This window comes from Bradyrhizobium sp. UFLA05-89 (assembly GCF_059803475.1).
Genome location: NZ_JBANBA010000049.1, coordinates 1 through 57,671, shown reverse-complemented (window position 1 = coordinate 57,671; position 57,671 = coordinate 1). Strand labels below are relative to the sequence as shown.

Genomic DNA, 57,671 nt, shown 5'->3' with positions numbered 1-57,671 from the left:
GCGAGCGCTGAGGCTCACGGTTCCCGGTCCTCGCATAGCAAGATTTGCGCATGGGTCCGCAGTATTCGGTAATGCGCCGGCCCATCAGCGGTAGTATTATGTGGGCTGTTGCTTAGCACCGCAGCGGCGCGGGCTCGTACCTACTTCACTCGCGACCGAACCGATGTGAACCGGCACTAACATGGATGCAGTTCGCTTCGCCGGAATCGCAGATAGCAGCTTCCAGGTTGCCTGGAAGGATGACGAGCGTGTCTTCTGCCGAGGATCGCATAGGCGCTCCGATGGCAGCGCCGTCGCCGTACTGGCAGTGCGGCCTTCCTCGGAGCGTCCACATCCTGCCGTCATCGATCGCCTTGCTCGCGAACACGGATGGAAGGACGAACTCGATCGCGCGTGGGCTGTATGTCCGTTAGACCTTCTTCATGAGGGCGGTCGCACCGTACTGCTTCTCGAGGACCCAGGGGGGGAGCCGCTCGAAAGCCTGATTGACGCACCAATGGAGGTTGCAAGCTTTCTGCGTCTCGCCATAGATATCGCTGCGGCTGTCGGCAACGTCCACCGGCGCGGCCTCATCCACAAGGATCTCAAGCCGACCAACATCCTTGTGAATCGTGCGACCGGAGAGGTCAAGATCACCGGGTTCGGCATGGCCTCACGCCTGCCGCGCGAACACCAAAGTCCTGCTCCGCCCGAAGTGATTGCCGGCACGCTGCCTTACATGTCGCCGGAACAAACCGGACGGATGAATCGATCCATCGATACTCGCAGCGATCTATACTCTCTCGGTGTCACCTTCTACCAGATGTTGACGGGATCGCTTCCATTCTCTGCCGTCGACCCGATGGAATGGATTCATTGTCACATCGCCCGGCATCCCGTGCCGCCCAATGAGCGTGTCAACGGGATTTCACTCTCTGTCGCCGCAATCGTTTTGAAGCTCCTCGCCAAGAATGCGGAAAGCCGGTACCAGACGGCAGCGGGCGTCGAGGCCGACCTGCAGCGATGTCTCTCCGAATGGGTCACCCATGGCCGGATCGAATGGTTTCCGCTCGGTCTTCATGATGCGTCCGATCGGCTGCTGATTCCGGAAAAACTCTATGGTCGCGAAAAGGAGGTCGATAGTCTGTTTGCGGCCTTCGATCGTGTCATTGCCAACGGGATGACGGAAATCGTGTTCATTTCCGGCCAAGCCGGTATCGGCAAATCGTCGATCGTAAACGAACTGCACAAAGCTCTGGTGCCGCCGCGAGGTTTGTTCGCCGGTGGGAAGTTCGATCAGTACAAGCGCGACATCCCGTATGCAACCCTGGCTCAAGCTTTTCAATCGCTTGTGCGACAGCTTCTCAGCAAAAGCGATGAGGAGATATCGCTTTGGCGATCGCTCCTGCTCGATGCGTTGGGCTTCAATGGCCAGCTCATGATAAACCTGATCCCGGAGCTCGCACTGGTCATAGGAGAGCAGCCAGCCGTTCCTGAACTCCCTCCCCAGGAGGATTACAATCGGTTTCAGCGGGTATTCCGCCGCTTCGTCGGTGTGTTTGCTCGAGCAGAGCATCCCCTCGCGCTGTTCCTAGACGATTTGCAATGGCTCGATACGGCAACACTGGAGATGCTGAAACATCTCGCCACGCACCCCGAGATTCGTCATTTGTTGCTAGTGGGTGCTTATCGTCATAACGAAGTCGGCTCGTCCCATCCGCTCAGACGAATCCAGGAAGCGATCCGTTCCGGTGGCGGGAGGGTGCAGGAGACGTTGCTCGCGCCGCTCAAGCAGGAAGCCATCGAGCAAATGATCGAGGAGACGCTGCATTGCGGCGACGTTGGCGCGCAGCCGCTTGCGAGGCTGATCCACCAAAAGACGGAAGGCAATCCATTCTTTGCAATCCAATTTCTCACGGAGCTCGGAGAGGAAGGGCTACTTCAATTCGATCACACGACAGCGAAGTGGGTTTGGGACGTCTCACGCATCCATGCAAAGCGCTTCTCGGACAACGTGCTCGATCTCATGTCGGTCAAGCTCCGTCGCTTGTCGGGTACGACACGAAACGCCTTGGGGCAACTTGCTTGCCTTGGCAGCGTCGCTGAGATCGCGACCATGATGGTCGTTCACGGAGAGTCCGAAGAGAAGATTCACGCGACGCTCCGGGAGGCGGTACTGGCGGGCCTCATCTTCAAGGTGGACGGTGCCTATAAATTCCTCCACGACCGCGTGCACGAAGCAGCCTATGGGCTCATCCCCGAGTCCGATCTCGCCGCGGCCCATCTTCGGATCGGCCGCGTGCTCGCAGCCGGGACCGCAGCCGACGAGCTTGAAGACAAAATTTTCGACATAGTGAACCATCTCAATCGCGGCGTGGCCCTCATCGAGGCCCATGACGAGCGCGAGCAGGTTGCCGGGTTGAACGTGTTGGCAGGAAAGCGCGCAAAAAGCTCGACTGCGTACGCGTCGGCTCGCAATTACCTCGTGCAAGCATCTAAGCTTTCACCTCTTGATGCGTGGACTAGCCGCTACGAGACGACATTCGAGCTCTACCTGCTACTCTCGGAATGCGAATATTTAGCCGGCAACTTCGAAGCGGCCGACGCGCTCTTCGACATCATCCTGGATAGAGCATCATCAAACTTGGATCGAGCCAAGGTTCACAGCTTGCGCATCAAGCTGTACCAGGTAGCAGGCAAATACGACCAAGGACTCGCTGTCGCGTTAAATGCGCTGAGCTCGTTTGGAGTCACTTTTCCTGACAACGATCAGGACATCAAGGCAGCCGTTGAAGCGCAATTCCGCAATCTTCCCGTCAATCTGGCCGGGCGCCCGGTCGGCGCGCTTCTCGATGCGGAGGTTGCGGTTGATCCCATCAGCCGGGCAATCATTGAGCTCCTCGTTGACGCAACACCCTGCGCCTATATCGCGCGGCCGCCGCTGTTTCCGCTGGTCGCTCTCGAGGGGGTCAATCGTTCCATAACAGACGGGAATACGGAGCAGTCGAGCTATGTTTACGGTGTCTTCGCGCTCTGGCTTGTCTCCCTGAAGGGCGACATCGACTCGGCGTATCAGTTTTCCGAGATGTCGCTACGGCTGAACGAGCGATTCAAGAACTTGCGTTTGCGAGGCACGCTGCTTCACCTGCATGGCGATCATGTCAATTTGTGGCGAAGGCACTTCGCCACAGGACTACCGATTCTGGAGCAGGCGTTTGAGGCCTGTCTCGAGGTCGGGGACCTCGTCTATGCGGGGTTCCTCGCGTTCGAAACCGTGTGGCAGCTCATCGAAAAGGGAGAAACCCTTGAGGATGTGCTGACATCAGCAAGTAGGTACGCAGCGTTTGCAAAGCAGAGCCACAACGAGGCAGTTTTCGAGACGATCCGGCTGCAGCAGCAGTTTATCGGAAGCCTCCGGGGGAGGACGAAATCCCCCTTGAGCTTCGAGGACGGCACATTCGATGAAGCAACTTGCGTTGCCACGATCGTCAAGGCAGCCTTTGGCTGCGGCATCGTCTTCTATCATATCATGAAGCAAATCCTCGCTGTCCTCTATGGTCAGTACGAGGACGCACTACAGGCCGCCGCGGACGCAGAGCCAGTGCTCGGCGCCGCGATGGCGATGCCCATTGAGGCAACCTATCATTTCTGCCACGCGCTTACGCTAATCGGGTTGTATCCTACAGCCTCGGCGCCACAGCAAGCGCAATATCGCAAATTGATTGACGAGAAACTGAAGAAGCTGAAGCTGTGGGCCGACAATTGCCCTGAGAATTATCACAATCGATACGCGCTGGTCTCAGCAGAGATCGCGCGCCTCGAGGGCCGCCAGATGGACGCGATGCGCCAGTACGAAGCGGCGATCCGCTCGGCGCACGAGAACGGCTTGATCCAAAACGAAGCCATGGCCAGCGAACTCGCCGGCCAGTTTTATCTTGCTGTGGAGCTTGAAACGAACGGCTACGCGCATCTGCGCAACGCTCGTGCGTGTTACGCGCTGTGGGGGGCAGACGGTAAGGTGCTGCAACTGGAATCTCGATACCCCAACCTTGCTACTGGCGAGAGCTATCGGCAAATCGAGACGGCAGCGGCAGCCATCCAGAAGCTGGACGTCAACACACTCTTGAAGGCCTCTCAAGCCGTGTCCAGTGAGATTGAATTGCCGAAGCTGATTGGGCGATTGATGAACGTCTCGCTCGAAAACGCGGGAGCCGATCGAGGGTTGTTGGTCTTGCCCCAGAACAATGACTTTCGAGTCGAAGCGATGGCGGAGGTAGCCGGCGGCGAGATTGTTTTGTGCCGAATGTCCCTCTCCGGCAACGATGTCCCCGACTCCCTGATTCGGTATGTAATTCGGACACGCGAAACGGTCATTCTCGATGATGCCAGGCGACCCAACCCCTTCTCGGGCGACGAGTACCTCCGGCGTCGACAACCTCGTTCGGTCTTTTGCCTTCCCCTCGTGCGACAAACGGCGCTGGCCGGAGTACTCTATCTCGAGAACACGTTGACCACGGGCGCGTTCACGCCAGATCGAACTGCAATGCTTGGGTTGCTGGCATCGCAACTTGCGATCTCGCTGGAGAATACGCATCTCTATAGCGACCTTCAGCAGCGTGAAGCGAGAATCCGTCGCTTGGTCGAAGCCAACATCATCGGGATCGTTATCTTCGATCACCAAAGTCGAATCACTGAGGCCAATGATGCATTCCTCCGCATCGTTGGATACGACCGCGCAGCTCTCGCATCGGGACTTCTCAACGGGGCCGAACTCACGGCGCCGGAATGGCGCGACCGCAACACACAGATGCTCGAAGAAGTTAGGAGTACGGGTATCGCCCAGCCATACGAGAAAGAGTATGTCCGGAAGGACGGTAGCCGTGTGCCTGTACTGGTCGGCGCGGCGAGCTTCGAAGAAGGCGGGAACCAGGGTGTCGCTTTTGTCCTCGACCTGACGGAGCGCAAGCGGATGGAATCCGAAGTGCAGGAGCAGGAGGCGAAGATTCGGAGCCTGTTCGACGCCAACCTCATCGGGATCGTCTTCTGGGACTTCGAAGGTCGCATCATCGAGGCCAACGATACGTTTCTCCACATGATGGGATTCGACCGGGACGATTTCGTTTCTAGTCGGGTACGCTGGACAGATTTGATTCCGCCGGAGGAGAGCGACCGAATTGCGAGGGCCCTGGAGGAGATAAAGGTCACAGGAACGATACGGCCGTTTGAGAGGGATTATTTTCGGAAGGATGGTAGCCGCGTGCCCGTGCTGATGGGAGCGGCTCTCCTTGAGCAAAATAGAAATCAGGGCGTCTCTTTTGTCCTTGACCTGACTGAACGCCGGCGAGCGGAATCTGAAGCACGTGAAAGCGAGCGGCGCTATCGCGAGACTCAGATGGAGCTGGCACACGCGAATCGTGTAGCAACCATGGGCCAGCTTACGGCCTCGATCGCCCATGAGGTCAACCAGCCGATCACGGCAACGATCGGAAACGCCGAGGCGGCGCTGCGCTGGCTCGCCCGCCAGCCACCGGAGTTGGAGGAGGTTCGCCAACTACTTGAGAGGATCACCAAGGATGGCCGTCGAGTTGGCGTCGTCGTCGATCGAACTCGTGAGCTTGTCAAAAAGGCGCCACTGCGGAAGGAGCGCATGGAGATCAACGAAGCGATCGGCGAGGTGATCGAGCTCACGCGCGGTGAGGTAACGAAGAGCCACATCGCGGTGCAGACACAGCTTGCGGAGGGCTTACCTCTTGTTGAAGCCGATCGCACCCAAGTACAGCAAGTTATGTTGAATTTGATCATCAACGCAGTACATGCCCTGGATGAGGTTAGCCAAGCGCGGCGCGAACTGCTGATCAGCTCTTCGATGAACCGCTCAAACGGCGTACTGGTATCTGTGCGAGATTCGGGGAGGGGTATAGGCCCGGAGCAACTGGATCGACTTTTCGATCCATTTTACACGACCAAGGCAAGCGGCATGGGAATGGGGCTATCGATCTGCCGTTCGATCATAGAAAGCCACGGAGGAACGATTTGGGCCGAGGCAAACGTTCCGCAGGGAGCCGCATTTCATTTCACTATCCCGCATCTCAGCAGCAATGGCCTGGAAACTTGAGTTCGAAGAGCGGTTTTCGGCTACGGCCTCAATCGCCCAATGCCCTCTCGATGCAGCCAACCAGCTTTTCGACATCCAGAGGTTTGCGGAGGAAGCCTATCGCCCCACTGGAAATAGCCTTCCTTTCGAGATCTGGTTCCGTGCGGGCCGTTATCATGATGACCGGAAATGATTGGTTGCGCTGATGAAGTTGCTTCTGAAGCTCGAAGCCGTTCATTCCCGGCATATGAATATCTGTAATCGCGCAGGCGAATCGTCCAAAGTCAGCGGATGCAAGAAACTCCTCCGCGGACGCGAATCCGAGGGCGTCGTATCCAAGTGATCTTGTTAGCGAGACCAGCATTTCCCGCACAGCGACGTCATCATCGACAATGGAAATCATTTCTGTCGCCGCCTACGTGGTTAGAGCATTGAACGTCTTCTCAGCGCGCTCTGTTCTTGAGTGCATCTGCCATGCGAACCAGATCTGCAATGGAATGAGCTTCCATTTTGCGCATCGCGGCACCGCGATGCATCTTGACTGTTATCTCGCTTAGGCCGAGTTCTCCTGCCACTTGCTTGTTCAGTTTGCCGGAGGTTACCAACATCATCACTTCGCGCTCGCGCGAGGAAAGCGTGGCGAACCGATCGGCCGTCGCGACAGCCCAGTCATCGTTGGCGCGACGCGCCCGATCCCGATCGAGTGCTGTCGTGACCGCATCGATCATGTCTTGATCTCGAAATGGCTTGGGAAGGAAGTCGACTGCGCCGGCTTTCATACCTCGCACACTCATCGGAATGTCCCCATGTCCAGTCATCAGCACCACGGGTAATCTCACCCCAATTTCCTGGAGCTGTTCCTGAAAGTCCAGTCCGTTGATTCCCGGAAGGCGAATGTCGAGAACAATGCAACCGGGGCCGTCCAGGCGGCTCGCCTTCAGAAACTCCTGCGTAGTGCTGTAGCTGCGGACGTTAAGCCTGACCGACCGCAGCAGGCTATCGAGCATTAAGCGCACAGAATCGTCGTCATCAATGACGTGCACGGTAGGTGTGCCATCCGTCGCTTGGGCCATGCGCGCGCTACCCAGAAGAAGCTTGAAATCAATACCATAAGTAGCGCCTAACCCTACTAAACGAAGGTGCGGCCGTCACCAACAAAAGAACACACCAAAGTATGGGTCGTAGAGACCCTTGCTAGATTGGCCTGCGACAAAATGGGCATCATAGTAGAAGCGCGTTGGCCTTACTGTGCGACATACGGCGCTTAACATTGCGCGAGGTAGTCGGTGACCCTGCTAAGCGAACGGCCAGTCAAAAGCGGGCTCTTGGATGAGGGCTCTTGTTCAACACCGCAGCGGAACAGTCCCGTTACCGCCTCACCAGGGGCAGAGCCGACATCCGAGGAGTGCTACGAGTTCGCAGGCCTGCGATTGTTTCCAAAGCGGCGGATGCTGGTGCACGGCGCCGAGCGCGTCGCGATTGGCGGGCGGGCGCTCGACCTATTGCTCTTGCTGGTGTCGCGGGCTGGAAGCATTGTGAGCTTCAACGATCTAATGCGTCTGGTTTGGCCAAACGTTACGGTCGAAGAAGCGAATGTTCGCGTGCAGATGGCCGTCCTTAGAAAGGTACTGTCGCAATGCGACGAGACGAGCCGCGCAATCGATACGGTGCCGAATCGCGGATATTGTTTCGTTCTACCCGTACGCTATCATCCGCACGGGATCGAGCCGAACGGCTCAAGGCCCTGGAGGCCTGCCGCACTGCCAATCCTGCCTAATCCGACAGTCGGTCGAGATGAAGCAATTCAAATTGTTGAAGGTGCGCTGGACCGACATCGCCTCGTAACCATCACCGGGCCGGGCGGTATCGGCAAGACAACCGTTGCGATCGCAACCGCGAAGCGTTACGCGGAGCACTTTCAGGGCGTGATCGGATTCGTTGATCTGTCGCATGTCGTTGACGGTGCTGGAGCAGCTCAAGTCATCTCGGAGGCCCTGCATCTGGCACCAGGTCATGACCCGCTCGAATTATTGTGCGATCACCTTAGGCTTCATGAAGCGGTTTTGATACTCGACACATGCGAGCACATCGTTGAACCCATCGCGACACTTGCAGAGGTGATGTTAAGTCGGTGCTGTAATTTGAAGTTGCTGGTGACCAGCCGGGAAGCGCTACGAGCGACCGGGGAATGGACCCATCTGCTGCCGTCGCTCACGTTTCCCGCAGAAGGAGAGGAGATTGAGCAGAGGGACATAGCGAAATTCTCGGCAATCACCCTGTTCGTTGATCGTGTCCAATCTTCGATGCGATTTGAACCACGCCGGCGAGATATTCCGACAATTGCTGAAATCTGTCGGAGGCTTGACGGAATACCGCTCGCGCTCGAGCTGGCCGCCGCTCGGGTTGCGGAGCTTGGGCTTCGTGATATTGCTGCCCGTCTCGACGATTGTTTCGCAATTCTCACACGAGGTCGCCGGACAGCGTTGCCCAGGCACCGCACCTTGGCAGCGGCTTTCGATTGGAGCTACGGCCTTCTCTCTGAGGAAGAGCAGCGCATGCTGGTTCATCTGGCTACTCTCCGTGGCTCGTTCACTGCCGAGCGCGCTATCGCGGGCTGTTTGGATAGCGTGTGCACGCGGCCATCAGAATCGTTCTACCGTCTTTTCGACAAATCATTTCTCGCGGTCGAGATGGCGAGTGAAGCGCCGATGTTTCGGCTGCTCGAGACGACAAGAGCTTATGTGGCGGGCATAGTATGTGCGTCGCATCCACCGGATCGTGCGCTCGCAAGAGTTGCCCTCGCACGAGGCCGATCGTCGGGCTGACACGAGCATTCCAGGGTGCGCCGGACGAGAAGTGGCCGCAGCGAGAGCCGCGGAATGCCGGAGAATTCGTGATCGACCGGCGGCTTTACACCGATCACACGAATCTCGGTATTGGACCGAGCTGCTGTGTGGGATGATCAAGCTCGATGAACGTCTCGTCGACATAGCACCAGCCCCAACCCTCTGGCGGATCGTAACCCTCAATGATGGGATGTCCACTCGTCTGAAAGTGCTTTGTGGCGTGCTTTCCGGGCGATTGGTCGCAACAACCGACGTGGCCACACGAACGACAGATGCGCAGGTGGACCCACCAGCTCCGAGTCTTCAAGCATTCCTCGCAGCCTCGCGCGCTCGGCGTAACGGTCCTGATAAGGCCTCTATGAGAACAGGAGCTCGGCACTAGGCACCTCCGTGCCGCGAATTTGCGGCCAGTGGTTAGATCGGCGACAATGCGCGCGGCGTCCTAACTGGCACCCCCGAATTTGCCAGCTATGATGCAAGAACTCGTAGATTGCGGTCAACAAGGGAAGACTGCTCGGACCTCTTGGGGCTACTCCCTGTCAACAAATCCTTGAAGCGTCGAGGCTGCGACCGAAGGTACTGATTTGGTGCCTGGACCTGCGCGCCTAATTCGGCCGCAGCATGCCAGGGCCACCGAGGATCATAAAGGATAGTCCGTGCCAGTGCGACCATATCAGCTTCCCGGGTACCGACAATCGCTTCGGCCTGGTCGAAGCCGGTGATCTGTCCGACGGCGACGACAGGTATCTCGACGGCTGTCTTGACGGCCCGAGCCAGGGGCACCTGATAGCTTGGCCCCACGGGAATCCGCTGAGCTGGATGAAGACCCCCGCTGGAAATATGGACCGCGTCGCAGCCGGCAGCTTCGAGCGTCGTTGCGAAGGCGCAGGTTTGTTCGATGTCCCAGCCTCCGTCGACCCAGTCGGTGCCAGATATTCGAACGGTGACGGGCCTGTCAGGTATCGACTCGCGCACCGCCTCGAATACCGCAAGTGGAAATCGCATGCGATTTTCCAAGGATCCACCAAACTTGTCGTCACGCTGGTTGGAGAGCGGTGACAGGAATTGATGCAAAAGGTAGCCGTGTGCGCAGTGAAGCTGTATCAGATCGACGCCGATATAACGGGCGCGTTTTGCCGATGATACGAATGCATCTCGTATCTCGCGAAGTCGTTCGAGGTCTAGCATCTGCGGCGACATCTCGCCTTCGGCATAGGGGATCGACGAAGGTGCTTCCGTCTGCCAGCCATTTGGCGCGCTCGGCGCGATCTGGGCCCCTCCTACCCAAGGCACGTCCGTCGACGCTTTGCGGCCTGCGTGGTTCAATTGGATGCCGATAGGAATGCCCGACCAGCGTCGAATTCGATCGAGCGTGGAGCCCATCGCCATTTCCGTCGCATTGTCGTACAGGCCAACATCCGCCCATGTGATGCGGCCATCCGGCAGCACTGCTGTGGCCTCGATCGTGAGCAGGGCCGCCCCGGAAAGCGAAAGGTGACCCAAATGGATCAAGTGCCAGTCGGTCATGCAGCCATTGTCTGCCGAATATTGGCACATCGGCGCGATAACGATCCGGTTCGACAATTCGAGCGAGCCGACCCGAATGGGTTCAAACAGGGCTGGCCGATGCGTCATTGCAATCTTTCTCCGCGATGCCATCGTTTCGAGCAGGAGCTGTCGGGCTCGGTCGGCGGACGGACCCGCCGTCATCTTTGCTCGTTCATGAAGCGCCGACCTTTCCCCGAAACGTCCAGTAGCTGAAACCAACGTAGGCCAGGATGATCGGGACGATTGCAGCGATTGCGAAGAACGAGATCACTTGGGTTCGCTGTTCGGACGCCGCATCCCAAATGTTCATAACCCCCGGAATGGCGTAGGGCCAGACACTCGCGCCGAGCCCACCCAGCGAGGCGAGGAACAGCAGAATCGCGCAGAGAAATGGCACCCAGTCACGCGGTCCGGACAATGACCGCAAGGCGCCGACCCAGGCGGCTGCGGCGAGGAGGGGAAGCGGCGAGAGCGACAACAAATGGGGGAGCGTGAACCAACGATCGGCGATCGCAGGGACGCTCAATGGAGTCCACAGGCTGATCAACGCGATTGCGGCTCCCGTGAGAAGAAGCGTTACGAGCGCGAGCCTGCGGCCGGAAGCTTGCGTCGATCCCTCGGTTTTCCATATCAACCAGCATGCGCCGAGCAGGCCATAACCGGCTGCTAGCCCGAGGCCGGTTGCGACTGAAAACGGCGTGATCCAGTCGAGCGGACCGCCGGCAAAGTGGCCGTCGGCGACTCGAATTGTCCCGCCGATGAATGATCCCAGGATGGCGCCCTGGCAAAAGGCTGCGATCGCAGAGCCGCCAGTGAAGGCCGCCGTCCAGATGACTCTCAAGGGACCGCCCTGGGATCGGAAGCCGAACGAAACGCCGCGCAAAACGAGCCCAAACAGCATCAAGGCGAGGGGCACGTAGTACGCCGGGATGAGAATTGCGAAGGCTCCGGGAAAGGCGGTCCATAACACCATCGCGCCGAGTACGAGCCAAGTCTCGTTGCCGTCCCAGGTGGGCGCCAATGTTCGGATCATGATATCGCGGTCCGCCGGACACGATGCGAATGGCAAGAGGATCCCGACTCCGAGGTCGAAACCATCCAGGATGACATAGAGCGCTATGACGAAGGCCGCAGACACGGCGAACACCACCGGCAGATCGAGATTGCCAAAAATGCTCATTTGATCGCTTCCGTTGCTGCGATTGCTACGTGGATGGCGCCGAGCGGCCGGCCAACGGGAGTTGTTGGTGTCTCGGTCTCGAACCCACGCCACACCAATCGGCCGCCATAGTAGAAGAAGCCGAGTAGCAGGAGGTTGTAGAGCACCAGCGCGACGGCGAGCGATCCGAAGACAGCCCCGCCTGCAATCGGGGAGACGGCATCAGCGGTTCGCAACTGTCCGTAGACGACATACGGTTGCCGTCCCACCTCCGTCACTGTCCAGCCCGCGAGCGTCGCGATAAAGCCAAGCGGTGTGCCGACCAGACACGCGTAGAGATACCAATCCGTGTCGAACAGCTTCTGGCGCCAGCGAAGATAGAGAGACAGTAACGCAAGGCCGAGCAGCGCCATTCCGCAGCCAACCATGATCCGGAAAGCGAAGAATACGGGAATGACGGGCGGACGCTCGCTCGCGGGAACTTCTTTCAGGCCCTTGACTTCGCCGTTAAACGAATGCGTGAGAATGATGCTCCCTAGCCAGGGGATTTCGACGGCGTAGTCGTTGCGCTCAGCCTTCTCGTCGGGCCAGGCAATGGCGGTTAGTGGCACCGCTTTCGCCGTCTCCCATCGCGCTTCGATCGCTGCGAGCTTCATCGGCTGGAATTTACGGGTGTTGAGCCCGTGTTGATCGCCGACGAAGATTTGCAGTGGTACCAAAATCGTTGCCATCCAGAGGCAGAGCGAGAAGGCCGCGCGGGCAGGCGCCTGCTCCTTCTCCCGGCCGCGCAGCAGCCAGAACGCGGACACGCCGACAACGACGAAAATTCCGGTGATGAAGCTGGCCAGCAGCATATGTGCGAGCCGATATGGCATCGAAGGATTGAAAACCACGCCCCAGAAATCCGTGGTGACGAACCGGCCGTCGCCGGTCATGGTGAAATCCACCGGCGTCTGCATCCAGGAGTTGGCCGCGATGATCCAGAATGCCGAGATGACCGTGCCCGTCGCCACGATCACAGATGCCGCGAAATGCAGCCATTTCCCGACGCGCTTCTCACCGAACAGCATGATCCCGATAAAGCCGGCTTCCAGGAAAAAGGCCGTCAGGACTTCGAGTGTCAGGAGCGGGCTGATGACGTCAGCCGTGACTCGCGCATACCGGGACCAGTTAAGTCCGATTTCATATGAGATGACGACACCGGTCACGACGCCCATCCCGAACGCGAGGGCAAAGACCTTCGTCCAGAAGGTCGCGAGCTGATGGTATGCCGGCTTTCCGGTCCGCAGCCACAAGGCGTTCAAGGTGACGATGAACCATGCGATCCCGATCGAAAATGCCGGCCAAAGGATGTGGTAGCCAATCGTGAACGCGAATTGTAGGCGCGAGAGTATCACGGGATCCATCGGCACACTCCATCCGCGGACACGTGACAGCTCCCAGGAGCTGGAAGGATTGTCCGCACATCCTTCAGTGTGCCGTTTCGCCTCGAACAAATATTGTGAAAGCGTGCCCCTATTTGTCTGTGTCGAGCCGCGCGTTGCGCTGATGCCGGCGAATGAGTTCGTTCACTCTCAAGCGTGCGTCGCCAGAGTTACACCGCACCGACGCAGTAGCGCTTTGACAAAGCCAAACGGAGCGGGCGTAAACGGCCCTGGTGGCGCCCGTGTGATCCAACACAGGCAGAATAGGCCGGCGATCGCCAGCCAAAAGCACAGTGAGAAGCCGTCGATGAATGCCAGGACACTGGCTTCGCGCGCAACGGTTCCCGAAAAAACATGGATCGCTCGTGCCGATGCTGCATCAGCACCACGATCCGAGAGTTGATCGGCGAGTGCGGCCAATCGGTGTCCGACCTCGGAATTGCCGTCTGCAACGTGAAGCCCGAGATAATTCGAATGAATCTGCTCGCGGACCCGCAGCCATGTGGTCATTAACGCCACGCCAACCTCCGCGCCGACCACGCGGATGACCTGGATATACGCCGAGAATGCCGTTGCACGAGACGAATCCGAGTTTGCGACCAGGGTAAGAATGGTTGGCGTCAAGGTGAAAACCTGGCCGACCGACAACAGGAGGACGATCACACGAAAGTCCGCTGCCGCCCAATCGTTGGTCAATTGCATGCCAAGAAAGCCTACTGCGGCGAAGGTCGATAGTCCGAAGGCGGCAACCCAACGGGCATCGAAGTGTCGAAGGATAACGATCGAAAGTGGTGTCAGCATCAATATCGGCAGGGCGCCATAGGCCAGCATCAGCGATCCATACTGCTCGGGACGCAGCAACGTGACGGTCCCGAGAAAGCCGGGCACGAGGACGGAATTGGAGAGGCTCGTCAGGGTGTAGAACAGGGCGGTCGCGAGGCCGAATCCGATGTTGCGCTTGAACAGCACGTTGATGTTGGCCCAGGGATCGCTCGCGTAGATTTCGTTGACCAGGAAGGCAATGAAGAGGGCGCCGCCACCGGCAATCAGGCCAACCACGATGCCGGAGCCGAGCCAATCGAGCCGGTTACCCTGATCGAGCCCAGCGTAGAACATCGACAATGAAGCGCCGAACAACAACATGCCGGCCCAATCGGCCTTACGCAAAAGGTCATGGTTGATCTGGCATGGAGGTGTGCCCAGATAGACCAGCAATGCCATCAGCGGCGCAATCACGACGCCTTGCCAGTAGAACCATTGCCATCCGAGGTCGGCGGCAAACAGCCCGGCGGCGGCGAGGCCCACATCCTGCGTCAGCCCAACGCGCACTGCGTAAAGGGCGATCGCCCAAAGCCACCACTTCATCGGCAAGTCCCGGAATATGATCATGAACGTCGCCGGCACAAAGGTACCCAGCAACATCCCATAAATGATGCTCAACACCATCAGCGCTTCGTAATTCCTGGCGAACGGGATGGCATAGGAGACGACGGCAAACAGCAAACTGGGGACCGCCAGGATACGTCGCAATCCGAAGGTCGTGACGAGCCAGACCACCGCCGGAGCGACGAATATTTGCGATCCGACGGAGGCCGTGTAGAGCCAGGCTCCCTCGTCGAAGCTGAGCGAGAACGCTCCGCGCAGATCGGGGAGCCCGTAGCCGATCAATCGCGTGTCGTAATTGGTGAAAATGGAGCCAAGAACGACGGCGGCAACCGCGAACAGCGGTTGCGGAGTGATACCCCCGAATGAAACGGGCCCGCGCCGATCATCGTCGCTACTGATCATCCGCCGCCACCGACATGAATGTGGGTGACGACGGACATGCCCGGCAACAGCTGAGCGAGCAGCGGCTGATGCTTGTCGAAGGCGATCCGCACGGGGATTCGCTGGACGACCTTGGTGAAATTGCCGGTCGCATTGTCCGGTGGGAGCAGCGCGAACTGAGAGCCAGACGCCGGCGAGATCCGCTCGACATGTCCGCGCAGCGGCCGGTCCGGAAAACTGTCAACTGCGATATCGACGGCCTGACCAGGGCGGATGCGCGTGAGCTGCGTTTCCTTGTAGTTCGCTATCACGTAGACGTTCGGGAGCGGCACGATATTGATGAAGTTTCGCCCGACAGTGACATAATCGCCGAGCTGAACTTGACGTTCGCTGACCACGCCATCGAACGGCGCAAGGATGCTGGTATAACCCAATCGGAGACTCGCGGCAGCCAAAGTCGCTTTGGCGCCGTCAACATCCGCGGCACGCTGCTTCTTCGTCCCCTGGAGCACCTCGAGCTGGTGATGTTGTTCGGCGACAGCCGCACGACTGGCGCGCGTATCGGCCTGGGCCTTGCCGTAGGCGGCAGTCGCCTGCTCGAGCCGCTGTCGCGTGCCTGCATCAGTCTGCGACAGAGCTTGCTGCCGATCCTGCTCCTCGCGCGCCTCGGTCTCGATGGCCTCTGTCGATCGAAGCGTCGCTTCAGCCTGCGCGATGACAGCATATTGGCGCTCAATCTGGTCGCCCAGGATTTCGATAGCAGCCCGCGATGCCGCCAGGGTGGCGTTCGCCAGATCCACCTGAGCTTGGTAGTCGGAGGGATCGATCTGAATCAGCAAGTCGCCTGCCTTGACCGACTGGAAATCGTCGACGGCGACGGATGATACCTGACCGGAAATGCGGGTGCTGAGCCGGGTGACGTCCGCACTCACATAGGCGTCGTCGGTCGATTGTATGGCCGCCTGGCCCGTCCAGGCGTTCCAGCGGTTCGCCGCGACGGCGATAAGCGCAACAACGGCCAACAGAACGAGGGTGGGCAGCAGGAACCGTAGGTAGGACCGTAGCGCCGAAATCGCGCGATGATCGCGAAGCGGCTCGGGTGTGGCCTCGCGCATCAACATGTCTTTTGAGTCGACTGGCATTGACCCTCACCGGTCAGTCGTTCGACGCGCGCGAGATCCTCGCGGACTTGCTATGCTATGGCCAGGAGTGGAGCAGGGGCGATTGGAGAACGCCGCCAGACGTGGCTCCCTTGAACGCCCGCCGCCATGCGTGTGGATTGTGCCCCACCGTGCGCCGAAACAGGCGGCACAGAGCGGACTGGTCGACCAGGCCGCAGGCGACCGCAATTTGACTCAACGGCTCGTTGGTCGTGAGCATCAGCTTCTGGGCGCGTATGGTTCGCCTCATTGTCAGGTAGGAGTGAGGCGGCTGGCCAAAGCTCTTCTTGAATGCCCGCGAAAAGTAGCTGGGGCTGAGATTGACCACGCCTGCTAGTTCGGCTGTCGTCAGCGAGACGCTCAGATTGGCTTCGATATGCGCTTTCAGACGGCGCTCTTGCCAGGGAGCCAGCCGACCTGCGCTCGCGGATGGAGCATGCGCATTTTCGTCCAACGTTGCGCGCAAAATGTCCATCACGCAATCGATGAGCTGCCGGGCACGCGCTTGATCCGAGACGACGGCGTCGTCCGCGCTCCGAAGCAGTTCCATCATCGTATGCGCAGAAGCGAGCGAAGACGGTTCGGTCGGCGTATCGCCGCTCATTTTGCTGACAACATGCGCCGGCGTCGCCCCTGCGCCGTGGGACAGAGTGGTAGAGCCATCCATGATTCACCCAGTAGGAAATTGGCGTTGGAACCATGGGCGGCGGCTGCGCCAAGTGAAAGTTAAAGGTTGTAAAAAGAGGAAGGAGGCTCTCGCCGGATTTGTCCTCGATTTTACAGCACGAACGGGAAAGTCTCGGCGGTGCTGATCAAGGCAGGCGGCGCCGAATGGCTAGGATCCATCACGCAGGGAACGGTTGGCGGATGGAGTCGTGAGAGCCAGGAGCGCGCAACATGAGAGATATGTTCGAGTTTGCGGAGCTTAGCAAGGACACGTCGGTCGCGGATGTCGAAGACCACGTCCTGCTGAAGGAGATGTCCCATCGGATCAAGAACGAATATGCAGGCATCATCAATGCAATCTCGCTGCGCGCCCACAAGTCGCAGAGCACGGCAGTCAGGGCCGCCTTGACCGACGTGGCGACGCTCCTGATGCAGTTGTCGGATGTCCATCGGGCGCTGACGTTTCCCCCTGGTCGGCAGCCGGTCGAGGTCTGTGCGTATCTGCAGCGGCTGTGCGGCGCGGTGAGTGCTGTGCGGCTAAGGGATCGCAACATAAGGCTGCTGCTCGTCGAGTCCGAACCGCAATTTCTTGCGGCCGAAAGCTGCTGGAAGCTTGGGCTTGCCGTCTCCGAGCTCATTACCAATTCGTGCCGGCACGCATTTGGCCCGGTCGACGGCGTTATCCGGATCGAGTTGTCGAAGGCCGGGCCAATGGTGACATGCTGCATCTGCGACAATGGTTGTAACCGAGGTCAACGGCCGGCGGGACGGGGTCTGAAGCTCGTGAAATCCCTGGTGCAAAGCGTTGGAGGCACGTTCGATTGTGGCTTTGGAGACCGGGGCGCCATCACGCTGATCTCGATGCCCAGCAGCGGAACTCTTGGCGGCCTTCACTGAGGATTGCGGCGCGAGGTGACACTTTTACCTCTCTTTACTTGCTCGCCGATGCGGCGCAGGCAACGTTGGCAGGTCGAGAAAGCCCACCCAGGAGCAGGAGCGCGAGAGATGGCGGAAGCAAGAGCATTTGCAGCGGCCACACCCAATCTCTTTCAGACGATCAATCCAGCGACGGGTGAGAAGGGAGCAGCCTACCCCGGGCATAGCATCGACCACGCGTTGTCGATTGCCGCCAACGTTCATCGCGCGCAGACCACGTGGCGTCGGGTCGGCTTCAAGGATCGCGCTCCTTTGATGAAGAATGCCGCCAAAGTCATTCGCGACAATAGTTCGCGGTATGCCAAGCTCATGACGGAGGAGATGGGCAAGCCAGTGACCGATGGCCTTGCCGAGCTCGACAAATGTGCCTCCTGTTGTGACTATTTTGCCGAGGCCTCGGAAGGCTTTCTCAAGCCGAAACCTCTCGATATGAGCGTCGGCTATTCCGGCCCCGGCGCGCCACCCAAGGCGTTTGCGACCTTCAATCCCCTCGGCGTCATCCTTGCCGTCATGCCGTGGAATTTTCCGTTCTGGCAGGTCATCCGGTTCGCTGCGCCGCATCTGATGGCCGGCAACGGCGGCGTCTTGAAGCATGCGTCCAACGTGCCGGGATGCGCGTTAGCCCTGGAGGAGATTTTCAGGCTGGCGGGATTCCCCGTCGACCTGTTTCGAGCGGTGCTGCTGCCGTCGAAGGATTTGCGGCCACTGATCGAAGACCCGCACATCGCCGCGGTCACGCTGACCGGCAGCGTTGCCGCCGGGAAGTCGGTCGCCGCGATCGCCGGCGCAGTCATGAAGAAGGGCGTCTACGAGCTCGGCGGCTCCGACGGCTATATTGTGCTCGAGGATGCGGATCCGGTCGCCGCCGCCAGGATATGCGCGCGCGGGCGCATGGTGAACGGTGGCCAGAGCTGCATCGCTGCGAAGCGCTTTGTTGTGGTCGAGAGCGTCGGGCCGGCTTTCGAGAGCGCGCTCGTCGAGGAGATGAAGCGTTTCGAAATGGGAGACCCCAACGATGCGAAGACGCTTCTCGGGCCGATGGAAAGCGTGCATTCGCGGGATCAGATCGCAAGTCAGGTCAGTCAGAGCATCAAAAATGGTGCTCGGCTTCTGCTGGGTGGCGAGGCTCCGAAACGCGCCGGCGCCTGGTTTCCGGCAACGATCCTGTCGAACGTTCTGCCGGGCCAGGCGGCGCATGACGAGGAACTGTTCGGGCCCATTGCTGCGGTCATATCCGCCAAGGACGAGCGGGACGCGATTCGTATCGTGAATGCGAGCGAGTTCGGCCTGGGATCAGCGGTGATAACCGCTGACACCGCACGCGGCGAGCGCATCGCGGCGGAGGAGCTCGACGCCGGCGCGGCGTTCGTCAACCAGAACGTTAGGTCCGATCCGCGGCTGCCGTTCGGCGGGATCAAGAACAGCGGTTACGGCAGGGAAGTGTCGGAGTTCGGCATCCGGGAGTTTTGCAACATCAAGACGGTTTTCGTCGAGAAGCTGTAGGAGTGTCGGGCCCCTGGCTGAAGGGCCGAGTATGAGGCGCACTGCCCTGGCGAGGAAAAAATGAAGATCTTCATCGTCGGCATTTCCGGAGAGACCGGGTTCAGGCTTGCGGCCCTGCTCAAAAGCCGCGGCGATGAGGTCGATGGTTTATATCGGCGGGCTCAGCAAGGCGAAAAACTGCGGTCGATTGGCGTTGCCGGCACTCTCGGCGATCTCGTTCGGATCGATGAGACGAAACTGGTGGCCCACTTCTCAGGAAGCGATGTCATAGTCTTCGCAGCTGGCGCCGGCGAGGCCGACAGCGATGCCATGATCGACACCGTTGATGGTGACGGCGTAACCAAATCGATCGTTGCTGCCCGAGGCGCTGGCGTCAAGCGCTTCATCCTTGTCTCGGTATTTCCCGAAGCCGGGCGCCAGAAAGGATGGGGTGAAAGCTTCGAGCATTACATGGCAGTGAAAAAGCGTACCGATGTGGAGTTAGCTCGGACTGACCTGGACTGGATTATCTTGCGTCCTTCCTCTCTCAACAATGAAAGAGGTGTTGGCACAGTTAGCCTGGGGCCAGCGGAGTTCCACACGAGCATTCGTCGTGATGACGTTGCGGCGACAATCGTGGAATTGGTTCACACGCCAGCTCTACGACGTAGAATCCTGGAATTGACGGAAGGTACGATGCCCATAGAGCGCGCCGTCAGAATGCAGATCGACGGCTGAAAGAGACGCTGTCGGCTCATCGCACTCATCGCTTGGCGGAAGTGGCCATGAGAGATCGATTATCATGAAGAAACTCACAGCCTGGGAATTAATCTACGCGTTCGCGATGGCGATCGCTTGCGCGGTCTCTTACCTCCTGACAACCGAATTGCTCGGCGGCTTCATCGATCGCGGCGATACTCTCCTCGGAGGTATGTGGGCTGCTGTCGCGACTCTGTTCGTGTTCCGCGAGACCCGAGAAGGGAGCGTTTCGGCGGGGATATCGCGGCTGACCGCGACCTTTGTGAGCTTCGTCCTGAGTTTCATCTACATCGCTTTTCTTCCTGTCAATGCGGCCGGTATCGGTCTCGTTATTGGCGTGGGGACCATCGTGATGCTGTTCCTGGGACGGCGCGAGGACATTGTGACCACCGGGATCACGACAACTGTTGTGCTGGTGGTCGCTGCCATCGACCCGAAGCATGCGCTGGCGCAACCGTCGCTCCGTCTGCTCGACACGGTCGTTGGGATTGGTGTCGGCATGCTGGCGAAATGGGCCGGGTCTTATGCCGTGGCCCGCGCCGGGATTATCCCAGTTTCCGACAACGCGTCGCATTCGACGGCGAGGCAGGCCGAGGCATGACCAGCTCCGGCCAGTTTGGGCTGACTTGCCTGAGAAAATGCCATGCCAATCGCCGAAGTCTCCGAGCACGTCCACGCCGAGCGCTTTACATCTTTAAACTGGTTTTATTCCGACCAGACGCTTCTACTAGCTGCGCAAAGCACCGGCCTGAGAGGAAGATCACGACGATCGCTTCCGTCGCAGCCAACCTTTCAAAGCAAGGCGATGATCAGGCCGCTCCCTGCAACATTCGATCGTCTCGTGTCGACTGTGAATACGGCAAAATCAATCCTCCCATCAAATGAAGGAACGTAGCTATGAAATCGTACAAGAGCGCTATGGGCTTGAGCCTCCTGACCGCGATGGTTGCGATCGCCCAGCCAGTTTGGGCTACCGAGCCGAAAGCCAAGACCGCCGTCCTTGTCCATGGCGCATTCGCGGATGGTTCGAGCTGGGAGAAGGTCATTCCGTATCTCGAGAAGGCCGGGCTCAAGGTCGTTGCCGTCCAGAACCCACTCGACTCGCTGGACAACGACGTCGCGGCGACCAAACGGGCAATCCGGAACGCGGAAGGTCCCGTCGTCCTCGTCGGCCATTCATGGGCCGGTGCCGTCATCACCGAGGCGGGTAACGACGACAAGGTCAAATCGCTCGTCTATGTGGCGGCCTACGCACCCGACAAAGGCGAGTCCGTAAAGAGCGCGACTTCGAAATATCCAGATCCGGAGAGCTTGAAAACGTTCGTCAAGGACCCCGACGGTTATCTCACGATCAGCGAGGAAGGTATCAAGAAATATTTCGCGGCCGACCTTCCGCCCAAGGAGCAGGCGGTCGTAGCTGCGACGCAGGGACCTTTCCACATCAGGACGCTCGGCGCTACGATCAGCCAGGCCGCGTGGCGGGAGAAGCCGACCTTCATGGTCGTTGCGACCAAGGATGCGATCATTCCGCCACAAATGGAGAAGGACCAGGTGAAGGCGGCCAAGGCGACGGCGATCGAGGTGCCGTCGAGTCACGTCGCGATGCTCGCGTTCCCGAAGGAAGTCTCCGAACTGATCATCAAGGCGGCGGAGTAACGCAACGCCGTTCCCAACTGGACAAATCCCTGGGCCGCGCTCGTCTGGCGCGGCTCCTGGGTCAGTGGCACGGGTTGAGGGCTCACGCCGCCTCTTCGGGCCGCAGATCTCAAGCTTTTGGGATTGTTTGGCTTCGACCGCGTCGACGCGCACAAGTCGGCCAGGTTCAGAATCGCTAAGGCGTCGTCGCGGCGGGACCGATCGCCATTCGCTTTCGGCTATCTCTCAGAGTGCGAACGCCGCCGACGGCGTCGTCCACACTCGTTCCAGGGACGGGATCTTTCCGTGTACGATCATTGCGGCGGGGAATCAGGCAGGCGGGGAATCAGGCAGATCGTGTGGCTTCGAAGAGGAACCAGGCCCGCCGCTCTGCCTGGTCGGTCCAGCCGTCGAGCAGTCCCGAAGTGCCGTTGTCCCTGGCTTCATCAACGAGCACTTTCGCTTCGCGGAGCGCACGAACCAGCGCGAAATTGTCCTCGCGGAGTTCGGCGAGCATGTCGTCCGCCGGCACGAATTCGGCATCATTATCCTTGATTGTCTGCCGGCGAGCGATGTCTCCGATGGATCGCAGGGTTGTATTGCCAGTCTTGCGAACTCGCTCGGCGATGTCGTCGACGACCGAGAAGATTTCCGTCGCCTGGTCGTCCAGCAACAAATGGTAGTCGCGAAAATGTGGCCCGGCCATGTGCCAATGAAAATTCTTGGTCTTGAAATAGAGGGCGAGCATATCCGCCAGGATCGTGTTGAGTGCGTTGGTCGCAGTGGTGGTGTTCCGCAGCGCCAAGGCTGATGTGGAATCAGGTGTTGGTATGCGAGCTGGAATCATTATCATCTCCTGACGTTCATGCGGCGAGCCGCGATGGAATGCGATGAAAAAGGACGATCGGGGCGCCCCGGGGGAGGGACTCGGGCGGATTGCGCCCCGACCTACGCATGGCACGCTGCCATCCGTATGGCACTTGGCATTGGAGAGACGTGCGCTGATGGGCCAGACTTTCCGAAAGCCAAAGTCGTCAGACGTTTCTAAACCTGTCGCAAGAGTAGAACCACACGATACCCGGCTCAATTAAATCGGCGTAACGGCCCGTAAAATCTTGCACGGTACAGAATTTATCTGGCGTGGGACGCTAGTGAATTGACGCCTTATCTATCGATCGGCAGAGGCGCCTCTGCCGCCACAAGCCCTTTCTTTCGCAAGGCTAGCCAAAACTCAGCGGGAATTTTGGTCTTGAGCGCTGCGTGATCTTCGCGGATGCGTCCGGGTTTGCTGGCCCCGGGAATGACTGCGGCCGACGCCGGGTGCGCCAGAGAGAAGTGCAGTGCCGCTGCCTTGATGGGTATGTTGTATTCCGCACACAGGACCGAGATCTTCTCGACCTTGGCGGCAATCGCCGGCGGCACCGCCCCGTATTCGAAGTGACGCCCGCCTGCAAGCACTCCGGAGCTATACGGGCCGCCGATCACGATATCGACTTTCTTGCGCTGTGCGGCGGGCATCAGCCTCTGCAGCGCCACCTCATGATCGAGGAGAGTATACCGGCCGGCGAGCAAGGTCGCATCCGGGTCCGCCTCGGTGAGCCCGAGCAGAAGCTCCACGGGTTCGACCCTGTTCACGCCGAGGCCCCATCCCTTGATCACGCCCTCGTTGCGTAGTTTCGACAGAGCTCGGAAGGCCCCCGTGCGAGCGGTTTCAAACATTGCAAGCCAGCGATCGCCGTAAAAATCCTGGGCGATATCGTGAACCCACACGAAGTCGATATGGTCGACCTTCATGCGCTTGAGGCTGTCCTCGATCGATTTCATGGTGCCATCGGCCGAGTAATCGGGGACGATCTTGTTGGGGCGGCCGTGTTTGAAGATGTCGCCCTTCTCGCCGTGGTCCCGGGCGCTCGGATCTTCGACTTCGTCGAGGATCAGCCGGCCGACCTTTGAACTAAGAACGTATTCGCTGCGAGTTCGCCTTGAGAGCGCTTTGCCGAGGCGAATCTCTGCGAGCCCGGCTCCGTAGAATGGAGCGGTATCGAAAAATCGCGTGCCCGCGTCCCAGGCCGCATCGACCGTCGCAAGTGCCTCATTCTCGGGGATATCCCGATACATGTTGCCGAGCGGTGCTGTGCCGAACCCGAGCGGCGCGGCCAACAGTGCTTCCCTGATTCTCATTTGAACCTCCGGTGACGATGAAGTTGGCGTTGCCGATGTCGCGCGGAGTTGATTGCGTCCATCTCCAGTCGGCAAGAGCGCCACTTCCGCGAGTCTATGTTGCGGATTTGCAGCTGACGAATAGCGATTTGTAAATTGAGGAAAATCGCTCGCCGCGAGACCAATGCGAGACCTTGGAGCTCAGAGCCTAAGGGACTCTCCCGCTGTTCGACGTTTTACATCTCTTTACGGGCGTCCGTGCCCGCTTCCGATTATCTGTGACGGCGACAATGGTGCCCGCGTGCTGATCTCGCAACAGGGCATTGGCTGCCGGCAGATCCAGTACGTCGACGTGGAGCTGCTGCGACCCATTCAGAAACGAACGGAAGGCTGACACCATGAGCAAGGCAAAGGTGCTTGTCGTTGGATCCAATGCCACCCAGATCGAAGTGCAGGGTGGCAAATGGGGGCCAACCGGAAATTATCTCAACGAGACCGTCGTTCCGATCATGGCGCTGATCGGAGCCGCCTACGACGTTCAGCTCGCCACGCCGGACGGCACCAAGCCTCACATGGACAAGGCCTCGGACTCGGCTGCGCACTTTGGCGGTGACACCGCCGCCTATGCCCGCGCCAGGGCGTTCTGGAGCGATGATCCCGCGATGAACCAGATTCAGTCCCTCGGTGCGGTGATCGAAAGGGGATTGGACGGCTACGCCGGGGTGTTCGTGCCGGGCGGCCAGGCGCCGGTCGTCGATCTGATGCAGGACCGGCAGATGGGCGAAGTGCTTCGCCACTTCCATGACCATGCAAAGCCGACGGCGCTGCTCTGCCATGGTCCGATTGCGCTTGTCTCGGCGATGTCGCCTGCGCGTGAATTCCGCGCGGCCTTGATGGCCGGCGATGAGTCGAAGGCGAAGCAGTTAGCCAAGGGGTGGCCGTATGCCGGTTATCGGATGACGATCTTTTCCGCCTCGGAAGAGAAGTGGGTCGAAAAGGAGATCCTGCATGGGAAGATGTACTTCACCATGCCGCAGGCGCTCAGCGCAGCGGGAGGCGACGTGGCGACGACGCAGGTCGATTTCGAGCCCCACGTGATCGTTGATCGTGAGCTCATCACTGGCCAGAACCCGCGCTCGGATCATTCGGTCGGTGAGGCGCTGGTCAAGGCGCTCGATAAGGCAGTCACTCAACGTCAGCCTGGTGCAGCCGTTTCCGCCTGACCGGCGGAACGGCCGGTGGAGCTCGCGCGACGATGAGCCGACCACAAGGAGAGATCAGTGGCAACTCACATGAAAACGACGGCGCTGCTCAAGGCCCAGCCCGGAAAGGCGGGCGAATTGATCGCTCTGTTGCGTGGTTTGGCAGGCCATAGCCGCTCCGAGCCGGGCAACCTTCGCTGGGACCTTTGGCAAGATCAGAACGACGAGACAAATTTCATCGTCGACGAGCTCTACAAGGATATCGAATCGGTACAAGCCCATCGGGCAACACCGCACTTCCAGAACTACGCATCCAGGATCAACGACCTCGCGACCAGGACAGCTGTGACTTCGCATCCTTTGGACGTGGTCTCATAAGGCTGTCGGACAGCCGTGCGCCGCATCTATATCGCGCTGAGCCGAGCCGAGCAGATAGCAGGAGTCCATATGGCAACGACGCTGAATATCAACGGTCAGGAAAGATCGTTCGAAGCGCCTTCCGAAATGCCTTTGCTATGGGTGCTGCGCGATATTCTTGGATTCACCGGTACGAAGTTCGGCTGTGGCATGGCGCAGTGCGGTGCCTGCACGGTGCATGTCGATGGCAAGCCGGTCCGCTCGTGCGTGCTCCCCGTCGGCAATCTTCAAAGCCGCACGATAACCACCATCGAAGGCATCGCCGCGACCCCGGTGGGGGCCCGGGTGCAGAAGGCCTGGCTTGACCTCGAGGTCGTGCAGTGCGGCTATTGCCAGTCCGGTCAGATCATGTCGGCGGCGGCGCTATTGGCATCGACGCCGGATCCCGACGATTCCGATATCGACGCAGCCATGGCGGGCAACATCTGCCGCTGCGGCACTTATGTACGTATCCGGGCCGCCATCAAACGGGCGGCCGCCGCTCAGAAGGCGTAGGTGACGTCATGTCCAAATCGCCGAATGTCTCGCGTCGTCGGGTTCTCGGCGGCGCATTGGCAACTGGTTTTGTGTTCGCCTTCCATCTCCCGGTCGATGCCGCCGGGCCCGTGAAGGATTCAGCCGGAGGGACGTTTGCGCCAAACGCGTATATCCGGATCGACGGAGCCGGTCTCGTCACGCTGGTGATGCCGCAGGTGGAAATGGGGCAAGGCATCTACACGGGCGTTGCCACGATCCTCGCCGAAGAACTCGATGCAGACCTGACCCAGGTCGCGCTCGAGCATGCGCCACCGGACGAGAAGCTCTATGCCAACTCATTGCTGGGCGTTCAGGCCACCGGCGGATCGACCTCGGTTCGTGCATTCTGGACTCCGTTGCGGAAAGCGGGCGCCACCACCCGGGCCATCCTCGTCAAGGCCGCCGCGGAGCGGTGGCAAGTCACGCCGGAGAGTTGCAGCACGATCCAGGGCACGGTGGTTCACAATGAAAGCGGCCGCAAGCTTCGCTATGGCGAGCTCGTGGAGGCCGCCGGCAAGTTATCACCGCCGGGCGACGTTGCGCTGAAGGATCCCAAGGATTTCGTCCTGATCGGAAAGCCGCTGAAGAGGCTCGATACGCCGGACAAGGTCAACGGCAAGGTGATCTACGGCATCGACACCATGATGGCCGGCCTGAAATTTGCGACGCTGGCGCAATGCCCGGTTTTTGGCGGCAAGGTTACGAAGATCGACGACGAGGCTGCAAGGAAAATCTCGGGTGTGCGGCAGATCATAGCGTTGGACGACCTGGTCGCCGTCGTCGGGGATCATATGTGGGCCGCCAAGTGCGGGCTCGAAGCACTCGACATCACCTGGGACGAAGGCAAGAACGCCAACCTCAGTTCCAAGGACATCTGGGAGCATCTTCGCACGGCGAGCGAGGGTGCGGGCGTCGTCGCAAAATCCGTCGGGGATGTCGCCAAGGTGCTCAATTTTGGCGAGTCGTATGATGCGTCCTACGAAATGCCATTTCTTGCGCACGCGACGATGGAGCCCCTGAACTGTACCGTCCATGTTACGCCGAATTCGTGTGATGTCTGGGTGGGAACGCAGATCATTGCGCGCGCGCAGTCGGTCGCCGCAAAAGCCGCCGGTCTTTCTGAAGACAAGGTGGCGATCCACCAGCATCTTCTGGGCGGAGGGTTCGGACGCAGGCTCGAGGTCGACATGATCGCCGCCGCCGTGCGGATCGGCAGCAAGGTTGATGGGCCTGTCAAGATCATCTGGACGCGCGAAGAGGACATCCAGCATGACCTCTACCGTCCGATCTATCATGACAGCATTTCGGCGAGGCTGACCGGCGACAAGGTGATCGCCTTCAAGTACCGCGTCGCCGGCTCATCCGTGATCGCGCGTTGGTTGCCGCCCGCCTTCAAGGAGGGCATCGATATCGACGCTGTCGATAGCGCCGTCGACATGCCCTACGACATTCCGAATTTCCAGGTGGATTATGTCCGCGTCGAACCGCCCGCCGTTCCGACCGGCTTTTGGCGCGGCGTCGGTCCAAACAACAATGTGTTCGCGATCGAATGCTTCATGGACGAACTGGCGCGCAAGGTGAACAAGGATCCGGTTGCATTTCGACGTGACATGCTCGGGAAGACGCCACGGATCCGTCACGTGCTGGATCTGGCGGCGGAAAAGTCGAACTGGGGCCAGCCGTTGCCGCCGCGTGTGGGCCGCGGCGTCAGCGTGCAGCCGACCTTCAATAGTTCGATCGCTACCGTCGTCGAGGCGGAAGTTGACACCGGCGGCGACGTCTACATTCGGAGGGTGACGCTCGCCGTGGATTGCGGCCTCACCGTCAATCCGGACACCGTCGTCGCGCAGGTCCAGGGTGGTATGATCTTCGGTCTGACCGCTGCATTGTATGGTGAAATCACGTTGGAGAAGGGCCGCGTCCAGCAGTCAAATTTCCATGACTATCGCATGCTGCGTATCGACCAGGTCCCGAAGATTGATGTCCACCTCGTGAAAAGCGGGGAGGCGCCGGGCGGGATCGGTGAGGCGAGCGTGGTCGGAGGTCCTCCTGCGTTGCGTAACGCCATCTATGCGGCGACGGGCATTGCATTGCGCCGGCTTCCGATCGACCGGCAATTGATCGCGGAGAAGAAGCCGTGGTTATGAGAGCCATTGTTGTGAAGTCCGTGATCGGGGCCGCTGTTCTCGGCGCGGTCGTTGCGCTGGGCGCAGTTTGGTACGTTCGAGGGCCGGGTCCGTTGGCGTTCACCGGCGGCAAGAATGTTGCCGTGGCGGACTACAAGGACGGGGATCCCACGGGTGTGCCTGCCGAGATGAGACAGGACAGCCTTCTCGAGCGCGGCAAATATCTTACGGAGGCGGCGGACTGCGTGGTCTGCCATACGGCGCCGGGCGGCAAGAAATATGCGGGTGGCTTTGCGTTCAAGCTTCCGTTCGGGACCATGTACTCGACCAACATCACGCCGGATCCGGAGACGGGCATCGGCAAGTACACCGACCAGGAATTCCTGGATGCGATGCATCGGGGCGTCCGCCGCGATGGCGCGCGGCTCTATCCGGCAATGCCCTACACGTCCTACACGTTTGTCACTGATGCCGATGCTCTCGCGATCAAGGCCTACCTTTTCAGTCTGGCGCCGGTACGCGCCGTGCCGCCGGCAAACACGCTGTTGTTTCCTTTCAATCAGCGCTGGGCCATGACGTTCTGGTCGTTGGTGTTCAATCCCGATACGCGCTTTCGGCCTGATGCGTCGCAGAGCCTGAAGTGGAATCGCGGTGCCTACCTGGCCGAAGCGCTGGCACATTGCGGCGAATGCCATACGCCACGCAACATCGGCTTTGCGCTCGACAACCGGAAGAAATTTGCCGGGGCGCCGGTGGCAGGGTGGCATGCCACCGACATCTCTTCCGACAAGACTACCGGCCTCGGCGGCTGGACCGACGATGACATCGCCTCTTATCTTTCGACCGGACATGTGTCAGGCCGCGGCACTGCATCGGGACCGATGGGCGAAGCCGTCGATCACTCCTTCAGCAGGATGACGAAGGCCGATATCGAGGCGATGGTTACGTTCCTGCGAAGCGTTCCGCCCACGATGTCATCCGATGTTGCGTCAAAGTCAGCGCCAGCGCCGGTGTCCCACAAGGACGGCGTGACCGCCAGCCTGCTCGGCAAGAAGGTCTTCGAGGGTGCTTGCGTGAGCTGTCACGGCTGGAGCGGCGAGAGCGCGGTCTCGAAGTTTGCGACTCTGACAGGGAGCGCCGCCGTCAACGATCCGAGCGCGATGAATGTCGCGCAGATCGTGATCAGCGGCACGAGACGCCTGACCCCGGATAGCGCGCTGTCGATGCCTTCTTTCGGTCAGGCGTTCTCCGACGATGAGATTGCCGCGGTTGTCAACTACGTCACCGCGCGCTTTGGAGCCAAGGGCTCGGCGCTCACGGCACGCGATATTGCCGACCTGCGAGCGCAGAACTAGGCTCCAGCGTAAACGAGGCGGGCCATCGCAACGGTGCCGAAGATGGCGCCTGCTCAAGACATGGGATCCGTCATGCCGTGCTCATACAACTGCCCGACTCTTGGGGGCGCCTTGGCTTGCTCCTGCGACACCACGCGCTTGCGGCAGAGTGAGCGCGCTGCCCGTGTCTTCGCGGAAGAGAAGGAGGAAACTCATGACGATCGACATTTCTCGTTGGCCCCTGCTCGGCCTCGGGGCCCCGACGCTCTCAGACTCGCAAGAAGCATCCCGTGAGGTTCACGAAGGGCTATAAATGGAAACATTGGACGTTGCCAGGTCGGTCCAATCGATCTGCCACGAGCACAACAGACCGACGTGTCGAACTTCGACTGAACGTGCAGGAACTGGCGACTCATCGGAATGCGGCACGAACCTCATCGATGGCCAGCCTTGGGTTCTGCAGGTGGGGGAAATGCCCCATGCCTGGAAGAAGGGTCAGCTCCGCATGCAGCCTTTCGGCGAACTCTACTCCCATCTCCTTGTTGATATAGAGATCTTTCTCTCCCCAGATCACCTTCACGCGTGCCTTGAGCTGGGCCAGTCGCGATTCGAAGTCATCCTGGTCTCGCGTAAAGTGCGAGTAGTAGTGGGAGAACGCGTCAGCCGTCGTCATCGCTCCTTGAGTCCATCCTCGGCACATGTCGTCCTTGAACTCAGGCGCGACTTCAAAATGCCCTTCCTTGGGCAAACCTCGCGTGAAGGTGTTCTCCAGGATCTCGTCGCGATTGCTGTTCAAGCTGGCGCGGACCTGGTCCATCGCAGGTCCCGCCTTCAGGCTTTGCAGGCTCGCATACATGAACTGGGGCCTGTTGAACGGGGCGAAATCGCCCACGATGATCGTCCTTGCGATATCGGGTTTTTCCACGGCCAGCAGGAGCGTGGGGAGCGCTCCGATATCGGTTGCGTAGATCGTGAGCTTCGATTTATCGATGGCCGCCTTCTCGATATATCCATCCAGAATACGCGCGTAGTCCTTGGGCGCATATGAAAACTTGTCGACCGTTGGCCTAGATGAGAGCCCGTAACCGGGCCAGTCGAACGCGTGGACCTCGTGGTCATCAGCCAGAGCCTTGGCTATATCCTTCCAGGCATACAGGGTCTCCGGAAATCCATGCAGGAAGAGAACGGTCCCCGTCGGGTTCGCATTGCGCAGAACCATTCGCCTGAGCGTGATATCTTTATTGATCTCAACGAAGTCGATCGCGTCGTCGTTCACTGGTTGTGACATGACGCATATCCTTTCGCTGCTTGCTGTACTTCTCGTGGATGAAGTTGCTCACGTGAGCTTTGGGTCAATCGGGTCATTTTTGACTCGCTCGCTCGATGTCTGCAAGTCAACTGTCCTTTCGATCCAGGAAGAAGCGAATATCGTTGCTCTCCCAACAGGTTCTCCCGGTGCCTGACCGACATACAGAGGAGATGACATGAAATTCGTTTCTGCAGCCGCATTGGCACTTATTGGCTGCCTTGTCGGCTTCAAATTCGCAAGCGCACAAGGAGCCGCCATGAGAACGACGCCGACGACCAAAATTCTCGCCATCGGGACAATCAATCCCGGTTTTGAGCGGTCGCAGGTCTTTGCTGTCCTGCCGGAGGAAGTTCGGGAAACTGTCGACCTCAAGCTCGATGGCAAGATCGAGCAGTGGTATTCGCTACAGGGAAAGCCAGGCGTGGCGTTCATCATCAACGTCACCGATCCGGCAGTCGCTCACGAAATGCTTGAAAAGCTGCCTTTGGGAAAAGCACATATGATGAGCTTCGAACTGATCCCATAGGCCCGCTCAATCCGCTTCGCTTTTTGCAGGGCATGCAGTCGAAGCGTTGAGATACGGAGGTTCGATCCGAAAGAAAGGTGGCGATGCTCCGTCAGAGTATATGGGAAGGCGGCCGCATCTAGATCGACGAAAGATGGTGCAGAGGCTTGTGCCGCAGGAGTCTTCTGACCGAGCGGGAGCAAAGCCCGCAATGCACCAAGCAGCCGAGGCAATTGTAGACCTGCGCAGTCGAATTTAGGTCGGCCTCAGCGGAGGCGACAGCCTCTTTGATGTCGCGATCGCTGAGGACATTGCATGAGCAGATGATCATTCTGAGTGCGCTTTCTGGCATTCCGTTATCGTGCGAGCGGATCTAATCCGCTGCCGACCCATAACTGCCCCAGACAAATAGCGATCTACGTCGTAGTCCAATGATGGGTCGTTTCAGCGCTTGATCTAGAAGATTGGTGGGGGCGATCAGTGATACCCCACATCGGCGCGAACCTTTCCGCGAAACACCCAATATGACCAGCTCGAATAGGTCAGGATGACAGGAATCAGGAACAGCGTTCCGACCAGAAGGAAGGCCTGGGTGCGCGGCGAGGAGGCAGCCTCCCACAGTGTCAGCTGGTAGGGCACGATCATTGGAAACAGGCTGATGGCCATGCCAATGTAGGCAAGGACGAAGAGTGCGATCGCACCAAAAAATGGCGCCGCCTCGGCCTTGCCGTCGAGAGACCGCCATGTCGCGAGCGCGATCACGCCGGACAGTACGGGTACCGGCGCGAACAGCGCGATGTTGGGCCAGGTGAACCAGCGCGCCGCCACCGCGGGGCTCATGATTGGGGTCCAGATGCTCACGATCGCGATCGCGGCGACGACACCGACGAGGCAGACGCGGCCTTGGCGACGTGCCGCAGCCTGAATGTCACCGTCGGTTTTCAGAATAAGCCAGCCGGCGCCGAGAAGGCCGTAGCCGAACATCAAGGCGACGCCGGTCAGAACGGAGAACGGGGTGAGAAACGCAAGGGACGTTCCCGCAAATTGGCCGTCGCAAACCGGGAAACCCTGGACGAATGCGCCAAGCACGACGCCTTGCGCAAACGTGGCCATGGCGGATCCGAGGCAGAATGCGTGGTCCCAGAACGTCTTGTTTTCAGCGTCGCGAAACCGAAATTCGAATGCAACGCCGCGGAACACCAGTGCGAGCAACATGACCAGGATGGGAAAATACACCGCTGGAATGATCACGGCGAACGCAGTCGGGAATGCCGCGAGAAGGCCAAGGCCGCCAAGGACCAGCCAGGTCTCGTTACCATCCCAGATCGGGGCAATCGAGTTCATGATGGTGTTACGGGAGCGCGTATCGGACGCCAAGCCAAAGAGCATTCCCACTCCAAGATCGAAGCCGTCGAGCAGAACATAGAAGAAGACGGCCAGCGCAAGGATCACCGTCCAGATCGGAACCAAATCGAGCGCCTGGGTCATCACACTTCTCCTTTCACGACGTTGATTGCGGGAACCAAGACCGGTGCGGCAGGAATGCCAGCCTCGATCGCCGGAGCCGATTCACCGGTCTCAAGCGGACCTTTGCGAACGAGCCGAAGCAGCAGGATGAGGCCCGAGGGATAAATCAGCAGATAGACCGCCATGTAAGCTAGGAGTGACAGCGTAACGTCATGGCCTGTCACAGACGGCGTCACCGAGGCTGCCGTGCGCAAGAGCCCATAGACCGTCCACGGCTGGCGGCCGACCTCGGTCACGAACCATCCAGCAACGACCGCGATGAAGCCGAGTGGAATCGCACACTGACAAGCCAAGAGGTACAGTCGCGTGTCATAGAGTTGCCCGCGCCACCGCAACCAGCCGCCCAGAAGCACGAGCCCCAGCATCAGGCCCGCGCATCCGACCATCGCACGGAAGGCAAAGAAGGGAATCGCGACGGGCGGACGCTGATCAGCGGGGAAGTCCTTCAGACCCTTCACCTCGCCATTGATATCGTGGGTCAAGATCAGGCTTCCGAGCCAGGGAATTTCGACGGCGAACTTGTTGTGCTCGGCCTTGTCGTCCGGAATTGCGAAGACAGTCAGCGGCACGCTCTTCGCGGTTTCCCAACGAGCCTCAATGGCCGCCAGCTTCGCAGGCTGATATTTGCGGGTGTTGAGGCCGTGCATATCGCCGATCACCATCTGCAGCGGCACCAGCACGGTCAGCGCCCAAAGCGCCATCGACATCATGGTGCGTGCTTCCAGGATGGATCGATTGCGCCTGAGCAGGTATGCGCCGACACCGAGGACGACGAATCCGGTGGTCGTGAAGAATGCGAACGCCGTGTGCGCGAGCCGATAAGGAAACGACGGATTGAAGATCGCCTTGATCCAATCTGTCGGAATGAACTGACCGTTCACGATCTCGTAGCCTGCCGGCGTCTGCATCCAACTGTTGGCGGACAAGATCCAGAACGTGGAAAACAAAGTACCGATCGCCACCATGAGGGCCGCGAAGAAGTGCGCCCAAGGCGGCACCAGCTTGCGGCCGAACAGCAGGACACCGAGGAAGCCGGCTTCCAGGAAGAAGGCCGTGAGGCCTTCATACGCAAAGAGTGGCGAGAGGACGTCCCCGGCTGCGGACGCGTAGCGGCTCCAGTTGGTGCCGAACTGGAATGGCATGACAAGGCCCGTCACGACACCCATGCCGAATGCGATGGCGAAGATCTTGGTCCAGAATATCGAGTTGCGGACATAGACTTCGCGTCCTGTCGCAAGGCTCAAGCCCTCGAGGACAGCGATGAAGGACGCACATCCGACGGTGAATGCTGGAAGCAGAATGTGCCAGGCGACGACCCAGGCGAACTGGATGCGTGATAGCAGGACTGGATCAAAATGCATCGCTGGACCTCTTGTGTTGTGGGGCTATAGAGAGAGCGACCGAAGGAGCCCTCAAAGCCGCCTGCAAGCATGCAGGCTCGTTGAAAATAGACCGCGCAGTTCAGCTGCATGAGTAAACGCTGCCAAATCGCGGCAAATTCTTCAAAGTGGAGGAAGCAACGACGTTGAGCTCACGCTCAACGGTCATTGAGGGCCTGCAATTCGGCACGGCATTCCTCGCTGAACGCCCGCAGCGGATTGACGGCATGGCCGTTCATCAGCTCGCGAACTTCAGAGAGGGTCTTGTTGGGCATGAAATATGTGTCGATGATCAAATGAATGACCGCATCCGCCTTCTCGATCACGGCGGTGCTTGATACGACGCGCATCCGGTTGATCAGCGCGTAGACGCTGACCAATGCGGAGACCTCCGCCTGATCGTGGACGAGCGCGTCGGCGTAGAGCTTCGAGGCCTCATCGATGAATTGCTTGTACAGCTTTTGCCGTCTGGTCTTTTCCCCCGACAGCCGCTTGGCGCGATCCTGATGGTGCAGCGTGAGCCAGGCTGACGCGAACGACGTAAGGCCGCCGATCGTCGACCCCGCCAACGCTGCCAATGCGGGGAGGTAGACCGTATTCATGGCGCAACTGACCGTTCAGCGGTCCGATCCCCGAGTCGCAACCCTCGGGGCCTCGGGAATCAGGCGCGAGCTGCGTTGGCCGGTGAAATACGACCAAAGCCACTGCCGCTGCACGCGCAGGCGGTTCTGTAGCTGCGGCAGGGCGAGGATGTGAACGCACGCCCAGATCAGCCAGGTCAAGGACCCACTTGTCCGCAACCAGCCCCGCTCCAGCACGGCGTAATTCTTGCCGACGACCGCCATGTTGCCTTTGTCGAAATAATGGAACGGACGTTTCTCTTTTTGGCCCTTCAGCTCCTTCGCGATCAAGCGCCCGACGTAGCGTCCTTCCTGGATCGCGGCCTGCGCCACGCCCGGCACCGGATGTTCGTTTTGCATGACCGACGCCGCATCGCCCACGACGAACACGCCCGGCACGTCTACGACCTTCAGGAAGGAATCAACGAGTGCGCGTCCCGCGCGGTCGGTCTTGGTGCCGAGCATCTTTGGAATAGGCGACGCCGCAACCCCAGCTGTCCACAGCACGGTGGCGCTGGGAATTCGGTTGCCGCCGGCGACCACGCCCTCCGCGTCGACGGTCTCGACCTTCGCTCCAGTCAAGACCCTCACGCCGAGCTTCGTGAGTCGTCGGGTCACCCTGCGCGACAGTGGCTCAGCGAAGGTCGGCAGAACGCGCTGTCCCGCGTCGAGCAGAATGATGCTGGCCTGCGCTGGGTCGATATGGCGAAAGTTTCCGCGCAGCGTGACCTTCACCATTTGCGCGAGCGATGCCGCGAGTTCCACGCCGGTGGGGCCTGCTCCGACCAGCACGAATGTCATCTGGCGCGCGCGTTCGCTTGCGTCCTCGGTCGTTGCGGCAACTTCGAACGCGCCCAGGATCTTGGTTCGGATCGTCTCTGCGTCGTTGAGACTCTTGAGCGCCGGGGCAAATCGCGCGAACTCATCGTGCCCGAAGTAGCTCGGGCGCATGCCGGTCGCGACCACTAGGTAGTCGTAGGCGATCTTACGGACGCCCACACCGGGGGAGGACGCCTCGATGGTGCGGGAAGCAACATCGACGCCGGTGACCTCCGCCAGGAGCACGCTGAGGTTTCGCTGCCTGACCTCGAGCTGGCGGATTGGCGCTGCGATCTCGGCCGGCGAGAGGACTGCCGTCGCCACCTGGTAGAGCAGCGGTTGAAAGATATGGTGGTTACGGCGGTCGATCAGTATGACATCGACATCAGCGCGCCGCAGCGCCCGTGTTGCGGCGATCCCGGCAAAGCCGCCCCCGATGACGACGACCTGCTTGCGCCCTCGGTGTGGAGCCTCGATAGCTGCGGTTGCTTCGTCGGGCCGGGTCTCAGCCAGTATCGCACCCATTGGTTAACCTCGTTCGTGTTCTTTGTCGTCGACGGCGTCGGCAAGCTTTTTTCGGAAGCGATGCTCTCAACGCGCCAGCCATTCGGGTTTGCGGCATCCCGTTGCACGAGAGGCCGCCATTTTGCAATTTGCGGACTTGCTCAGTGCCGTGACTGCACTGAGCGGCTCCGGCTTCAAGGTGATCAGGAACACCACGAAGCCCAGGGCTCCCAGGGCGAACGTGACCATGCTTAAGACGTGTTTCATATAAGCTCCACGTGTCTCCGCCTGGCGCCGCGGTGACCCGACGCGACGCCAATCAATTGCTGCGAGCGTGGACTATTCGGCCGCCACGTGCGTCGGGCTCTTCGCAAAATTCGGCGGGCGCTTCTCGCGGATGGCCGAGATCGCTTCCTTGGCTTCTGCCGAGCTCACCCGCTCCATGAACTCTTGGCTTTCGCTCTTGATGGCCTCTTTGAGCTGGCCAATCGAAGCCTGCTTGAGGAGCCGCTTGCTTGCCAGCAACGCGCCGCTCGGTTTTGCCGCCAACTTCTCCGCAGTTGCGGTCGCGGTTGCGAGCAGATCGCTATCGGGCACCACGCGAGTCACGAGGCCCAGCTCCACCGCTCGCGGGGCCGTGAAGGGCTCTCCCAGCAGGTACAATTCCGTTGCCCGGAGATGACCCACGCGCGCCGGTATCGAAAAGCTCGATCCGAATTCCGGCACCAGCGCCAGGTTGATGAACGGCAGCTGGAATTTCGCGCTCTCGCCCGCGTAGACGAAATCGCAATGGGTCAGCATCGTGGTTCCGCCGCCGATCGCCGCGCCTTGCACGGCCACCACGATCGGCTTTTCGAATCTGACGAACGCCTCCATCAGGAGGCCCTGCGGAAAGGCACCCGGCCTGGGCGGATTCTTGAGAAAATCCCCAAGATCGTTACCGGCGCAGAACGCATCTCCTGCGCTGTGCCAGAGCACGACGCGGATCGCGTCGTCCTTGTCGGCTTCGTTGAGGATGTCGGCCAGGTTCGTGTACATGCTGGACGTCATCGCGTTCTTCTGTGCCGGGCGATTAAGCTGGATCCGCAGGATTGCGCCGGTACGCTCGGTGACAATATCGCTCATTGTTTGCTCCTTTGTTCGCTACACTTCGTCGCCATCTTCTAGGCGTGTTCCTTGACTTTCGGCACCGCGCCGCTCGCGCGCAGGCCGTCGATGCCCTTCGCGTCAAATCCCAGGTCACGGAGGATCTCTTCGGTGTGCTCGCCGAGGTCGGGCCCGCGCCGGGCCGGGACCTTGGCGACACCGTGCACCTGTATTGGGCTGCTGATCGTCGTGTTGAGGTTGCCGCCGGCGCCTTCGAGCGGAACGACGATGTCGTTTGCCGCCAGCTGGGGATCGTTAATCACCTCTTGCGGCCCGCGCACGGCGCCGAACGTGACGTGCGCGCCGCTGAAGACGTCATACCAATGCGCCATCGGCTGCGCGGAGAAAACCTCGTCGAGGATGGCCGTGAGTTCCGACATGTTCGCCATCAGCTTGGCTGGATCGGCGAATCGCTGATCGGTCAACAGATCCGGTCGGCCGATTGCCTTCGCCACAGCGGCCAACTTGTCGGGCGTGACGATAAGAACGAACCAGGTGCCGTCGGCTGCGCGATACACGTTGAGCGCCGCATTGGCCGGATGCATGCGATCATGCAGCCCAAAGAACTTTGCACCGGCCAGCGCAGCCTGTATCGAAACGCTCGCCGACCAGACACCCTCGGCGAGCAGTGAGGTCGTGACATACGCTCCCTTGCCGGTTCGCTCGCGGCGGTAAAGCGCGGTGACGATCGCCGAATAGATTCCGACACCTGTCGCGTTGTCGCCGCTGCCGGCCACCGGCCAGGTCGGCGGCGCGCCGGCATCGCGCGTCATCGACAGCAAACCACTACGCGCCCAGTATGCCGTGATGTCGAAGCCCGGCAGATTAGCATCCGGTCCCTTTTCGCCGAACCCCGTAAGGTCCGCGTAGATCAGGCGCGGATTCCAGCGCACCACATCGTCATATTCGAGCTTCAACTTCTTGCGTGCCGGATGTGGCGTATTGACGATGAATACATCGGCCCATTTGACAAGCTGCTCGAGGACTTGAGGGGCGCTGGGCGACTTCAGATCGAGCGTGATACTGCGCTTGTTGCGGTTGACGAGATGCCACTGATAGGGCTCATCTGCCGCCGGCTGCGGTGGGATCTTGTGCACATGTCTCCAAGGGTCGCCGTTCGGCGGTTCGACCTTAATGACGTCGGCGCCGAAGTCCGACAGGATGACGGCGGCGCCGGGTGCCGCGACGAAGCTTGAGAAGTCAACCACCTTCAGTCCAGAAAAAATGTTGTCGCTTGCCATTGGATATCTCCTAAATCACCGTGTTTGCTTCACCGCCCCGCGAACTGCGGGGCGCGCTTTTCGAGGAAGGCGGACGTGCCTTCCTTCTTGTCCTCAGTCCCGGCGCATAGGCCGAAGTATGAAGCTTCGAGGGCAAAGCCTTCGTTCTGGCTCGTGTCCAATCCCTTGTTCACCGCTTCGAGCGATTGCCTGACGGCGATCGGCGCGTTGGAGGCGATCAGCTTCAGGATGGCTTCCGCACGCGTCATGAGATCGGCTGCCGTAACGACCTCGTTGACGAGCCCGACGCGCCAGGCCTCCTGCGCGCTGATGGTCTCTCCGGACAGGATGAGCTGGAGCGCACGGCCCTTCCCAACCAGGCGCGGCAACCGCTGCGTGCCGCCGCCGCCGGGAAGCAATCCCAGCTTGACCTCGGGCTGGCCAAACTTCGCGTGCTCGACGGCGATTCGGATGGTGCATGCCATTGCCGTCTCGCAACCGCCGCCAAGTGCAAAACCGTTGATTGCCGCGATCACCGGCTTGCCGAGATTCTCGATGAGATCGAGCACCTCCTGGCCGTAGCGGCTGGACCGTTCGGCGTCGATTGAACTCGCATGCGCGAGTTCGCTGATGTCGGCTCCGGCGATGAAGGCCTTGTCGCCTGCGCCGGTAAGAATGACGCCGCGCACGGCAGCATCGTTCCGCGCATGCTCGAAAGCAGTTCGCAGATCCTTCCAGGTCGGCGTGTTCAGGGCGTTGAGCACCTTCGGCCGGTTGACGGTCACATAGGCGATCGCGCCGCGCTTCTCGTACAGGACGTTTGCGAGCGTTAGGACTTCCGTCGATGAATCGGCAGGCGCCGTCGTGGGCGAAGATGCGAGCGTCGTTGTTGTCGATGACATGTTGATCTCTCTTTTTAAGGTTACGAGCCGGCGCAAAGCGCGCCGGCGCGCTTGTGAGTCTCAGATGAAGGCGCTGAAGCCGGTGATCGCCTTGCCGACGATCAGGTTCTGCATCTGATACGTGCCCTCGTAGGAATAGAGGGCCTCGGCATCCGCGAAGAAGCGTGCGACGTTGTAATCGGTGAGAATGCCGTTGCCGCCGAGCACCTCTCGCGCCCAGGAGACCGTCTCACGCGCCTTGGCCGTCGTGAACGCCTTCGAAAGCGCCGCTTGCTGGTCCGTCAGCTTGCCTTGGTCGGCGAGCTGGGCCGTGCGAACCACCATGCCTTGGCAGGCGGTGATGTTGGCGAGCATCTTCGCAAGGAGGTCCTGAATGAGTTGGAACGAGGCAATCGGCTTTCCGAACTGCAATCGCTCCTGGGTATATTTGAGCGCGTGCTCGTAGGCGCCCATCGCGCATCCCGTCGCTTCCCATCCCACGTAGTACCGCGTCCCACGCAGCACGCGCGCGGTGTCACGGAAGGACTGCTCACCCGATGCGAGTCGGTTTGCTTCCGGCACCCGGCAGTCCTTCATCGTGATCTGACCGTTCTGGACCACCTTGAGCGCGATCTTGTTCTGCATCTTCTCGACGCTGAAGCCGGGCGTCGACTTGTTCTCGACGATGAAGCCCTTGACCTGGTTGTCGTCGACGTCACGTGCCCAGATGATCGAGATATCGCACCAGGGTGCGTTGCCGATCCACCGCTTCTGGCCGTTGAGGACCCAGGTGTCCCCTTCGCGCTTCGCCGTCGTGGTGAGGCCGCCAGCCGCTCCCGAGCCGACCAGCGGCTCGGTCAGGCCAAAGCAGCCGATCTTTTCCATGCGGGCCATCGGCGGCAGCCACTTTTGTTTCTGCTCCTCCGATCCAGCGACCTGGATCGAACCCATTGCCAGGAAGTTGTGGACGCCGAAGAAGGTCGCGAATGAAGCATCGACCCGCGCCATTTCCACTCCGATGAGGCCGACCAGCAATTGATTGCCACCGGCGCAGCCGTACCCCTTGATGCCGAGGCCGCCGAGGTTCAGCTCCTTTACCAAGGGCACCAGCTCGAACGGGAACGCGTCCTCGACCCAGTACTTGTTGATGATCGGCGCGACTTTCGACTCCATGAACGTGCGCACCCTCTGATGGATCGCACGCTCCTCGGGGTTCAGGAGGTCGGCGTAGTTATAGAAATCGCTATCCGGTGTCGGAAGCGGCTTCGGGGTTTTGGTAAGCATTTTGGACTCCAGTTGCTGTGTTTGAAAGCTTGGGGCGCCGGCGCACCTGCAAATCTCACACGAAGGCGCTGAAGCCGGTGATCACCTTGCCGACGATCAGGTTCTGCATCTGGTAGGTGCCTTCATAGGAGTAGATCGCTTCGGTATCGGCAAAGAAGCGCGCGACGTTGTAGTCGACCAGGATCCCGTTGCCGCCCAGCACCTCGCGGGCCCACGCGACCGTTTCCCGTGCCTTAGACGTGCAGAACGCCTTGACAATCGCTGCCTGCGCATCAGTCAGCTTGCCTTCGGTCTCCAGCTGCACCGAGCGAACCAACATAGATTGACAGGCCACGATGTTGGCCAGCATCTTTGCCAGCAGCTCCTGAATGAGCTGGAACGACCCGATCGGCTTGCCAAACTGCAAGCGCTCCTGGGAGTACTTCAGGGCATTTTCGTAGGCGCCCATCTGGGCACCGGTAATTTCCCAGCCGACGCCATGCCGGGTACCGCGCAGCACCAGCGCAGGATCGCGAAACGTTCCTTTGCCTCCCTGGAGACGATTCGCATCTGGCACGCGGCAGTCGGTCATCGTGATCTGGCCGTTCTGCACGACCTTCAGCGCGATCTTGTTCTGCATCTTGTCGACGCTGAACCCCGGCGTCATCTTGTTCTCGACGATGAAGCCCTTGACCTGGTTGTCGGCCACATCGCGCGCCCAGACGATCGAGATGTCGCACCACGGCGCGTTGCCGATCCAGCGCTTCTGGCCGTTGAGGATCCAGCTGTCGCCTTCACGTTTCGCCGTGGTCATGAGACCAGCACCTGTCCCTGAGCCCACCAGCGGTTCGGTCAGCGCGAAGCAACCGACCTTTTCCATGCGCGCCATCGGCGGAAGCCACTTCTGCTTCTGCTCCTCGGTGCCCGCGAGGTAAATGGAATTCATCGCGAGACCGGTGTGGACACCATGGAAGGTGCAGAACGAAACGTCGGTCCGCGCAATCTCGAGGGCGACCAGGCCGAACAGCAAGGGGCTTCCGCCCGGGCAGCCGTAACCATTAATGCCGAGACCGGCGATGTTTAGGTCCTTGTACGACGGCAGCAGCTCGAACGGGAACGAGTCCTCGACCCAGTGTTTGTTGATGATGGGTGCGACTTTCGTCTCCATGTAGGCGCGCATCTTTTTTACGATCCCCCGTTCCTCGTCGCCCAGCGTTTCAGCGAATTGAAAGAAGTCGCTATTCGGCAGCGGAAGCTGTTTCGGGGCCTTGGTGAGCATTTTGGATCTCCACTTGTTGTGGTTTGAAAGCCGGTAACCTGCGCCTGCAGCGGATCGTTACTCGGCTGCGACTTCGCGCCGAGCAACCGTCTCTGACCGCTTGCGCAGTTCGATGAGGCCGAGCAAAATCTCGTCGCGCGCATGCTCCAGCTCCTGGACGGAGCGTGATCCGACTTCGGCATGGACGCTGTCGATGAGCCTTTTCTGCACTTCCGGCGTCAGCACGGGTGAGCCGAGGGTCTTCCACCAGGCCGTCATTGGGCCGCTGAACTGCTGGAAGAAGTGCTCGATACCACCCGGGCCGCCGCCGAGGTGGTTGAGCATCATGTTGCCCATGACGCCCCAGCGCAGGCCCGGTCCCCAGGAGAGGGCGGTGTCGACGTCGGCGGCGCTCACGATCCCTTCGGCGACGAGGTAGTAAACCTCACGCCCCAATGCGGCCTGCAGACGGTTGGCGACGTGGCCGGGCATCTCCTTGTTGATCCGCACTGTCTTTTGCCCTATCGACGAGTAAAATTCCGCTGCGCGCTGGATCGTTTCCTCGGAAGTCTTGGCTCCGCCGACAATCTCGGTCAGCGGGATCAGGTGCGGCGGATTGAACGGATGGCCGATGACGCAGCGCTCGGGATGCGCGGCGGCTCCCTTCTGGATTTCGCTCATGGTGAGCCCCGACGAGCTCGATGCGACGATCACCTCGGGCGGCAGCAGCTCATCGAGCTGCCCGTAGAGCTTTTGTTTGAAATCGATCCGCTCGGGCCCGTTCTCCTGGACGAGGTCGACGTCGACAAGTGCCTGCGCAAGATCTGCGGTGAACGTGAGATTCGACTGCGACGCTCCCGCCGACAGGCCCAAGCGCTTTAGCGCCGGCCAGGCCGTCTCCACGAACTTGCGGAGCGAGGCTTCTGCGTTCGGCGCGGGGTCGGTCGCGACAACCTGCAGTCCCTTGGCGAGAAACAGCGAGGCCCAGCTCGCGCCGATCACGCCGGTACCGATGATAGCGATGCGGCGAATAGGTCTGGCGTTGGTCATGTCATGTTCTCCGATCAGATTTCAGCGTAAGCGATGCCGGTGAGATTGCCCTGGGCGTAGAGGAAGTTGCGCTCGTTCTTGCCGTCGAGATCGGCGGAATAGATCGAGCCCGCGAAGTCGGTGACGAACATCCGGTTGCCCGGCACGTTGAGCGCAATGCCGATGCCCTCCATCAGATGCGTGACCACGATTTCAGGGGCGGCCTTTGTGTCGATCGGCGCGCGATTGACGGTGTTGCCGCGCGGCGGGTCGCCGCGGTCGGTCCAGTAGAGGATGCGGTTCGTCAGATCGAGCTCGAGGTCGATCGGTTCCGGAAGACGATCGAACAGCACCTCGATGTCGGAGCGGTTCGTCGGAGTTTCGCCCTTCGGGATGTCGATGCTGGCGCGGAAGATGCGGCCCTGTTCGCCATTGTCGGGACCCTTTTGCGTCCAGTAGATGTGCCGCCGTTTGCGATCGACGGTGATTCCGACGCACCAGCGGCTTTGATCTTGCCGGTCGTCGTCGCCGCGGCCGGTCTCGACCAGCGTTTCGACCTGCGAACCATCGAGGTTGGCGCGCATCACGCGCATGCCCTCACGGTCGCACCAGTAAAGCTTCTTTCCCTCCTTATCGAGGTGCATCTGCTTCGGCGTGTACGTGACGCCTTGCGGTATGATGACCTTGCGATTTCCGCCATCGAGGTCGACGCGTTCGATCGAACCATCGTTGAGAGGGGGAACACCCATGTTGGTCCAGTAGATATGGCCCGCCTCCACATCCACGGCGATGCCGTCGGGGAGGCGGCCATCCGTGACGATGATCTTGCGGTCGGAGCCATCGGGATTCATCGAATGAATGCGGTTCCCACTCAGTTCGAGCACGAAAAGTCGACTGGAGCGGGTGACGCTCGATGAGTTCTTCGGGTCAGTTGCTTGAAGTACCGTCATGATCGTTCCTTCGCTGTCACAGTTGCCTTGTCTCGAATTGACTTGGTTGGTCTAGAGATGATGACCGTCATGAAAATATTTGACCCATTTGCTCCGTCGTTGCGAGTAAAGGCCGGCAAATCGCGCCAAATTGCTGCAAGGGAGCGTGCTCGTGAATCGGTCGGCTTGGCCGCTGTTTCTGTGCTCCAGACAGCACAACGCGCGGCATCGGGTGATGCCGCGCGTTGCGGAGGTCTCGTACTCTTACTTGTTGTCCGGCAGAGCGTAGGCGATCAGAGAGTCGCCCGGGGGCGTCATCATGAAGTGATGGCCGCCAGCCATGATGGCCACATATTCCTTGCCATTCTGCTCATAGACGATCGGCGTGGCCTGGCCGCCCGCGGGTAGCACGTCACTCCACACGATCTCGCCGGTCTTGATGTCGATCGCCTTGATCAGATCGTCGGTTGCCGCCGAGATGAAGATCAGACCGCCTGCCGTCACGACGGATCCGCCATTGTTTGGCGTGCCGATCTCGAGCGGAATGAAGGTCGGCATTCCGAACGGACCATTCCGCCGGGCCGAACCGAACGGCCGATCCCACAGCGTCTTGCCCGTGGCGAGATCGATCGCGCGGATGCCGCCGTAAGGAGGCCGCGTGCAGAGCACGCCCGTCGGCATTTGCCATCCCGCGTTGACGAGGATGCCGTAGGGTGTTCCCGTCTGGGCGCCTGCGCCTTCAGCACTCGATGCGCTTCCGGCCGCACGGGGATCGCCGGCGGGGAACAGGCCCATCGCGTCCGCGTCCTTGCGGGTTACGAGCGTGTCGTAGTTCGGCATGTCGTTATAGTTCGCAATGATGATCCCGCGGTGCGGATCAACGGCAACGCTGCCCCAGTCCGACCCGCCGTTGTAGCCAGGATATTCGAGGTTGTGGCGACCGAGCTCTGGCGGAGTGAACGGCCCTTCATAGCGAGCGCGCTTGAAGTTGATCCGGCAAATCATCTGGTCGATGGGCGAGATGCCCCACATGTCGTGCTCGACAAGGTCGGCTTTGCGCAACGTATGATAACGCGAGAACGGCTGCGTCGGAGAGCGCTGGCCGGGCTCCGCGCCGCCCTGCGGGACGGCCACTTCGTCGACCTGGTGCAGCGGTCTTCCGGTGGCGCGGTCGAGCACGAACATGTCGCCGCTCTTGGTCGGCAGCAGGACCGCCGGCACCTTGCCGCTCGCAGTGGGGAATTCGACCAGGGTCGGTTGAGAACCGAGATCATAGTCCCATACGTCGTTGTGCACGGTCTGGAACACCCAGCGTGGCTTGCCCGTATTCACGTCCAGCGCGACGAGTGCGGAGCTGTACTTCTTCTCCTCATCTGAACGCAACGACGTGTAATAATCGCCGGCCGAGTTTCCCATCGGCAAGTAGACGAGGCCGAGCTTCTCGTCACCGATGCCCGTCGTCCACATGTTGGGCGTGCCCAGGGAGTAGGGCTTTCCGTCCGGCGGCAGCTTCGTGACCTCAGGCTGGTTGATGTCCCAGGCAAAGCGGAGCTCGCCGGTTACCGCGTCGTACCCGCGGATGACGCCCGATGCCGCCCAACGGCGTTGACCATCGAGCACCTGATGCCCGGAGACGACGATCCCTTGCACGATGACCGGTGCCGAAGTGATGGCCGCCGTCCCCGGAATGACGGGTGTGATGGCGCCCGTGGCGCTATCTTTCTGCGCGAGTCCGACCTTGAGGTCGGCGGCGCCGTTCTTGCCGAAATCCTGGCATGGCTGACCCGTCTTGGCGTCCACGGCGATCAGGCGCATGTCGAGCGTTCCCTCGATGATGCGTGCCGCGCAGGCCTGGCCGGCTGTGGCTTTCGGGTTCTCATAGTACGCTACACCGCGACAGGCTGCCGTGTAGGGGACCCATGACGTCGGCACCTCTGGATCGTACATCCACAGCTTCTCGCCGGTCGCCGCGTTCAGCTTGAACAACTTGTTCATCGGCGTGCAGCCGTAGATGGCATTGCCGACCTTGAGAGGGGTCAGCTCCGATCCGTACTTCTTCGGAATGTCGCCGGTGTGGAAGGTCCAGACACGCTTGAGGTCCTTGACGTTTGCGGGCGTGATCTGGGCGAGATCCGAATAGCGCTGCCCGCTCTGGCCGGCGCCATAGGCGTTCCACTCACCCTTGTTGGGCGCATATGCGGAGTCTTCGAAGACGGCGTTTGCGTGCGCCTGAGGGAGTGGATTCGGTGCCGCCTGCTGATTGAAGATCGGGATGAGGACGCCGAGTGCGGCAACGAAGAGCCCGGCGCCGATCGATCCCAGCTTTCGGACATGCCGGCCGATCGTCTTGTCAATTGCGGGAGCAACCAGAATAGCAAGGACGAAGAGGATGAAGGGGCCGACAAGACGCGGGATCAACTCCCAGCCCGATAGGCCGACTTCCCAAAAGCTCCAAACGGCCGTGAACGCGAATGCGCCGAGATAGGTATAGATGCCCGCGATGCTTCCCCTAGTCATGAGAACGCCAGCAGCGAGAAGCATCGCGCCTACCACAACGTAATAGAGGCTGCCTCCCAGCGAGGCTAGGTAAGCGCCACCGCCGGCGAGGATCAAACCGAGCAATGCGACGATCCCGCCCAAAACTGTGGGCGTCCACGCGAGGTATCTCTGCAACTCTGATGCCCGGTGTCTAGGCTGTGCTGCCGGGACTACATCTACTGTCGAGGACATCTCTTTCTCCTTTTTGAGAATTTAGATTTCAAGAGCGACGAGCCGAGCCGCTCACGCCGTCGAGGGTTTGCATGCTCCGAGCGCTCGAGGCTCAGCTAGTTGATCGCCGGTGCCTAGTTCAGCTCGGCGCGGGCGTAAGAGTTGATCTCAAGGCCGACGGCGAACTCGACGATGCGCGGGCTGGTCCACTTCATGGGCGCTTCCTTCTGAGTCGATAGCGGAAGCAGCGTCGGCACTGATGGTTTGGCCGCTGCGATGGTCATTTGGATCTCCTTGTTTCACGCACGGGTGCGTCGGTTTCCATTTGATCTGCATGCGCCGGGGGCGCGAGTGAAGCGCCGCAAATCGCGCCAAATTGTTGCTAGGGAGAAGGGCGGATCGGCGTACGCTGGGTCAGGAAGATCAATGAACGGTCGGCATGTCTCGGCACCGATCGATTCCATCCACTGTCTTTAGACCGGACTGCGATCCGCCCGATGCGAACACACGACGCTGGGAGATCAGCTGAACATGCGAATGACTTCGAGTGCGCCAACGACCGAATATGCGTGAGCGGCCCCGTTGCGGTCGTTGCGGCATGTTGCAAGTGTTCGGACCGAATCCCACTCTCCCTCTCCTGAAGGGCCTGGAGCACTGAAGGTGGCTCAAAAGCCAGCTTGGCCGCCGGTGTTGTTGCGCCGTCATTCAACACGTCTCGATATGGATACATGCCTTGGAAAGCGTCTGGATCTCCAAAGGGTGGCTGAGCGAGAGCCGGGATCGCCGTCGCGGCCCATACAAGTGCGGCGGTGGCGACAGCTTTGAGTGAAGTCAAAATGTTGTCGCGCGCTTTCGTCATTGTTTCACAATGCCAACGTTGGTCTCCAGCTAGGCCGCTTGAGCTGCCACTACGAGTAAAGCCCCACAAATCGCGCCAAATTACTGATAACGAGAAGGTAGATCCGCCTTGCGTTGGGACCAGGAAAGATAAACAGGTGGCTGGCATTTCTCAGGCGATGCGGTACGATTTCTGCTGAAAGGCACAAGCAAAGCCCGGTCGGCTGAACTCGACTCGGAAGCCAGACCCCGGAGTCTGTCAGGTGGTGCCGCATTCGCTGAACAGTGCGTACCCGGACGGTAGCTCACAGATCTTGTGGGAGGACGGCGAACGCATCTTCAGCCGTGGCTGGCGACTGGACGACGCGGGGCAGCGCTCTGCTGTGTTGTTCATCGCTCCAGCCGCCGACCCTCCTTCCCGATCAAGCCTCGACCGCCTTGCGCACGAATTCGAACTTAGGGATCAGCTCGACAGGGCATGGGCAGTGCGGCCGATGGACCTCATTCGCGATGGCGGTCGAACCGTGCTGGTGCTCGAGGATGCGGGCGGCGAGCCGCTCGAGCGGTTGCTTGGCGTACCCCTGGAACTGGGGCGCTTCTTGGATTTGGCCATCCCCATCGCTGCAGCGCTGGGCAAGCTCCACCAGCGCGGGCTCGTTCACAAAGATATCAAGCCAGTCAACATCCTGCTCAACGACGGGACCGGCGATGTGAGGCTGACGGGATTCGGCATAGCATCGCGGTTCGCGCGCGAACGCCAATCGCCTCACCCTCCCGAGACGATCGCCGGCACACTCGCGTACATGGCGCCCGAACAGACCGGACGAATGAATCGATCAATCGATTATCGCAGCGACCTTTACGCACTTGGCATCACCTTCTATCAAATGCTCACCGGTGCTTTGCCGTTTGCCGCCATGGAGCCGATGGAATGGGTGCACTGCCATCTCGCCAGGCGACCGGTGCCGCCCGCCGAGCGGCTGAGGGAAATTCCCGGCACCATTTCGGCGATCGTGATGAAGCTGCTCGCGAAGAGAGCCGAAGACCGCTATCGAACGGCGGCCGGCCTCGAGAACGATCTTCGCCGCTGCCAGCGCGAATGGGTAGCGCAAGGCCGGATTGACGACTTTCCGCTCGGTGAACGTGACACGCCTGACCGGCTCGTAATTCCCGAGAAACTCTACGGGCGGAGGCGTGAGGTTGAGACTTTGCTCGCCGCCTTTGATCGCATCGTCAACGGCGGCACCCCGGAACTGATCCTGGTTTACGGCTATTCCGGCGTTGGCAAATCGTCGGTCGTCAACGAGCTGCAGCCGGTGTTGGTGCCATCGCGTGGCCTGTTCGCTTCCGGCAAGTTCGATCAGCTCAAACGCGATATTCCCTACGCAACGCTGGCACAAGCGCTTCAGAGCCTGATCCGGCCGTTGCTTGGCAAGAGCGACGCCGAGCTTGCGCCATGGCGCGACGCCTTGCAGAAGGCGCTGGGATCCAACGCCGGACTGATGGTGGATCTCGTTCCGGAACTGAAACTCCTTATCGGGGGACCATTGGCCGTCCCCGAGCTTCCGCCGAAGGACGCGCAGCGGCGTTTCCAAATGGTGCTTCGGCAATTGATCGGCATCTTTGCTCGGCCGGAACATCCCCTGGCGCTATTTCTCGATGACTTGCAATGGCTCGATGCGGCGACGCTTGACCTTTTGGAAGACCTGTTGATCCGGTCCGATCTCCGCAATCTCCTCATCATCGGTGCTTTCCGCGATAACGAAGTCACGGCTGCGCATCCGCTCATGCGCAAGCTGGAGACGATCCGTGCAACCGGAAGGGTACAGGATATCAAGCTGGCCCCGCTGACGACCGGCGATCTGGGAAGCCTTGTCGCGGACTCGCTCCGATGCGATGAGAAGCAGGCCGATCCGCTCGCAGAGCTGGTGCACGCGAAGACGGGCGGCAATCCGTTCTTTGTCATCCAGTTTCTTCACGTGCTCGCCGGCGAGCATCTCCTGGCCTTCGATCACGACGGGGGGCTATGGACCTGGGACATGGGAGGCATCCACGCCAAAAGATTCACGGATAACGTCGTGGAGCTTTTGGCTGGAAAGTTGACGCGGCTGCCCCTCGACACGCAGGACGCGTTGCGACAGCTCGCTTGCCTCGGCAATGTCGCACACGTCACTACCCTCTCGGTCGTTCTGGAAACGTCGGAGGAACAGGTGCACGCGGCTCTCTCGGAGGCCCTGCATCAACAGCTGATCGACCGCCTCGAACGCTTTTACAAGTTCATTCACGATCGGGTGCAGGAAGCCGCCTATGCGCTGATTCCCGAAGCGTCGCGCGCTGAATTGCATTTGAGGATCGGCCGCCTGCTCCTGGCACAGACACCTCCGGAAGAACGCGACGAAGCGATCTTCGAGATCGTCAACCAACTCAACCGCGGCGCGCCGTTGATCGCCTCAACCGATGAGCGCGAGCAGTTCGCCCGACTGAATCTGATCGCGGGCAAGCGCGCCAAGACGTCGACGGCCTATGGCGCGGCGCTCAAGTATCTGGCGGCTGGCGCGGCACAGCTGCCGGAGGATTCGTGGGAGCGCCGGCGCGAGCTCATGTTCGAACTGGAGCTGCACCGGGCCGAATGCGAATTCTTCACCGGCGAGCTGGCTGCAGCCGAGGATCGGCTGACCCTGCTATCAGCCCGCGCCGCCAATACCGTAGAACGGGCGGCCGTAGCATGCCTGCGAATTGACGTGTGTACGACCCGCGGCCGGATGAGCGAAGCGGTCGCTATCGGTCTGGAATGTCTCGAACATGTGGGCGTGGTGTGGACCGCACATCCTGCGGACGACGAGGTGCGCCGCGAATATCAGCTGATATGGTCGAAGCTCGGCGGCCGCGCGATCGAGGAACTGGTTGACCTGCCGCTGATGATCGATCCGGCATCCCTCGCCCTTCTTGATGTTCTGACCAAGCTCGGGCCGCCGGCGGTGTTCACGGATGCAAACCTGCTGGCGTTGGGCAGTTGCCGTGCGGTCAATCTCAGCCTCGAGCGCGGCAACAGCGATGGCTCGTCCAATGCGTATGTTCGGGTAGGCATGGTCGCGGGCCCGTTTTTTGGGGACTACAAGGCCGGATATCGGTTTGGACGGGTCGGCTACGAACTGGTCGAGCGGCACGATCTGAAGCATTTCCTGGCCAGAATATTCATGAATTTCGGCAACCAGGTGATGCCGTGGACGAGGCATGCGCGGAGTGGTCGTGATCTCTTGCATCGGGCGTTCGATGTTGCGAACAAGACGGGCGATCTCACTTATGCGGTGTACAGCCGCGCCCATCTGAACTCCAATCTGCTCATGGTGGGCGATCCGCTCGACGAGGTTCAGCGCGAGGTCGAGCTGGGACTGGCGTTGGCGGAGCAGATGCAGTTCGGACTCGTCATCGACGTGATCGCGACGCAGCTTGCGCTGGTCCGAATGTTGCGCGGGTCGACACGCCGGTTCGGCTCTTTCGACGACCAGAAATTCGATGAAGGCCTGATCGCAAGCCGTTTGTCCGGCAATCGGAACCTGGCATTTGCCGAGTGCTGGTATTGGATTCGCAAGCTGCAGGGGGACATCCTGGCCAGCGACTTTTCTGCGGCTGTCGACGCGTCCCTTAGGGCGAAGCCGCTGCTCTGGACGTCGCTGCCGGCCATCGAATTCGCGGAGTATCACTTTTACAGCGCGCTCGCGCGCGCCTCATCCTGCGACTCCGCTTCAGCCGATCAGCGCCGACAGCATTTGGAGGCTCTGGCAGCCCATCGCGAACAGATCGGAATCTGGGCGGAGAACTGCCCGGAAAATTTCGAGAACCGCGCCGCCCTTGTCGATGCCGAGATTGCCCGATTGGAAGGTCGCGATCTGGATGCCGAGCGTCTTTACGAGCGTGCGATCCACTCGGCCCAAACGAACAGCTTCGTCCACAATGAAGCGATCGCCTATGAGCTGGCTGCCCGCTTTTACGCGGTGCGCGGCTTTGAGGAAATCGCACATCTCTACCTGGAAAATGCTCGTCACTGCTACTTGCGATGGGGGGCAGATGGCAAAGTGCGACAACTCGACCAGCTCCATCCGCGGCTGAGGCAGGGGGCGCGCGCGCCAGCCCCAGCGGCTACGATCGAAGCGTCGGTCGAACAGCTCGATCTCGCAACAATGATTGAAGCCTCGCAAGCGCTTTCTGGCGAGATGGTGCTGGAAAAACTCATCGACAAACTCATGCGCGCGGCCCTCGAGCATGCCGGCGCCGAACGAGGTCTGCTGATTGTCCCGCGAGGAGATGAGCTGCAGATCGAGGCGGAAGCGATCGCCGGTGGAGACGACATAATCGTGCATCCGCAGGTCGGGTCGTCTTACGGCACAGCGGAGTTGCCGGAGTCGTTGGTTCGGTATGGAACGCGCACCCATGAGACTGTGATTCTCGATGACGCTTCATCTCAGCATGCATTTTCTGCCGAACCCTATATTCTTCAGAGTCGTGTCCGTTCTATTCTCAGCTTGCCGTTGATCAATCAGGGTAAGCTCACAGCGATTCTCTACCTCGAGAATAATCTGGCGCCTAACGTGTTCACTCCTGACCGCGTTGCCTTATTGAAGGTGCTGGCGTCGCAGGCGGCAATCTCGCTCGAAAACTCGCGGCTTTATCGCGATCTCGCAGATCGCGAAGGCAAGATCCGGCGCTTGGTGGACGCAAACATCATCGGGATCATCACTGCCGACTCCGAAGGCCGGGTTTTTGAAGCCAATGACGCGTTTCTTCGCATCGTGGGATATGACCGTGATGACTTGGCTTTAGGCGACGTGCGCTGGACCGAACTGACTCCGCCGGAATGGCGCGCCCGCACTGAGCGCGTCCACGAAGAGTTAAGGAGAACCGGCGTGGCGCAACCCCTCGAGACAGAATACTTTCGCAAGGATGGCAGCCGCGTGCCCGTGCTGATCGGCTATTCGTTGTTCGGCGAACGAGGCAACGGCATCGCGTTCGTGCTCGATCTGACTGAGCGCAAGCGGGCCGAGGAGGCAATGCGTGAAAGCGAGCGAAGTTTGCGCTCGGCAATTGACGGTCTACCAGGTCTCGTCGGAGTTCTGGCTCCGAATGGTGAGGTCGAGGCCGTCAATCGCCAAATCATTGAATATTGCGGCCAGCCGCTGGAGGAGTTGAGAAATTGGGGAGCAAACGGAACAGTCCATCCCGACGATCTTCCCTACGTCGCCGAAGTGTTCACAAAGTCGATCGCATCTGGAGTTCCGTACCATCTCGAACAACGCCTGCGACGCTTCGACGGGGAGTATCGATGGTTTGACAACCGCGGCGTCCCAATTCGCGATGACACCGGGCGTATCACGCGATGGTATGTTCTCCTGACCGACATCGAAGATCGCACGCAGGCATTGGCGCGATTGCAGCAGATGCAATCCGATTTCGCGCACATGAACCGTGTGAGCATGATGGGAGAGCTGGCAGCCTCGCTCTCTCACGAGATTGCGCAGCCGATCGCCAGCGCGCGCAATAACGCCCGGGCGGCCCAGAATTTTCTGAACATTCAGCCGCCGAACCTGGGCGAGGTCAAGGAAGCACTAGCCTGTATCGTTGCGGACGCAGACCGATCTGGAGACATCATCGAACGCATCAGAGAGCAGATCAAGAAAGCGCCGCCCCGAAAGGAGCGTTTTGATCTCAACACGGCAATCAGCGAAGTAATCGTATTGGCGCAAAGCGTGACCCTCAGGAATGGCGTTTCGGTTCAAACTCGGCTGGCGCAGGGATTGCCGTTGGTTCCGGGGGATCGGATTCAGCTGCAACAAGTCCTGCTGAATCTGATTCTCAACGCATCTGAAGCAATGAGCTTGGTTGAAGAGGGAGCACGAGAGTTGTCGATCAGCACCGAGCAAGACCAAGCGGGAGCTCTCGTGGCCGTCCGCGATTCTGGGCCGGGTATTGATCCTGCGCATCTCGATCGGATCTTCGACGCTTTCTATACCACGAAGTCCAGTGGAACCGGCATGGGACTTTCGATATGCCGCTCCATCATCCGAGCGCATGGGGGCAAGCTGTGGGCGGGAGCGAACGAGCCTCGCGGCGCCGTAATTCAGTTCACTCTGCCCGGGGCCGAAAAGGATTTGACGAGCGCGCGGAATGCCGAAGTCTGATGGATTGTTCAGCATTGGTTAGACATAGCGTATTCGGACGGTTGCTCTCAGGTCTGTACACTCAGGATTCGACAGCCGGATTAGCAGGTGCAATGAAGCCGAAGATAGCGCCATGTGGCAGGTTATGGCTTGCCCACAATCTTCCGTTGTGCGCTTCAATAATCGAGCGGCAGATCGACAGCCCAAGGCCCAAACCGCCCGATTTCGTGGTGTAGAAAGCATCGAACAAGCGCTCAAGATCCGCAGGAGCGAAGCCTGGCCCTGAATCCCGCACCTCGACGCAAACGCCATCGGGTTCGTTACGGGTGCTGATGAGCAACTGCCGATCCTCTTCGACCACATCGCGCATCGCTTCGACGGCGTTGATGATCAGGTTCATGATCACTTGTTGCAGCTGGACCCGATCTCCTTGAATGAGCGGCAAGCCCTCCACGAGTTGCGTCCGCACCGAGACGCTGTTCTTCAAAAGTTCGCCGCGGGTCAGGGCTATCACCTCAAGCGTCGCCTCGTTGATATCCAAGTCCTCCTTTCGAGGAGGCGCCTTCTTCATAAGGGCGCGGATACGGTCAATCACGTCGCCCGCATGCTTGCCGGCGCTGACGATAAAACCGAGCGTCTGCCGGACCTCCTCCAGATCTGGCGGTTGAGCATCGAGCCAGTTCAAACCGGCATGTGCGCCGTTAACAACCGCGGCGATAGGTTGTTTGATTTCGTGGGCAATCGAGGCCATGAGCTGCCCCATCGTCGCGACCCGGCCCGCGTGGGCCAGCTCTGCCTGCACTTCGCGATAGCGGTGCTCGCTGTCTCGTGCTTTGGCTTCCGCCCGCTTCCGTTCGGTGATGTCGTTGAAAAGGATTCCGACGCGCCTGCGCCTGGGGTCTTCGACCCGGAAGGCGTAAACGTCATACCAGCGTCCGAGTTGCTTGGCTTCATTTTCAAACCGCATCGGTTCGCCCGTCAAGGCGATCCTGCCGTAAGTCTCGAACCAATGTTCTTCGTGCTCTGGCGCGATTTCGCGCATCCGTCTTCCGGCGGCATTCTTGATTCCCGTCTGCCGTTCAAACGATGGGCTGATTTGCAAGAAACGATAATCGATTGGCTTTTCGTTGTGGTCAAACAAGACTTCAATGGTACAAAAGCCCTCGTCAATCGACTCGAACAACGTGCGGTAATTCTGTTCCGATTCGCGTAATTCCGCCTCGGTGCGCTTGCGCTCGATGAACTGACCGATCTGGCTGCCGATGGTGGCAAGCACGTTGAGCAGCTCCTGATCGGGCTGTCTGAGCTCGCGGCTGAAAAACTCGATCACGCCCAAGACGTCCCCCCCGAGCAGGATAGGAAAGCCGAAGGCCGCGCGCAGTCCTTCGAGTTGGGCGACGCGCCTGCGCGGAAAGTTTTCAGCAGAAATGACGTCGGGAATGTATTCGGGCTTACGGCTGGACCACACTCGCCCTGGTAGTCCCGCCCCCGGAACGAAAGTGAACTCCGAGCCGATTCTTTCAAATTCCGGGACCTCTATCGACGTTTTATGCCAAAGCTCGACACAGCGCAGCGCCTTGGTCTCCCGGTCCACGCGCCAGAGTGCACCAACGTCCCATCCCAGGCACTCGCCTATGGCCCGCAGTATTCTCGGAGCGACCTCTTCGATCGTGGCTGCTTCCGCCAGGACCTGCGCAACAGTGTGCTGCACGCGGAGGCGCTCCTCTGCGCGCTTGCGTTCGGTGATGTCCGTCAGGATGCCGTACCATTTGAGAACCGTGCCCTGTTCATCACGTAGGGGCACTGCCCGTACCAAGAACCAGCGGTATTCTCCGTTGGCACTGCGATGCCGGGCCTCGTTTTCGAAAGCCTCACCACTTGTCATCGAGTGATGCCACTTGGCGACGTGTTGGATGAGGTCGTCAGGATGAATCGTGGATTGCCAACCCGGTCCCGACGTCTCTTCCACGGACAACCCGGAAAATTCCACCCACTGTCGGTTTGTCCAAATGCTGCTACCGTCGGGTTGCGTCGTAAACGCTATCGCAGGTATCGCCTCAACGGTATCCCGAAGCTCTTTTTCCCTTCGACGCAGTGCATCTTCGGCCCGTTGGCGCGAGGCTCGATCGCCTGCCTCGCTCAGCGCGCGCCGCACGGCGGGCACGAGCCGCGACATCCGGGTCTTCAGAACGTAGTCGGTGGCCCCGATCTTAAGAGCCTCGATAGCTGCCTCTTCGCCGAGAGTGCCAGAAACAAAGATGAATGGCAGATCGGGGCGGATACTCTGCGCCAGATTCAACGCGGAGAGCCCGTCGAACGAAGGTAGTTTGTAGTCCGAGAGGATCAGGTCAAATTCGGCGCTCTCAAGAGCTGCCAGAAACTCAGTGCGACTTTGCACGCAGGTGATGCGACAGATCAAATGATCGGCTTCAAGGAGCACTTCTATAAGGCCCGCGTCATTGCGGTCATCCTCCAGCAAGAGGATTCCGATTGGCGAGCTCATGACACCTTCTTCGCGCTTCCTGGGGGCGGTTGATTTATGATCGCCCAGAACATGCCCAGCTCTTTGACGGCGTTGACAAACTCGTGAAAGTCCACGGGCTTCACGACGTAAGCGTTCACCCCGAGCTGGTAGGTTGCCAGCATGTCCCTTTCTTCGTGTGATGATGTCAGTACGACTACGGGTATCATCTTCAGCTTCGGATCTGATCTGATTTTCTGTAAGACCTCCAATCCATCCACTTTCGGCAGCTTTAGGTCCAACAGAATAACCGCGGGGTTTTCATCGGCGCGCGACGCGAATTGCTCTCGACAATGCAGATAATCGAGTGCCTCTTTGCCGTCGCGAGTAATGACCACTTCGTTCGCGAGCTTGTGCTCATCAAGAGCTGTGAGAGTAAGCTCAACATCCCTCGGATCGTCCTCGACGATCAGAATTCGTCCCAGTTCGCTCATGGCGGATTCGCTGTCCTCTTCGCTGAATGTTCGGCTTTCGGCAGTGAAAAATAGAAAGTGGCGCCTTGATCGACCGCTCCCTCGGCTCGCACTGTCCCGCCGTGCCGGTGAATGACACGCTGCACGGTTGCCAGTCCTATTCCAGTGCCCTCAAATTCGTCAGCACGATGCAGCCGTTGAAATACCCCGAACAGCTTGTTGACGTACTGCATGTCGAACCCGACACCGTTATCCCTCACGAAGATTTCGATCCTGTCTCCATTGGCAACCACAGAGCCAATCTCGATTTTGGCAGGACGCCGTGTGCCTGAGAACTTGACCGCATTGGAGAGCAGGTTCATCAAAACAAGCTTTAGTAGCGAACGATCTCCATAACAGACCGGAAGTGCATCAATCGTCCAAGAGATATCCTGTCCCTTCGTTTGCAGCTCTATCTCGGAAACTGCCTCCTTGACCAACTTCTGGAGGTCCACTGCCGTCGTCCTGCTTTCAGTGCGGCCGATCCGGGAAAACGCCAGTAAATCATCGATCAGGTTGCCCATTCTTTTTCCTGATTCGCGAATCGTCTGTACGTATCTTTGACCCTTGTCGTCCAGCGAGTTCGGTGTGTGTTTTTGCAGAAGTTCGGAGTAGCCGACGATATGACGCAGTGGCGCCCGCAAGTCGTGCGACACTGAATAGGCAAACGCCTCGAGTTCCTTGTTAGCCGCTGCCAGCTCCGCCGCGCGCAGATTGAGCTCCTGATTGAGCTTGCTAATTGCGGCCTCGCGCCGCTGGCCTTGTTCGAGCTCGGCCTGAAGCCGGTCGCGTGCGTGGCGAAGGTTCTCCTCGATTCGAAGCCGAACAGCGCTGAAGGAGGCAACTATGATCGCCGAGAGAACAAAAACAAGAAAGTAGGGCAGGTCTTGCGCTGAAACGTAGAAGGTGTGGACCGGCTCTACAAACATGTAGTTGAAGGCTGCCGTGCCCAACAGGACGGCCACGACGGCAGGCCCGGTCCCTGCGTACCAGGTGACAATGCCGATGACGAGTACAAGAACCGGCAGCGCTACATCACGGAACTGATATTGTTGGATCGCGAGCGCAGCGGCAATCGCGATCCCCACACAAACGACCGCGAATCCATACCGCAGCGGCGGCGACCGGACTCGCTGAAATTCGTTATCCCAATACGCCACGTTCCTCTACTCCGACGCGTATGCACGTGCGGCTTTGGGCATTTGGCTGATTATAGCATGTTCTGGGCCGATTGTCTGGGCCTGCGGATTAGGCGAGGAGCGCGGGATATTGGGGCTACCGTCGCGGCGGCGGAGTTCGAATTGTTAAAAGAAGAAATCCTGAACACGCAGTGCGGCGCGATCGAGCCGGCAAAATGGACGCACCTCACTCGCGAGGTCTCTTTCCCTTCTCGCTATG

General features: G+C 59.9%; 46 protein-coding genes (1 of these 46 running past the window's edge). 16 read left to right on the top strand and 30 right to left on the bottom strand.

Annotation, left to right across the window (positions count from 1 at the left end; all coding sequences use genetic code 11):
• Positions 1–11, top strand: partial view of a helix-turn-helix domain-containing protein gene (locus SO139_RS24315; protein WP_449384241.1) — the 3' portion only. Its footprint begins 886 nt before the window's first position; the window shows 11 of its 897 coding nt (coding positions 887–897); the start codon falls outside the window, past its left edge; its stop codon occupies positions 9–11.
• Positions 12–181: 170 nt separating this feature from the next.
• Entirely contained in the window at positions 182–6,094 is a 5,913-nt protein-coding gene (locus SO139_RS24310) for an AAA family ATPase (protein ID WP_449384240.1), read from the top strand.
• 28 nt (positions 6,095–6,122) lie between these two features.
• On the opposite strand, the gene SO139_RS24305 is transcribed toward SO139_RS24310, so the two are convergent.
• Complete coding sequence (locus SO139_RS24305) at positions 6,123–6,476, bottom strand: response regulator transcription factor (RefSeq protein WP_449384239.1); 354 nt, start codon at positions 6,474–6,476, stop codon at positions 6,123–6,125.
• A gap of 40 nt (positions 6,477–6,516) precedes the next feature.
• Entirely contained in the window at positions 6,517–7,146 is a 630-nt protein-coding gene (locus tag SO139_RS24300) for a response regulator transcription factor (protein WP_449384238.1), read from the bottom strand.
• 375 nt (positions 7,147–7,521) lie between these two features.
• Here SO139_RS24300 and SO139_RS24295 point away from each other — a divergent pair, with 375 nt between their 5' ends.
• Positions 7,522–8,898: an ATP-binding protein gene (locus tag SO139_RS24295; RefSeq protein WP_449384237.1), complete on the top strand. Its 1,377-nt coding sequence runs from the start codon at positions 7,522–7,524 to the stop codon at positions 8,896–8,898.
• A 94-nt stretch (positions 8,899–8,992) separates the two neighbouring features.
• Here SO139_RS24295 and SO139_RS24290 read toward each other — a convergent pair whose 3' ends face one another.
• The 7 genes from SO139_RS24290 to SO139_RS24260 all read right to left on the bottom strand — a co-directional run bounded on the left by SO139_RS24290 (position 8,993) and on the right by SO139_RS24260 (position 16,581).
• On the bottom strand, positions 8,993–9,298 hold the full coding sequence (locus tag SO139_RS24290; protein WP_449384236.1) for a UBP-type zinc finger domain-containing protein: 306 nt from the start codon (positions 9,296–9,298) through the stop codon (positions 8,993–8,995).
• 89 nt (positions 9,299–9,387) lie between these two features.
• Positions 9,388–10,554 (bottom strand): NADH:flavin oxidoreductase/NADH oxidase, encoded by a 1,167-nt coding sequence (locus SO139_RS24285; protein ID WP_449384235.1) that lies wholly within the window; start codon positions 10,552–10,554, stop codon positions 9,388–9,390.
• 85 nt (positions 10,555–10,639) lie between these two features.
• Complete coding sequence (locus SO139_RS24280; protein WP_474799244.1) at positions 10,640–11,647, bottom strand: cytochrome d ubiquinol oxidase subunit II; 1,008 nt, start codon at positions 11,645–11,647, stop codon at positions 10,640–10,642.
• Positions 11,644–13,032 carry a cytochrome ubiquinol oxidase subunit I gene (locus tag SO139_RS24275; protein WP_449384620.1) on the bottom strand — a complete coding sequence of 463 codons (1,389 nt, stop codon included), beginning with the start codon at positions 13,030–13,032 and terminating at the stop codon, positions 11,644–11,646. Before SO139_RS24275 ends, SO139_RS24280 begins: the two co-directional genes overlap by 4 nt.
• Positions 13,033–13,200: 168 nt before the next feature.
• Positions 13,201–14,838, bottom strand: coding sequence for an MFS transporter (locus tag SO139_RS24270; RefSeq protein WP_498540691.1), 1,638 nt, complete (start codon positions 14,836–14,838; stop codon positions 13,201–13,203).
• Positions 14,835–15,959, bottom strand: a complete 1,125-nt coding sequence (locus SO139_RS24265; RefSeq protein WP_474799242.1) for an HlyD family secretion protein — start codon at positions 15,957–15,959, stop codon at positions 14,835–14,837. The genes SO139_RS24270 and SO139_RS24265 overlap by 4 nt, the downstream gene beginning before the upstream one ends.
• 55 nt (positions 15,960–16,014) lie before the next feature.
• Positions 16,015–16,581, bottom strand: a complete 567-nt coding sequence (locus SO139_RS24260; protein WP_498540690.1) for a helix-turn-helix domain-containing protein — start codon at positions 16,579–16,581, stop codon at positions 16,015–16,017.
• A 293-nt stretch (positions 16,582–16,874) separates the two neighbouring features.
• Between SO139_RS24260 and SO139_RS24255 the strand changes: the two genes are divergently transcribed.
• The 5 genes from SO139_RS24255 to SO139_RS24235 all read left to right on the top strand — a co-directional run bounded on the left by SO139_RS24255 (position 16,875) and on the right by SO139_RS24235 (position 21,476).
• Positions 16,875–17,540 (top strand): sensor histidine kinase, encoded by a 666-nt coding sequence (locus SO139_RS24255; protein ID WP_449379635.1) that lies wholly within the window; start codon positions 16,875–16,877, stop codon positions 17,538–17,540.
• Between the two features lie 108 nt (positions 17,541–17,648).
• The gene (locus SO139_RS24250; RefSeq protein ID WP_449379636.1) at positions 17,649–19,082 is read left to right on the top strand and encodes an NAD-dependent succinate-semialdehyde dehydrogenase; all 1,434 of its coding nucleotides are present in this window, start codon (positions 17,649–17,651) and stop codon (positions 19,080–19,082) included.
• 60 nt (positions 19,083–19,142) lie between these two features.
• Complete coding sequence (locus SO139_RS24245; RefSeq protein WP_449379637.1) at positions 19,143–19,799, top strand: NAD(P)H-binding protein; 657 nt, start codon at positions 19,143–19,145, stop codon at positions 19,797–19,799.
• Positions 19,800–19,905: 106 nt separating this feature from the next.
• Positions 19,906–20,421, top strand: coding sequence for an FUSC family protein (locus SO139_RS24240; protein WP_449379638.1), 516 nt, complete (start codon positions 19,906–19,908; stop codon positions 20,419–20,421).
• A gap of 296 nt (positions 20,422–20,717) precedes the next feature.
• A complete protein-coding gene (locus tag SO139_RS24235; RefSeq protein WP_449379639.1) occupies positions 20,718–21,476 on the top strand; it encodes an alpha/beta fold hydrolase in 759 nt (252 codons plus the stop codon).
• A 325-nt stretch (positions 21,477–21,801) separates the two neighbouring features.
• Here the strand turns inward: SO139_RS24235 and SO139_RS24230 are convergent, their stop codons facing one another.
• Positions 21,802–22,302, bottom strand: coding sequence for a Dps family protein (locus SO139_RS24230; protein WP_449379640.1), 501 nt, complete (start codon positions 22,300–22,302; stop codon positions 21,802–21,804).
• 317 nt (positions 22,303–22,619) lie between these two features.
• Positions 22,620–23,636, bottom strand: coding sequence for an aldo/keto reductase (locus SO139_RS24225; protein ID WP_449379726.1), 1,017 nt, complete (start codon positions 23,634–23,636; stop codon positions 22,620–22,622).
• A gap of 377 nt (positions 23,637–24,013) precedes the next feature.
• On the opposite strand from SO139_RS24225, the gene SO139_RS24220 reads away from it, so the two are divergent.
• The 5 genes from SO139_RS24220 (at position 24,014) to SO139_RS24200 (ending at position 29,231) form a co-directional block, all read left to right on the top strand.
• Complete coding sequence (locus SO139_RS24220; RefSeq protein WP_498540689.1) at positions 24,014–24,838, top strand: type 1 glutamine amidotransferase domain-containing protein; 825 nt, start codon at positions 24,014–24,016, stop codon at positions 24,836–24,838.
• A gap of 57 nt (positions 24,839–24,895) precedes the next feature.
• On the top strand, positions 24,896–25,195 hold the full coding sequence (locus SO139_RS24215; RefSeq protein WP_449379642.1) for a putative quinol monooxygenase: 300 nt from the start codon (positions 24,896–24,898) through the stop codon (positions 25,193–25,195).
• A 69-nt stretch (positions 25,196–25,264) separates the two neighbouring features.
• Positions 25,265–25,729, top strand: coding sequence for a (2Fe-2S)-binding protein (locus SO139_RS24210; protein ID WP_449379643.1), 465 nt, complete (start codon positions 25,265–25,267; stop codon positions 25,727–25,729).
• 8 nt (positions 25,730–25,737) lie between these two features.
• Positions 25,738–27,897: a xanthine dehydrogenase family protein molybdopterin-binding subunit gene (locus SO139_RS24205; RefSeq protein WP_449379644.1), complete on the top strand. Its 2,160-nt coding sequence runs from the start codon at positions 25,738–25,740 to the stop codon at positions 27,895–27,897.
• Entirely contained in the window at positions 27,894–29,231 is a 1,338-nt protein-coding gene (locus tag SO139_RS24200; protein WP_449379645.1) for a c-type cytochrome, read from the top strand. The genes SO139_RS24205 and SO139_RS24200 overlap by 4 nt, the downstream gene beginning before the upstream one ends.
• 391 nt (positions 29,232–29,622) lie before the next feature.
• Here SO139_RS24200 and SO139_RS24195 read toward each other — a convergent pair whose 3' ends face one another.
• A complete protein-coding gene (locus SO139_RS24195; RefSeq protein WP_449379646.1) occupies positions 29,623–30,498 on the bottom strand; it encodes an alpha/beta fold hydrolase in 876 nt (291 codons plus the stop codon).
• 196 nt (positions 30,499–30,694) lie between these two features.
• On the opposite strand from SO139_RS24195, the gene SO139_RS24190 reads away from it, so the two are divergent.
• The gene (locus SO139_RS24190) at positions 30,695–31,045 is read left to right on the top strand and encodes a hypothetical protein (RefSeq protein ID WP_449379647.1); all 351 of its coding nucleotides are present in this window, start codon (positions 30,695–30,697) and stop codon (positions 31,043–31,045) included.
• Between the two features lie 118 nt (positions 31,046–31,163).
• Here the strand turns inward: SO139_RS24190 and SO139_RS24185 are convergent, their stop codons facing one another.
• From SO139_RS24185 to pqqA, 15 genes are all read right to left on the bottom strand, one after another.
• Positions 31,164–31,355 carry a (2Fe-2S)-binding protein gene (locus tag SO139_RS24185; protein WP_474799228.1) on the bottom strand — a complete coding sequence of 64 codons (192 nt, stop codon included), beginning with the start codon at positions 31,353–31,355 and terminating at the stop codon, positions 31,164–31,166.
• A gap of 146 nt (positions 31,356–31,501) precedes the next feature.
• Positions 31,502–32,512 carry a cytochrome d ubiquinol oxidase subunit II gene (gene cydB / locus SO139_RS24180; RefSeq protein ID WP_449379649.1) on the bottom strand — a complete coding sequence of 337 codons (1,011 nt, stop codon included), beginning with the start codon at positions 32,510–32,512 and terminating at the stop codon, positions 31,502–31,504.
• Positions 32,512–33,912 (bottom strand): cytochrome ubiquinol oxidase subunit I, encoded by a 1,401-nt coding sequence (locus SO139_RS24175; RefSeq protein WP_449379650.1) that lies wholly within the window; start codon positions 33,910–33,912, stop codon positions 32,512–32,514. The genes cydB and SO139_RS24175 overlap by 1 nt, the downstream gene beginning before the upstream one ends.
• Positions 33,913–34,088: 176 nt before the next feature.
• Positions 34,089–34,532 carry a hypothetical protein gene (locus tag SO139_RS24170; protein ID WP_449379651.1) on the bottom strand — a complete coding sequence of 148 codons (444 nt, stop codon included), beginning with the start codon at positions 34,530–34,532 and terminating at the stop codon, positions 34,089–34,091.
• A 15-nt stretch (positions 34,533–34,547) separates the two neighbouring features.
• Positions 34,548–35,894 carry an NAD(P)/FAD-dependent oxidoreductase gene (locus SO139_RS24165; protein ID WP_449379652.1) on the bottom strand — a complete coding sequence of 449 codons (1,347 nt, stop codon included), beginning with the start codon at positions 35,892–35,894 and terminating at the stop codon, positions 34,548–34,550.
• A 66-nt stretch (positions 35,895–35,960) separates the two neighbouring features.
• On the bottom strand, positions 35,961–36,140 hold the full coding sequence (locus SO139_RS24160; RefSeq protein WP_449379653.1) for a hypothetical protein: 180 nt from the start codon (positions 36,138–36,140) through the stop codon (positions 35,961–35,963).
• Positions 36,141–36,212: 72 nt separating this feature from the next.
• On the bottom strand, positions 36,213–36,998 hold the full coding sequence (locus SO139_RS24155) for an enoyl-CoA hydratase (RefSeq protein ID WP_449379654.1): 786 nt from the start codon (positions 36,996–36,998) through the stop codon (positions 36,213–36,215).
• Between the two features lie 38 nt (positions 36,999–37,036).
• A complete protein-coding gene (locus SO139_RS24150; RefSeq protein WP_449379655.1) occupies positions 37,037–38,260 on the bottom strand; it encodes a CaiB/BaiF CoA transferase family protein in 1,224 nt (407 codons plus the stop codon).
• Between the two features lie 29 nt (positions 38,261–38,289).
• Positions 38,290–39,141: an enoyl-CoA hydratase-related protein gene (locus tag SO139_RS24145; RefSeq protein WP_449379656.1), complete on the bottom strand. Its 852-nt coding sequence runs from the start codon at positions 39,139–39,141 to the stop codon at positions 38,290–38,292.
• Positions 39,142–39,201: 60 nt separating this feature from the next.
• Complete coding sequence (locus tag SO139_RS24140) at positions 39,202–40,404, bottom strand: acyl-CoA dehydrogenase family protein (RefSeq protein WP_449379657.1); 1,203 nt, start codon at positions 40,402–40,404, stop codon at positions 39,202–39,204.
• A 55-nt stretch (positions 40,405–40,459) separates the two neighbouring features.
• A complete protein-coding gene (locus SO139_RS24135) occupies positions 40,460–41,662 on the bottom strand; it encodes an acyl-CoA dehydrogenase family protein (RefSeq protein ID WP_449379658.1) in 1,203 nt (400 codons plus the stop codon).
• A gap of 57 nt (positions 41,663–41,719) precedes the next feature.
• Complete coding sequence (locus SO139_RS24130; protein WP_449379659.1) at positions 41,720–42,691, bottom strand: 3-hydroxyacyl-CoA dehydrogenase NAD-binding domain-containing protein; 972 nt, start codon at positions 42,689–42,691, stop codon at positions 41,720–41,722.
• A gap of 14 nt (positions 42,692–42,705) precedes the next feature.
• Positions 42,706–43,620 carry a DUF5050 domain-containing protein gene (locus tag SO139_RS24125; protein WP_449379660.1) on the bottom strand — a complete coding sequence of 305 codons (915 nt, stop codon included), beginning with the start codon at positions 43,618–43,620 and terminating at the stop codon, positions 42,706–42,708.
• A gap of 243 nt (positions 43,621–43,863) precedes the next feature.
• The gene (locus tag SO139_RS24120; RefSeq protein ID WP_449379661.1) at positions 43,864–46,329 is read right to left on the bottom strand and encodes a membrane-bound PQQ-dependent dehydrogenase, glucose/quinate/shikimate family; all 2,466 of its coding nucleotides are present in this window, start codon (positions 46,327–46,329) and stop codon (positions 43,864–43,866) included.
• Positions 46,330–46,442: 113 nt separating this feature from the next.
• A complete protein-coding gene (gene pqqA / locus SO139_RS24115; RefSeq protein ID WP_449379662.1) occupies positions 46,443–46,592 on the bottom strand; it encodes a pyrroloquinoline quinone precursor peptide PqqA in 150 nt (49 codons plus the stop codon).
• 816 nt (positions 46,593–47,408) lie between these two features.
• Here pqqA and SO139_RS24110 point away from each other — a divergent pair.
• Positions 47,409–53,321 carry an AAA family ATPase gene (locus SO139_RS24110; protein ID WP_449379663.1) on the top strand — a complete coding sequence of 1,971 codons (5,913 nt, stop codon included), beginning with the start codon at positions 47,409–47,411 and terminating at the stop codon, positions 53,319–53,321.
• Positions 53,322–53,382: 61 nt separating this feature from the next.
• On the opposite strand, the gene SO139_RS24105 is transcribed toward SO139_RS24110, so the two are convergent.
• From SO139_RS24105 to SO139_RS24095, 3 genes are read right to left on the bottom strand one after another with little or no spacing between them, the layout of a single operon-like run.
• Positions 53,383–55,803 carry a PAS domain S-box protein gene (locus SO139_RS24105; protein ID WP_498540688.1) on the bottom strand — a complete coding sequence of 807 codons (2,421 nt, stop codon included), beginning with the start codon at positions 55,801–55,803 and terminating at the stop codon, positions 53,383–53,385.
• A complete protein-coding gene (locus SO139_RS24100) occupies positions 55,800–56,255 on the bottom strand; it encodes a response regulator (RefSeq protein WP_449379665.1) in 456 nt (151 codons plus the stop codon). The genes SO139_RS24105 and SO139_RS24100 overlap by 4 nt, the downstream gene beginning before the upstream one ends.
• Positions 56,252–57,433: a sensor histidine kinase gene (locus SO139_RS24095; protein ID WP_449379666.1), complete on the bottom strand. Its 1,182-nt coding sequence runs from the start codon at positions 57,431–57,433 to the stop codon at positions 56,252–56,254. The genes SO139_RS24100 and SO139_RS24095 overlap by 4 nt, the downstream gene beginning before the upstream one ends.
• A 57-nt stretch (positions 57,434–57,490) precedes the next feature.
• Between SO139_RS24095 and SO139_RS24090 the strand changes: the two genes are divergently transcribed.
• Positions 57,491–57,671: hypothetical protein (locus tag SO139_RS24090; protein ID WP_498540687.1), on the top strand; the 181-nt coding region annotated here is incomplete at its 3' end.

Excerpts from the sequence above, each read along its gene's own strand:
- SO139_RS24255 (WP_449379635.1), top strand. The coding sequence starts at position 16,875 with ATGAGAGATATGTTCGAGTTTGCGGAGCTTAGCAAGGACACGTCGGTC.
- SO139_RS24305 (WP_449384239.1), bottom strand. The coding sequence starts at position 6,476 with ATGATTTCCATTGTCGATGATGACGTCGCTGTGCGGGAAATGCTGGTC.
- SO139_RS24155 (WP_449379654.1), bottom strand. The coding sequence starts at position 36,998 with ATGAGCGATATTGTCACCGAGCGTACCGGCGCAATCCTGCGGATCCAG.
- SO139_RS24225 (WP_449379726.1), bottom strand. The coding sequence starts at position 23,636 with ATGAGAATCAGGGAAGCACTGTTGGCCGCGCCGCTCGGGTTCGGCACA.
- SO139_RS24270 (WP_498540691.1), bottom strand. The coding sequence starts at position 14,838 with ATGATCAGTAGCGACGATGATCGGCGCGGGCCCGTTTCATTCGGGGGT.
- SO139_RS24210 (WP_449379643.1), top strand. The coding sequence starts at position 25,265 with ATGGCAACGACGCTGAATATCAACGGTCAGGAAAGATCGTTCGAAGCG.
- SO139_RS24295 (WP_449384237.1), top strand. The coding sequence starts at position 7,522 with ATGCTGGTGCACGGCGCCGAGCGCGTCGCGATTGGCGGGCGGGCGCTC.
- SO139_RS24240 (WP_449379638.1), top strand. The coding sequence starts at position 19,906 with ATGGCGATCGCTTGCGCGGTCTCTTACCTCCTGACAACCGAATTGCTC.
- SO139_RS24260 (WP_498540690.1), bottom strand. The coding sequence starts at position 16,581 with ATGAGCGGCGATACGCCGACCGAACCGTCTTCGCTCGCTTCTGCGCAT.
- SO139_RS24275 (WP_449384620.1), bottom strand. The coding sequence starts at position 13,032 with ATGGATCCCGTGATACTCTCGCGCCTACAATTCGCGTTCACGATTGGC.
- SO139_RS24205 (WP_449379644.1), top strand. The coding sequence starts at position 25,738 with ATGTCCAAATCGCCGAATGTCTCGCGTCGTCGGGTTCTCGGCGGCGCA.
- SO139_RS24135 (WP_449379658.1), bottom strand. The coding sequence starts at position 41,662 with ATGCTCACCAAGGCCCCGAAACAGCTTCCGCTGCCGAATAGCGACTTC.
- SO139_RS24170 (WP_449379651.1), bottom strand. The coding sequence starts at position 34,532 with ATGAATACGGTCTACCTCCCCGCATTGGCAGCGTTGGCGGGGTCGACG.
- SO139_RS24195 (WP_449379646.1), bottom strand. The coding sequence starts at position 30,498 with ATGTCACAACCAGTGAACGACGACGCGATCGACTTCGTTGAGATCAAT.
- SO139_RS24150 (WP_449379655.1), bottom strand. The coding sequence starts at position 38,260 with ATGGCAAGCGACAACATTTTTTCTGGACTGAAGGTGGTTGACTTCTCA.
- SO139_RS24165 (WP_449379652.1), bottom strand. The coding sequence starts at position 35,894 with ATGGGTGCGATACTGGCTGAGACCCGGCCCGACGAAGCAACCGCAGCT.
- SO139_RS24265 (WP_474799242.1), bottom strand. The coding sequence starts at position 15,959 with ATGCCAGTCGACTCAAAAGACATGTTGATGCGCGAGGCCACACCCGAG.
- SO139_RS24185 (WP_474799228.1), bottom strand. The coding sequence starts at position 31,355 with ATGATCATCTGCTCATGCAATGTCCTCAGCGATCGCGACATCAAAGAG.
- SO139_RS24220 (WP_498540689.1), top strand. The coding sequence starts at position 24,014 with ATGAGCAAGGCAAAGGTGCTTGTCGTTGGATCCAATGCCACCCAGATC.
- SO139_RS24175 (WP_449379650.1), bottom strand. The coding sequence starts at position 33,912 with ATGCATTTTGATCCAGTCCTGCTATCACGCATCCAGTTCGCCTGGGTC.
- SO139_RS24245 (WP_449379637.1), top strand. The coding sequence starts at position 19,143 with ATGAAGATCTTCATCGTCGGCATTTCCGGAGAGACCGGGTTCAGGCTT.
- SO139_RS24300 (WP_449384238.1), bottom strand. The coding sequence starts at position 7,146 with ATGGCCCAAGCGACGGATGGCACACCTACCGTGCACGTCATTGATGAC.
- SO139_RS24280 (WP_474799244.1), bottom strand. The coding sequence starts at position 11,647 with ATGAGCATTTTTGGCAATCTCGATCTGCCGGTGGTGTTCGCCGTGTCT.
- SO139_RS24285 (WP_449384235.1), bottom strand. The coding sequence starts at position 10,554 with ATGACGCATCGGCCAGCCCTGTTTGAACCCATTCGGGTCGGCTCGCTC.
- SO139_RS24125 (WP_449379660.1), bottom strand. The coding sequence starts at position 43,620 with ATGACGGTACTTCAAGCAACTGACCCGAAGAACTCATCGAGCGTCACC.
- pqqA (WP_449379662.1), bottom strand. The coding sequence starts at position 46,592 with ATGACCATCGCAGCGGCCAAACCATCAGTGCCGACGCTGCTTCCGCTA.
- SO139_RS24120 (WP_449379661.1), bottom strand. The coding sequence starts at position 46,329 with ATGTCCTCGACAGTAGATGTAGTCCCGGCAGCACAGCCTAGACACCGG.
- SO139_RS24100 (WP_449379665.1), bottom strand. The coding sequence starts at position 56,255 with ATGAGCGAACTGGGACGAATTCTGATCGTCGAGGACGATCCGAGGGAT.
- cydB (WP_449379649.1), bottom strand. The coding sequence starts at position 32,512 with ATGACCCAGGCGCTCGATTTGGTTCCGATCTGGACGGTGATCCTTGCG.
- SO139_RS24310 (WP_449384240.1), top strand. The coding sequence starts at position 182 with ATGGATGCAGTTCGCTTCGCCGGAATCGCAGATAGCAGCTTCCAGGTT.
- SO139_RS24230 (WP_449379640.1), bottom strand. The coding sequence starts at position 22,302 with ATGATTCCAGCTCGCATACCAACACCTGATTCCACATCAGCCTTGGCG.
- SO139_RS24250 (WP_449379636.1), top strand. The coding sequence starts at position 17,649 with ATGGCGGAAGCAAGAGCATTTGCAGCGGCCACACCCAATCTCTTTCAG.
- SO139_RS24130 (WP_449379659.1), bottom strand. The coding sequence starts at position 42,691 with ATGACCAACGCCAGACCTATTCGCCGCATCGCTATCATCGGTACCGGC.
- SO139_RS24235 (WP_449379639.1), top strand. The coding sequence starts at position 20,718 with ATGAAATCGTACAAGAGCGCTATGGGCTTGAGCCTCCTGACCGCGATG.
- SO139_RS24145 (WP_449379656.1), bottom strand. The coding sequence starts at position 39,141 with ATGTCATCGACAACAACGACGCTCGCATCTTCGCCCACGACGGCGCCT.
- SO139_RS24160 (WP_449379653.1), bottom strand. The coding sequence starts at position 36,140 with ATGAAACACGTCTTAAGCATGGTCACGTTCGCCCTGGGAGCCCTGGGC.
- SO139_RS24140 (WP_449379657.1), bottom strand. The coding sequence starts at position 40,404 with ATGCTTACCAAAACCCCGAAGCCGCTTCCGACACCGGATAGCGATTTC.
- SO139_RS24200 (WP_449379645.1), top strand. The coding sequence starts at position 27,894 with ATGAGAGCCATTGTTGTGAAGTCCGTGATCGGGGCCGCTGTTCTCGGC.
- SO139_RS24190 (WP_449379647.1), top strand. The coding sequence starts at position 30,695 with ATGAAATTCGTTTCTGCAGCCGCATTGGCACTTATTGGCTGCCTTGTC.
- SO139_RS24105 (WP_498540688.1), bottom strand. The coding sequence starts at position 55,803 with ATGAGCTCGCCAATCGGAATCCTCTTGCTGGAGGATGACCGCAATGAC.